This is a genomic window from Streptomyces sp. NPDC006197, assembly GCF_040613865.1.
Classification (GTDB): Bacteria; Actinomycetota; Actinomycetes; order Streptomycetales; family Streptomycetaceae; genus Streptomyces.
In genome coordinates this window covers 1-57,048 of the sequence record NZ_JBEXSZ010000016.1, presented here as the reverse complement: position 1 = coordinate 57,048, position 57,048 = coordinate 1, and the positions used below count along the sequence as shown (strand labels likewise).

49 protein-coding genes (1 of these 49 only partly in view) are annotated in these 57,048 nt (G+C 73.5%); 22 read left to right on the top strand and 27 right to left on the bottom strand.

The window, feature by feature from the left end:
* A protein-coding gene (locus ABZ318_RS07690; protein ID WP_356901593.1) for a fibronectin type III domain-containing protein crosses the window boundary here: on the bottom strand, nt 1-1,043 show its 5' portion. 670 nt of this gene lie to the left of the window's left edge; the window shows 1,043 of its 1,713 coding nt (coding positions 1-1,043); it begins with the start codon at nt 1,041-1,043; the stop codon falls past the left edge of the window.
* 499 nt (nt 1,044-1,542) lie between these two features.
* On the opposite strand from ABZ318_RS07690, the gene ABZ318_RS07685 reads away from it, so the two are divergent.
* Both ABZ318_RS07685 and ABZ318_RS07680 read left to right on the top strand, forming a co-directional pair.
* On the top strand, nt 1,543-2,595 hold the full coding sequence (locus tag ABZ318_RS07685) for a YncE family protein (protein WP_356901592.1): 1,053 nt from the start codon (nt 1,543-1,545) through the stop codon (nt 2,593-2,595).
* A 227-nt stretch (nt 2,596-2,822) separates the two neighbouring features.
* A complete protein-coding gene (locus ABZ318_RS07680; RefSeq protein WP_356901591.1) occupies nt 2,823-4,169 on the top strand; it encodes a cytochrome P450 in 1,347 nt (448 codons plus the stop codon).
* A gap of 37 nt (nt 4,170-4,206) precedes the next feature.
* On the opposite strand, the gene ABZ318_RS07675 is transcribed toward ABZ318_RS07680, so the two are convergent.
* Both ABZ318_RS07675 and ABZ318_RS07670 read right to left on the bottom strand, forming a co-directional pair.
* Complete coding sequence (locus ABZ318_RS07675; protein ID WP_356901590.1) at nt 4,207-5,214, bottom strand: hypothetical protein; 1,008 nt, start codon at nt 5,212-5,214, stop codon at nt 4,207-4,209.
* Nucleotides 5,215-5,398: 184 nt separating this feature from the next.
* Nucleotides 5,399-6,484: a hypothetical protein gene (locus tag ABZ318_RS07670; protein ID WP_356901589.1), complete on the bottom strand. Its 1,086-nt coding sequence runs from the start codon at nt 6,482-6,484 to the stop codon at nt 5,399-5,401.
* Nucleotides 6,485-6,755: 271 nt separating this feature from the next.
* On the opposite strand from ABZ318_RS07670, the gene ABZ318_RS07665 reads away from it, so the two are divergent.
* The 4 genes from ABZ318_RS07665 to ABZ318_RS07650 are packed head-to-tail and all read left to right on the top strand — an operon-like array spanning nt 6,756 to nt 13,213.
* Entirely contained in the window at nt 6,756-7,226 is a 471-nt protein-coding gene (locus ABZ318_RS07665) for a hypothetical protein (RefSeq protein WP_356901588.1), read from the top strand.
* Nucleotides 7,223-7,870 (top strand): hypothetical protein, encoded by a 648-nt coding sequence (locus tag ABZ318_RS07660; RefSeq protein WP_356901587.1) that lies wholly within the window; start codon nt 7,223-7,225, stop codon nt 7,868-7,870. The genes ABZ318_RS07665 and ABZ318_RS07660 overlap by 4 nt, the downstream gene beginning before the upstream one ends.
* Nucleotides 7,871-7,872: 2 nt before the next feature.
* On the top strand, nt 7,873-12,585 hold the full coding sequence (locus ABZ318_RS07655; RefSeq protein ID WP_356901586.1) for a putative T7SS-secreted protein: 4,713 nt from the start codon (nt 7,873-7,875) through the stop codon (nt 12,583-12,585).
* A gap of 28 nt (nt 12,586-12,613) precedes the next feature.
* Nucleotides 12,614-13,213, top strand: a complete 600-nt coding sequence (locus tag ABZ318_RS07650; protein ID WP_356901585.1) for a pentapeptide repeat-containing protein — start codon at nt 12,614-12,616, stop codon at nt 13,211-13,213.
* Between the two features lie 208 nt (nt 13,214-13,421).
* Here the strand turns inward: ABZ318_RS07650 and ABZ318_RS07645 are convergent, their stop codons facing one another.
* The 8 genes from ABZ318_RS07645 to ABZ318_RS07610 all read right to left on the bottom strand — a co-directional run bounded on the left by ABZ318_RS07645 (nt 13,422) and on the right by ABZ318_RS07610 (nt 22,441).
* Nucleotides 13,422-14,144 carry a 4'-phosphopantetheinyl transferase superfamily protein gene (locus ABZ318_RS07645; RefSeq protein WP_356901584.1) on the bottom strand — a complete coding sequence of 241 codons (723 nt, stop codon included), beginning with the start codon at nt 14,142-14,144 and terminating at the stop codon, nt 13,422-13,424.
* A 531-nt stretch (nt 14,145-14,675) separates the two neighbouring features.
* Complete coding sequence (gene metG, locus ABZ318_RS07640; protein ID WP_356901583.1) at nt 14,676-16,400, bottom strand: methionine--tRNA ligase; 1,725 nt, start codon at nt 16,398-16,400, stop codon at nt 14,676-14,678.
* Nucleotides 16,401-16,539: 139 nt separating this feature from the next.
* On the bottom strand, nt 16,540-16,887 hold the full coding sequence (locus ABZ318_RS07635) for an aminotransferase class V-fold PLP-dependent enzyme (protein ID WP_356901582.1): 348 nt from the start codon (nt 16,885-16,887) through the stop codon (nt 16,540-16,542).
* Nucleotides 16,888-16,917: 30 nt separating this feature from the next.
* A complete protein-coding gene (locus ABZ318_RS07630) occupies nt 16,918-17,694 on the bottom strand; it encodes an ABC transporter permease (protein WP_356901581.1) in 777 nt (258 codons plus the stop codon).
* A complete protein-coding gene (locus ABZ318_RS07625; protein ID WP_356901580.1) occupies nt 17,691-19,241 on the bottom strand; it encodes a hypothetical protein in 1,551 nt (516 codons plus the stop codon). Before ABZ318_RS07625 ends, ABZ318_RS07630 begins: the two co-directional genes overlap by 4 nt.
* The gene (locus ABZ318_RS07620; protein ID WP_356901579.1) at nt 19,238-20,191 is read right to left on the bottom strand and encodes an ATP-binding cassette domain-containing protein; all 954 of its coding nucleotides are present in this window, start codon (nt 20,189-20,191) and stop codon (nt 19,238-19,240) included. Before ABZ318_RS07620 ends, ABZ318_RS07625 begins: the two co-directional genes overlap by 4 nt.
* A gap of 289 nt (nt 20,192-20,480) precedes the next feature.
* Nucleotides 20,481-21,188 carry a response regulator transcription factor gene (locus tag ABZ318_RS07615; RefSeq protein WP_356901578.1) on the bottom strand — a complete coding sequence of 236 codons (708 nt, stop codon included), beginning with the start codon at nt 21,186-21,188 and terminating at the stop codon, nt 20,481-20,483.
* The gene (locus ABZ318_RS07610; protein WP_356901577.1) at nt 21,185-22,441 is read right to left on the bottom strand and encodes a histidine kinase; all 1,257 of its coding nucleotides are present in this window, start codon (nt 22,439-22,441) and stop codon (nt 21,185-21,187) included. The genes ABZ318_RS07615 and ABZ318_RS07610 overlap by 4 nt, the downstream gene beginning before the upstream one ends.
* A gap of 384 nt (nt 22,442-22,825) precedes the next feature.
* Between ABZ318_RS07610 and ABZ318_RS07605 the strand changes: the two genes are divergently transcribed.
* Nucleotides 22,826-24,193, top strand: a complete 1,368-nt coding sequence (locus tag ABZ318_RS07605) for an MFS transporter (RefSeq protein ID WP_356901576.1) — start codon at nt 22,826-22,828, stop codon at nt 24,191-24,193.
* Between the two features lie 66 nt (nt 24,194-24,259).
* Here ABZ318_RS07605 and ABZ318_RS07600 read toward each other — a convergent pair whose 3' ends face one another.
* The 6 genes from ABZ318_RS07600 to ABZ318_RS07575 form a co-directional block, all read right to left on the bottom strand.
* Nucleotides 24,260-26,155 carry a GAF domain-containing protein gene (locus tag ABZ318_RS07600; RefSeq protein ID WP_356901575.1) on the bottom strand — a complete coding sequence of 632 codons (1,896 nt, stop codon included), beginning with the start codon at nt 26,153-26,155 and terminating at the stop codon, nt 24,260-24,262.
* A gap of 68 nt (nt 26,156-26,223) precedes the next feature.
* The gene (locus ABZ318_RS07595; RefSeq protein WP_356901574.1) at nt 26,224-27,063 is read right to left on the bottom strand and encodes a 3-hydroxybutyrate dehydrogenase; all 840 of its coding nucleotides are present in this window, start codon (nt 27,061-27,063) and stop codon (nt 26,224-26,226) included.
* 55 nt (nt 27,064-27,118) lie between these two features.
* Entirely contained in the window at nt 27,119-27,601 is a 483-nt protein-coding gene (locus tag ABZ318_RS07590) for an NUDIX domain-containing protein (RefSeq protein ID WP_356901573.1), read from the bottom strand.
* 43 nt (nt 27,602-27,644) lie between these two features.
* Nucleotides 27,645-29,243, bottom strand: a complete 1,599-nt coding sequence (gene lnt, locus ABZ318_RS07585; RefSeq protein ID WP_356901572.1) for an apolipoprotein N-acyltransferase — start codon at nt 29,241-29,243, stop codon at nt 27,645-27,647.
* A gap of 105 nt (nt 29,244-29,348) precedes the next feature.
* A complete protein-coding gene (locus ABZ318_RS07580; RefSeq protein ID WP_356901571.1) occupies nt 29,349-29,921 on the bottom strand; it encodes a hypothetical protein in 573 nt (190 codons plus the stop codon).
* Between the two features lie 327 nt (nt 29,922-30,248).
* On the bottom strand, nt 30,249-31,043 hold the full coding sequence (locus tag ABZ318_RS07575; protein WP_356901570.1) for an aspartate/glutamate racemase family protein: 795 nt from the start codon (nt 31,041-31,043) through the stop codon (nt 30,249-30,251).
* Between the two features lie 58 nt (nt 31,044-31,101).
* Between ABZ318_RS07575 and ABZ318_RS07570 the strand changes: the two genes are divergently transcribed.
* Nucleotides 31,102-32,280: a glycosyltransferase gene (locus ABZ318_RS07570; RefSeq protein ID WP_356901569.1), complete on the top strand. Its 1,179-nt coding sequence runs from the start codon at nt 31,102-31,104 to the stop codon at nt 32,278-32,280.
* Nucleotides 32,281-32,356: 76 nt separating this feature from the next.
* On the opposite strand, the gene ABZ318_RS07565 is transcribed toward ABZ318_RS07570, so the two are convergent.
* From ABZ318_RS07565 to ABZ318_RS07555, 3 genes are all read right to left on the bottom strand, one after another.
* A complete protein-coding gene (locus tag ABZ318_RS07565) occupies nt 32,357-33,574 on the bottom strand; it encodes an HTTM domain-containing protein (protein WP_356901568.1) in 1,218 nt (405 codons plus the stop codon).
* Nucleotide 33,575: 1 nt separating this feature from the next.
* Nucleotides 33,576-34,220, bottom strand: a complete 645-nt coding sequence (locus ABZ318_RS07560) for a DUF5819 family protein (protein WP_356901567.1) — start codon at nt 34,218-34,220, stop codon at nt 33,576-33,578.
* 108 nt (nt 34,221-34,328) lie between these two features.
* Complete coding sequence (locus tag ABZ318_RS07555; protein WP_356901566.1) at nt 34,329-35,045, bottom strand: hypothetical protein; 717 nt, start codon at nt 35,043-35,045, stop codon at nt 34,329-34,331.
* A gap of 390 nt (nt 35,046-35,435) precedes the next feature.
* On the opposite strand from ABZ318_RS07555, the gene ABZ318_RS07550 reads away from it, so the two are divergent.
* The 4 genes from ABZ318_RS07550 to ABZ318_RS07535 all read left to right on the top strand — a co-directional run bounded on the left by ABZ318_RS07550 (nt 35,436) and on the right by ABZ318_RS07535 (nt 40,168).
* Nucleotides 35,436-35,936, top strand: a complete 501-nt coding sequence (locus tag ABZ318_RS07550) for a DUF6643 family protein (RefSeq protein ID WP_356901565.1) — start codon at nt 35,436-35,438, stop codon at nt 35,934-35,936.
* Nucleotides 35,937-35,989: 53 nt separating this feature from the next.
* On the top strand, nt 35,990-36,814 hold the full coding sequence (locus ABZ318_RS07545; protein ID WP_356901564.1) for an MOSC N-terminal beta barrel domain-containing protein: 825 nt from the start codon (nt 35,990-35,992) through the stop codon (nt 36,812-36,814).
* Between the two features lie 116 nt (nt 36,815-36,930).
* Nucleotides 36,931-37,536: a hypothetical protein gene (locus ABZ318_RS07540; protein WP_356901563.1), complete on the top strand. Its 606-nt coding sequence runs from the start codon at nt 36,931-36,933 to the stop codon at nt 37,534-37,536.
* Between the two features lie 226 nt (nt 37,537-37,762).
* A complete protein-coding gene (locus ABZ318_RS07535; RefSeq protein ID WP_356901562.1) occupies nt 37,763-40,168 on the top strand; it encodes a right-handed parallel beta-helix repeat-containing protein in 2,406 nt (801 codons plus the stop codon).
* Here the strand turns inward: ABZ318_RS07535 and ABZ318_RS07530 are convergent.
* Nucleotides 40,138-42,531 (bottom strand): hypothetical protein, encoded by a 2,394-nt coding sequence (locus ABZ318_RS07530; RefSeq protein WP_356901561.1) that lies wholly within the window; start codon nt 42,529-42,531, stop codon nt 40,138-40,140. The two genes, ABZ318_RS07535 and ABZ318_RS07530, sit on opposite strands and share 31 nt — an antisense overlap.
* A 134-nt stretch (nt 42,532-42,665) precedes the next feature.
* Here ABZ318_RS07530 and ABZ318_RS07525 point away from each other — a divergent pair, with 134 nt between their 5' ends.
* From ABZ318_RS07525 to ABZ318_RS07515, 3 genes are all read left to right on the top strand, one after another.
* The gene (locus tag ABZ318_RS07525) at nt 42,666-43,493 is read left to right on the top strand and encodes a DeoR/GlpR family DNA-binding transcription regulator (RefSeq protein WP_356901560.1); all 828 of its coding nucleotides are present in this window, start codon (nt 42,666-42,668) and stop codon (nt 43,491-43,493) included.
* On the top strand, nt 43,490-43,930 hold the full coding sequence (locus ABZ318_RS07520) for an SRPBCC family protein (RefSeq protein ID WP_356901559.1): 441 nt from the start codon (nt 43,490-43,492) through the stop codon (nt 43,928-43,930). Before ABZ318_RS07525 ends, ABZ318_RS07520 begins: the two co-directional genes overlap by 4 nt.
* Before the next feature lie 74 nt (nt 43,931-44,004).
* Nucleotides 44,005-44,505, top strand: a complete 501-nt coding sequence (locus ABZ318_RS07515) for an SRPBCC family protein (protein ID WP_356901558.1) — start codon at nt 44,005-44,007, stop codon at nt 44,503-44,505.
* Here the strand turns inward: ABZ318_RS07515 and ABZ318_RS07510 are convergent.
* Nucleotides 44,465-45,589 carry a PLP-dependent cysteine synthase family protein gene (locus ABZ318_RS07510; protein WP_356901557.1) on the bottom strand — a complete coding sequence of 375 codons (1,125 nt, stop codon included), beginning with the start codon at nt 45,587-45,589 and terminating at the stop codon, nt 44,465-44,467. The two genes, ABZ318_RS07515 and ABZ318_RS07510, sit on opposite strands and share 41 nt — an antisense overlap.
* Nucleotides 45,590-45,776: 187 nt before the next feature.
* On the opposite strand from ABZ318_RS07510, the gene ABZ318_RS07505 reads away from it, so the two are divergent.
* A complete protein-coding gene (locus ABZ318_RS07505; RefSeq protein WP_356901556.1) occupies nt 45,777-46,100 on the top strand; it encodes a hypothetical protein in 324 nt (107 codons plus the stop codon).
* Between the two features lie 202 nt (nt 46,101-46,302).
* Entirely contained in the window at nt 46,303-46,914 is a 612-nt protein-coding gene (locus ABZ318_RS07500) for an ATP-binding protein (RefSeq protein WP_356901555.1), read from the top strand.
* A 137-nt stretch (nt 46,915-47,051) separates the two neighbouring features.
* Here ABZ318_RS07500 and ABZ318_RS07495 read toward each other — a convergent pair whose 3' ends face one another.
* Genes ABZ318_RS07495 through ABZ318_RS07485 form a run of 3 tightly spaced genes read right to left on the bottom strand, consistent with a single transcriptional unit; the run spans nt 47,052 to nt 50,673 of the window.
* A complete protein-coding gene (locus ABZ318_RS07495; protein WP_356901554.1) occupies nt 47,052-49,610 on the bottom strand; it encodes an FtsX-like permease family protein in 2,559 nt (852 codons plus the stop codon).
* The gene (locus ABZ318_RS07490) at nt 49,607-50,377 is read right to left on the bottom strand and encodes an ABC transporter ATP-binding protein (protein WP_356901553.1); all 771 of its coding nucleotides are present in this window, start codon (nt 50,375-50,377) and stop codon (nt 49,607-49,609) included. The genes ABZ318_RS07495 and ABZ318_RS07490 overlap by 4 nt, the downstream gene beginning before the upstream one ends.
* Nucleotides 50,374-50,673 carry an SHOCT domain-containing protein gene (locus ABZ318_RS07485; RefSeq protein WP_356901552.1) on the bottom strand — a complete coding sequence of 100 codons (300 nt, stop codon included), beginning with the start codon at nt 50,671-50,673 and terminating at the stop codon, nt 50,374-50,376. The genes ABZ318_RS07490 and ABZ318_RS07485 overlap by 4 nt, the downstream gene beginning before the upstream one ends.
* 149 nt (nt 50,674-50,822) lie before the next feature.
* Between ABZ318_RS07485 and ABZ318_RS07480 the strand changes: the two genes are divergently transcribed.
* Nucleotides 50,823-51,413 carry a TetR/AcrR family transcriptional regulator gene (locus ABZ318_RS07480; protein ID WP_356901551.1) on the top strand — a complete coding sequence of 197 codons (591 nt, stop codon included), beginning with the start codon at nt 50,823-50,825 and terminating at the stop codon, nt 51,411-51,413.
* 61 nt (nt 51,414-51,474) lie between these two features.
* Nucleotides 51,475-52,059 carry a DUF4865 family protein gene (locus ABZ318_RS07475; protein ID WP_356901550.1) on the top strand — a complete coding sequence of 195 codons (585 nt, stop codon included), beginning with the start codon at nt 51,475-51,477 and terminating at the stop codon, nt 52,057-52,059.
* 18 nt (nt 52,060-52,077) lie between these two features.
* Here the strand turns inward: ABZ318_RS07475 and ABZ318_RS07470 are convergent, their stop codons facing one another.
* Nucleotides 52,078-52,866: a class I SAM-dependent methyltransferase gene (locus ABZ318_RS07470; RefSeq protein WP_356901549.1), complete on the bottom strand. Its 789-nt coding sequence runs from the start codon at nt 52,864-52,866 to the stop codon at nt 52,078-52,080.
* 109 nt (nt 52,867-52,975) lie between these two features.
* Here ABZ318_RS07470 and ABZ318_RS07465 point away from each other — a divergent pair, with 109 nt between their 5' ends.
* Nucleotides 52,976-53,449, top strand: coding sequence for an SRPBCC family protein (locus ABZ318_RS07465; RefSeq protein WP_356901548.1), 474 nt, complete (start codon nt 52,976-52,978; stop codon nt 53,447-53,449).
* 170 nt (nt 53,450-53,619) lie between these two features.
* On the opposite strand, the gene ABZ318_RS07460 is transcribed toward ABZ318_RS07465, so the two are convergent.
* Nucleotides 53,620-54,846 carry an ROK family protein gene (locus ABZ318_RS07460; protein ID WP_356901547.1) on the bottom strand — a complete coding sequence of 409 codons (1,227 nt, stop codon included), beginning with the start codon at nt 54,844-54,846 and terminating at the stop codon, nt 53,620-53,622.
* A gap of 82 nt (nt 54,847-54,928) precedes the next feature.
* On the opposite strand from ABZ318_RS07460, the gene ABZ318_RS07455 reads away from it, so the two are divergent.
* Nucleotides 54,929-56,161: an MFS transporter gene (locus ABZ318_RS07455; protein WP_356901546.1), complete on the top strand. Its 1,233-nt coding sequence runs from the start codon at nt 54,929-54,931 to the stop codon at nt 56,159-56,161.
* Nucleotides 56,162-56,219: 58 nt separating this feature from the next.
* Nucleotides 56,220-56,975, top strand: a complete 756-nt coding sequence (locus ABZ318_RS07450; RefSeq protein ID WP_356901617.1) for a maleylpyruvate isomerase family mycothiol-dependent enzyme — start codon at nt 56,220-56,222, stop codon at nt 56,973-56,975.
* Nucleotides 56,976-57,048: the final 73 nt, after the last annotated feature.

The following is a 57,048-nucleotide window of genomic DNA, read 5'->3' as shown; positions in this document are numbered from 1 at the left end:
CTGTCGGACCGCAGCGGGAAGTGGAACACGGCGACCTTGAGGCCGCCCGGGTGCGCGGCCAAGTCGTTCTGCAGCCACTGGTACTCGGCGGCCGTCGTCGCCCAGTGGGCGGCGCGGTCGATCTCGTACATCTTGCAGCTTCCGCTGGTCCCGCAGGAGCCGCCGGTCGCGGAGCCCAGGTTGCTGTCGGTCCACGAGGCGTCGAGCACGTAGAAGCGCACACCCCCGTTGTCGAACGCGTAGTACGTCGTCGGGTACGACGCCGGGGTCGTCCCGAGGATCGACGGATACGACGTCATCGCGTACACGCCGTTGGACTCGGCCGCGGTCCGTGTCTCCGGCCAGGTCGTCAGGGCCGTGGAGTTACGGCCGTGGTTGCCGTTCGTGAAGTACAGCGGAAGGCTCTGACCGGGAACGGCCCAGTAGGAGGGCCCGAAGACCGCGCTGATGTTGGGGCCGGTCTGTTTCAGGTCACCGTAGTTGGTGGTGCTGCCGGTCTGGTACGCCACGTCGCCGGCGGACAGCGCGAACCGTGCGCCGCTCTGGCCGAGCTGCGCCATGACGCCCGCCTGGTTCACGTTCAGCGATCCGTCGTTGACGCCGCTGTTGGTCGTGTCGCCCCAGTCACCGATGACGCCGAAGGTGAACGGCTGGGTGCCCGTCGGCCCCTGCCGCGTGGTGAACTGCGGGGAGGGGTTGGTGCCGAGCAGGTCGACGCCCGCCCCGGTGTACACCCGGTAGCAGTAGGGGGTGTCGGCGGCGAGGCCGGCGACGGTCACCGTGTTGCGGTACTCGGTGACGCCGTTGACGGTCATGGACGTGCCCTGGGCCGTCGCGTTGACCGTGTTGGCCGTGCAGTTGCCGAGCGGGCCGTACCGCACCCTGACCGTGCTCCGCGTGGTCGTCGCGAAGTTCACCTGGACGGAACCCGAGGTGAGGTCGGACAGGTACGGGGCCCGGGTCAGCTGGGGGTCGGCTCCGGGCAGATCGGCGAAGGAGGTGCCGGACTGAGCAGCCGTCATGACCGCGGCCAGGGCTGCCACCAGCGCACCCCCGAGGCGGCGGTGACGACGTCGGGTTCCGGCGGATCCGGTGCCCCTCGGCTCGGGAAGGCGGTACCGGGAATGCGGACGAGGATGTTCCATGGATGCTCCGGCAGCGGGTGTGCGGACAGGAGGGGTACCGCCCCGCGCGGTGGTCGTCCGTCCGACGAGCTCACGGGCGACAGCGGCAGAACGGCTCGGTCACGGTATGTGCCCTTCATGTCCGGACGAGTGCGGACGCGGGACAAGTGGGGGAGCGTCGCGCCGCCTTCACCCGGTCGGCCTCAGGAACCCCGGCGAGCGGGTGATGTGACGTTCCGCAGCGCGCCTCTCCGTGGCGGCTCGGTGAGGATGTGAGGGGTCTCTCCTCCCCGGTCGATCGGCCAAAGAGGATCATCAGCACTCCACGGAGGTCGCCGTGCGCGGTTGCGACGGAAGACTGGCACTCGGGAACCGGCGGCGGACGCCGCAAGCAGTCCGGCAGCGCCGCGGCCTGCGGATGCGGGGCAGAACGGCCGTCACCGCGGCCCTCATCGCCCTCTCCCTCGCGTCCTCCCTGGCCGTGACGTCGCCGGCCACGGCCGACGGTCCGCCCGGAGGCGGCCCCGGCGCGACAGGGCGCTTCGCCTATGTGGCCAACGCCGGCTCCCGGACCGTGTCGGTGATGCAGGTCGGTTCCCCGGCGGCCCTGGCCACGATCCCCGTCCCGGCCGGAGCCGAGGACCTCGCCGTGTCGCCGCGCGGCGACCGGGTCTATGTGACCGGCGGCCTGCGATCGCACGAGGTGTCGGTGATCGACACGTCCAGCCGCCGCGTCGTCCGTACGATCCGTGCCGGGGACCGCCCGGTGGGCGTCGCCGTCACCGCCCGCGGGTCCAGGGCCGTCGTCGCCAACGCCGAGTCCGACACCGTCTCGGTGATCGACACCCGGCGCGACCGGGTCGTCAGGACCCTGAAGGTCGGGGACTGGCCCCGGGACGTGGCCATCACCCCCAACGGCCGCTGGGCCTACGTCACCAATCTGAAGTCCCACTCCGTGTCGGTGATCGACGTCTGGCGGGGCCGGGTCTTCGACACCATCCGGCTCGAGAACGACACGGCGGCCTTCGCCGTGGCCCTCTCCGCCGACGGCCGCCAGGCCTACGTGACCGGCGGCAACGGCTCGGACAGCCTGACGGTCATCGACACCGTGGCCAACGAGATCGTGGACTCCGTGCAGGTCCCGAAGGGGGCGGAGAACCTCGTCGTCACGCCCGAGGAGTCGGCGGCGTCGGAGACGCCGCAGGTCTACGTCAGCGGCGGCTTCGGCACCAACACCGTCTCGGTGATCGACCCGCGGCTGCTGATCGTGATCCGCACCTTCACCGTCCCGTACGGGGCGGAAGGACTGGCCATCAACGCGAACGGCGATCGGCTCCTCGTCACCTCCGGCGTGGGCGAGAACTGGCTGACCGTCGTCAACGCCGAGACGGACACGGTGATGCGGGCCGTGCGCGTGGGCTGGAACCCGCTCAACGTCGCCATGGACACCCCTCCGACGAATGCTCCGTGACGACGGGTCCTTCGTGTCCGCGGCATGACCGTGACGGGTCTGGTGGAGCAACTCGTTCCTCACGGGTTGCGGGTGTTGTTCGAGCCGGCCCGGGAGTGGACATCAGATCCGTCACAGGTGCGGCGGCTACGCGATGCCGCCGCACCCGTATACGTCGCGTCGGTCACAGGTGACACCCCACACCCCCCGGCCGGTGCGCACCCGTTCGCGTGCTAGCGTCCGCCACCGTGACATCCGCCCCTGACGCGGCCATATCCCCTCCCGGTACGGCCGACACCTGCCCCTACGGTCACGCGGCTCCGCCGCCGGTCCCCGGGACGGGCCGGCAGGACCCGCTCGGGCCGCTCGACCTGTTCGACGAGGGCTTCGTCCGCGACCCGTACCCCCGGCTGGACCGCCTGCGGTCCGAGGCGCCGGTCCACCGGGACCCCGCCACCGGGCTGTGGCTCGTCAGCCGGTACGAGGACATCCGCCGGGTCCTGCTCGACCCGGTCGCCTTCCGGCCGGACAACGCCCAGCAGGCGGTCACGCCCCTGGGCGTTCCCGCGTTGCGGCTGCTGGCCCGGGCGGGCTTCCGGCTGGGCCCCGCGCTCGCCGACAACGCGACCGACAGCCATCCGGGGCTGCGCCGCGTCGTCACGCGGTTCTTCAACGCCCGGCGGGTGGCGGCCTCGGTCCCGGTGACCGAGCGGATCGCCGACGAGCTGCTCACCACGGTACGGGCAGAACTCGACACCACCGGGCACAGCGACCTCTTCCGCGCGTACGCGCACACCCTGCCCTGCCGGGTGATGATGGAGCTCCTCGGCATCGAGGGGCTCGACGCCGCCACGCTGGCCCGCTGGAGCGACGCCTCGCTGGAACTCTTCTGGGGACGCCCCTCGGCGGACCGCCAGGTCGAGCTGGCCGCGCTCGTGGCGGAGTTCCACGCATGGCTCACGCAGCTCGTGAGCGACCGGAACGCGCCGGCGGACGGCTTCGTCGGGGCGCTGACCCGTCACCGCCTGCCCGACGGGAAACCGGTCGATCCGCGGACCGCGGTCAGCGTCTGCTTCTTCGTCTTCATCGCCGGACAGTCCACGACCGGCCAGCTCATCTCCACCGTCCTGCTCCGCGCCCTCGCCGAACCGGGGATCTGGCGGCGGTCGGCCCACGAGGAGGGTCTGGCCGAGGCGTGGGTCGAGGAGGTGCTGCGGCGGGAGCCGCCCGTCACCTCGTGGCGCCGGGTGACCGCTCACCCGGCGGAGCTGGGCGGTGTCGCACTCCCCGCCGGGGCCGAGCTGCTGCTGATGCTCATGGGCAGCGGCTCCGACCCCGGCGTCTTCGACAACCCCGGGCAGATGCTTCCCGGCCGCGCGAACAAACGCCACCACCTCGCCTTCGGCGTGGGCCGCCACCGCTGCCCGGGCGCGTCCCTGGCGCGCACGGAGGCGGCCGTGGCCCTCCGTACGGCCGCCCGCCGCCTGCCCGCCGTCCGGCTCTCGCCCGACGCGGCCCAGGCGCCCGTCCTCGGACTGCTGTCCTTCCGCGCTCCGCTGCGGGTCCCGGTCGAAGAGCCGCCCCGGACGCCCTGAAGCCCGGCACCACCGATGCGACCGGGCCTTCACTCTGCTACTGGAGGCTGAGTCGGTGGGGGTGGAAGGGATCCGTGGGGCAGGTGTGGATCCGCAGGTAGCCGCGCCCCAGGTACACGCCGGTGGGGGTGATGACGTGCAGGAAGAGGTCGGTGCGAAGGTCTTCCCGTGGGGCCCAGCTCTCCGACGCGGGCTCCCATTCAACGTGGTGCGCGGTCAGGAGCGGTGGCATGGAGGTGCCGCAGACCGTGCAGTCGACGGGGCGGGGGTCGGTGAGGTGCCAGGTGGCGAAGCCGCCGACCTTCCAGCCGGGTGCGAGGGACAGATCGCCGGCGTACTCGGTGGGGAAGTCCGCCTCCGCTTCCTCCTCGTCCTCGTCGAGGAGCTCCTCCTCCCACGTCGCGATGGCTTCCCGGAGGTCCTCGGGGAGCAGGCCGAGGTATTCGTGCTCGGTGATCTGCTCGGGGTGGAGTTCGCAGGGCTGGGGCACGCACTCGGGTGAGCCGACCACCAGCGGTTCGGGCTGGTCGCCCAGGACGGTGCCGATGTCGTCGCTGCGGCGCCACTTCAGGACGACGTCGACGCTCCGGTCGGGGCCGTGTGCTTCGAAGGGGCACCAGAAGACCTGGAGGAGGTCGTGTCCCTCGGGCCCGGTGAGGTCGGGGATGTCGCGGGTCCACAGCTGGGCGACGGCCAGCATGGGAATGGGGTCCGCGTCGCCGATCGGGAGGTCGTGGGTGCCCGCCCGGAGGGTGGCGAGGAACGCGATCTCCTCGTCGGTCTTCTCCCGTCCCTCCGAGGCGGCGTGGACGCGGCGCGCGCGGCGGACGTCGGCCAGGAGGTGTCCGGTCGTCTTGGAGTGGACGGCGGTGCACACCGGCCAGGGTTCGTCGGCCGGCCACAACATCGGGCCGGCGACGGAGCTGTCCCGGGCCTTCGGATCGCCCGGGCGGGGGTGCAGTCGCGTCGCCGTACGCCGGTGCTCGGCAAGGGCGGGAAACAGCGCTTCGACGTCGTAGGGGCGCGGAGGTGTGGTGCGGGTCATGCGGTTCTCCGGAACGGTTCGTCGTGGACGCCGGACGCCGGTTCTGACGTAGGCGGCGGGATTCTCCAGAACGCGGGCGAAGGTGCCCCCTTGCTTCCCCACGCCGTGGGGAACTCCACGTGACTCCCCGCTGGGAGTGCCTTCCCTTCCTTGTGACGCCGCGACCGGCACTCGGTCGCGGCGCCTACTGGAAGCTGAGCCGGTGGGGGTGCGCCGGGTCGACGGGGCAGGTGTGGACGCGCATCACACCGCGGCCGAGGTAGACGCCGACCGGGTCGATCACGTCCGGGTCGTCGGCTGAGTCACGGTCCTCAAGAGGAAGCCAGCTTCTCGAACCGCCGTCGCATTCCCACTTGTCGACGGTGAGCAGAGGAGGCATCGGTGTGCCGCAGACCGCGCAGTCGACCGGTGCGGGATCGGTGAGGTGCCAGGACGCGAAGCCGCCCACCTTCCATCCCGGGGCGATGGACAGGTCTCCCATGTAGTCGACCTCGTACTCCTCCCCCGCCCGCGCCCGGGCCATCGCGGCCGCGTACTCCTCGTACGCGTCGTGACCCTGCGGCGCGGAGGGGTCGTACGCGTCCTCGTCGTCGTCCTCCTCGTCCAGCAGGTCCTCCTCCCAGTCGGCGATACCGTCCTGGAGTTCCTCGCTCAGCAGGCCCAGGTACTCGTGCTCGACGACCTGTTCGGGGTGCAGGACGCACGGGGTGGGCACGCATTCCTCGCGGCCCGCCACCGGGGGCGCGGGCTGGTCCGCCAGGACGTCCCCGGCCTCGTGCGAGCGCCGCCACTTCAGCACGACGTCGATGGTGCGGTCGGGGCCGTGCACCTCGAAGGGGCACCAGAACACCTGGAGCAGGTCGTGGCCTTCCGGACCGACGAGGTCGGGGACGTCCCGCGTGTACAGCTGGGCGACCGCCAGCAGCGGGAGAGGATCCTCGTCCCGGAGGTCCGGGGCGTGCTGCCCCGGGTCGAGGACGTCGAGGATCCGCCGCTCCTCGGCGGAGAAGTCCCGCCCCCTCGCCTCGGCGAGGACGCGCCGCTTGAGCCGCACGTCGGCCGGCCGATGGCCCGTGCCCTTGGTGTGCACCGCGGTGCACACCGGCCACGGCTCGTCGGCCGGCCACCACAGCGGTCCCGCCACCGAGCTCTCCTCCGCCTTCGCGACGCCCTGGCGCGGATGCAGGCGCGTAGCGGTACGCCGGTGGGCGGAGAGGGCGGGGAAAACGGCTTCGACGTCGACGGGTCGCGGGGGCGTGGTGCGGGTCATGCGGTCCTCCATGGCGGTTCGGCGTCGATGCTATAGGCCGGTTCGGCGGCTCCCGGCCGAGTCCGTCAGCACGGAAGAGGCGGGCACGGGCGTTGATTTGGGGCTTCGGTCTGCACGGAACCGGCACGGGGGTCAGCACCGCGGCGCCGGAGAAGCTCATGCCGACAGGCGCATGCTCGTACGGTCGTTCCGGGGAACCGGGCGGGGAGAGCATGCGTGTACTCCCGAAGAACGGGGGAGGCCCCCGATACGACGTCGGGGAGGCGGCACGGTGGGCGGAGCGACAGCACTTGCGGAACGGATCGCCGAGCGGCGGGCCGGGCTCGGCGACCCCAGGGAACTGGTGGGGGAACTGCGGCGTGCCCTGGTCCTCGTCCCGGTGGACTCCGGGGGGCTGTGGACGGCGGAGTTCGGCGGGGTGCGCTGGATCTGCGCCTTCACCGACGAAGCGGCGCTCGCCCGGTTCGCCCGGGCCCGTGACGCGGCCGGCGGGGACACCGGGCGCGAGGCGGGCGGTACGTGGGAGTTCGCGGAGCTGCGCGGGGCGCGGCTGCTCGACGAGATCGTCCCCGCCCTGGGCGTCCCCGCCGGAGTGGCCGTCGACGTCGCCGATCCGGAGGGGGCGATGGCCTTCCCGCCGGTCCGGGGCATCGTGCCCGACGACGTGGCGATCGACGCACCGGCCGACGGGCAGGCCGGCCCACCGGCCGACGTACCGGCCGACGGCGGTGGCGTCCGATGAGCGGGGGCGGGCAGGAGAACCTGCGGTTCGACGCGGAGAGCATCAAGAAGATCACCGAGGGGATCCGCGCGGCCACCGCCGAACTCCGGGACATCGGCACGGGCACCGGCGCCGTGCTCGGCAAGGGGTTCTCCGAACTCTCGATGACCGGCATGGAGGCCGGGCACCACGGTCTCTCGGTGGACTTCGAGGACTACTGCGAGCGCTGGGAGTGGGGCGTACGGGCGCTGGTCCAGGACGCCAACACCCTCGCGGCGACGCTGGGACTGGCCGCCGGACTCGTCTGGGAGGAGGACCAGTACCTCCAGGGCACCTTCAAGATCGCCGTGAACTCCGCCGTGGGCAACCCGCACGCCTCCGAGGCCGACATCGTCACACAGGACTGGGGCGACGTGTTCACCCCCGACTACCTGAACCCCGACTGGAGCCCCGAATCCTTCGAACGTGCCGGGGACGAGGCCGCGCAGACCTGGAAGGACACCGGGCGGGCGCTCGTGACGGAGGGCGAGGGCGGGAGCCGGGCGCGGATCCTCAACGAGCTTCTGGGCGTGGACCAGGGCGACTTCGACCGTGCGGTGGACGAGACGTTCGGCCCGTCTCCCGAGCAGCGGGCCGCCCAGCAGCAGAACACCGGGGGGAACTGAACGTGGGCATCGGGGACTTCATCAGCGACATCACTCCGGACGTCGTCGAGGACGCGGTCGAGGACGGCGTCGAGTGGGTCGGCAACCGCGTCGAGGACGCCGGGAACTGGACCGCCGACCGGCTGGACGACGTCGGCTGGGAGTCCGGCGCGGACTGGGTGCGCGAGCAGTCGCGTTCGGTGGCGAACCGGATGGGCGCCGAGGTCGACGAGATGGACCTCGGGCAGACCGAGGACAAGACCAAACTGATCTACGGCAGCCCCTCCAAGCTGCGGGAGACCGCCTCCCACCTGCGGGACCTCCAGGCGTCCTTCGAGAAGGTCGGACAGGGACTGAAGGGCCTCGACGCGTCCGCCGTGAAGGGCGAGGCCGCCGACGCGTTCCGGGAGAAGGTCGCGGTCGAGCCGCCCAAGTGGTTCAAGGGCGCGGACGCCTTCGGCAAGGCCGCCGACGCCCTGGCGAGCTTCGGCCTCACCGTCGAGTGGGCTCAGGGACAGGCCCAGACCGCCATCGAGAAGTGGAAGGCGGGCACCAAGGCGTCCGCCGACGCGGCCGACGCGCACGACAAACGCGTCGACGACTACAACAAGGCCGTCGACAGCTACAACGCCCAGCCCGCCGACAAACGGAACCCGGCCTCCCTGCCGCCCAGACCGGGCGCCTTCACCGACCCCGGCAAGGCCCTGATGGAGGAGGCGCAGGAGATCCTCGCCGAGGCCCGCAAACAGCGCAACGCGGCCGCCGAGACGGCCCGCACGGCGGTCCGGGCGGCCCGGGACGCGGCCCCGCCCAAGCCCTCGTACGCCGAGCAGGCCAAGGACGGCCTCGACGAACTGCAGGTGATGCAGACGCACTTCGGCGGCGGCGTCATCAAGGGCACGGCCGGTCTGCTCAGCTTCGTCCGGAGCGTCAACCCCACCGACCCGTACAACATCACCCACCCCGCCGAGTACTTCACCCAGCTCAACAGCCTCGCCTCCGGCCTCGTCCTCATGGCCAACGACCCGTGGGGCACGGGCAAGCAGATGGTCGACAACTTCATGAAGGACCCGGCGGAGGGGTTCGGCCGGCTCGTCCCCGACCTGCTGCTCACGGCCGCCACCGCCGGCGGTGGCGCGGCCGTCAAGGGCGTCCGGGTCGCGGCCGAGGGAGCGGACCTGGCCTCCGATGCCAACCGCGCCCGCCGTCTGCTCGACGGATCGCCGAACGGCACCCACAACCGCCCCGACCCCCACCGCCTCGTCGACGAGACCGACCCGGTGGACCTCGCCTCGGGCCGGATGTTCCTGCCCCAGACCGACGTCTCCCTCCCCGGCACCCTCCCGCTCACCTTCACCCGGCGCGTCGAGTCCGGATACTCCGCCGGACGCTTCTTCGGCCCCTCGTGGTCCTCCACCGTCGACGAGCACCTGGAGATCGACGCGCGGGGCGTCGTCCACGTCACGGACGACGGCCTCCTGCTCCCCTACCCGCACCCCGTGCCCGGCCTCCCCACGCTCCCCGAGTCCGGCACCGGCCGCCGTCCGCTCGCCCGCGACGAGTCCGGGGACTACACGCTCACCGATCCGGACACCGGCCTGACCCGGCACTTCGCCGCGCCCGCCGGCGCCGAACCCGGCGGCGACGGAGAGGCATGGCTCGTACGGACGGTGGACCGCAACGGCCACGCCGTCACCATCGACCGCACCGAGGACGGCACCCCGCTCGCCCTCGTCCACACGGCCGGCTACCACGTCGACGTCACCACCGAGAACGGCCGGGTGACCCGCCTCGCCCTGCGCCTCCCCGACGGCACCGGGCAGGACCTCGTCCGCTACGGCCACACCGACGGCGACCTGACCGCGGTCACCAAACCCTCCGGGGCCACCCTCGCCCTCGCCTACGACGACCGGCACCGGGTGATCACCTGGACCGACTCCAACGGCAGCCGCTACGACTACGCCTACGACGAGCACGACCGGGTCATCGGCGAGGGCGGCGAGGACGGCCACGTCCAGCTCACCCTCTCCTACGGCCACCCCGATCCGGCCACCGGCCACCGCACCACCACCCTCACCACCGCCGACGGACGGGTCACCCGCCATCTGATCGACGGCGCCTGCCGCGTCCTCGCCACCGTCGACCCGCTCGGCCACACCACCCGGCTCGGCCACGACGCCCACGGGAACCTCCTCACCCGCACCGACGCCCTCGGCCGGACGACCGCCTTCTCGTACGACGAAGAGGGCCGGCTGCTCACGGTCGTCCGGGCCGACGGCAGCCGCCTCTCCACCGTCCGGGACGACCGGGGCCTGCCCGTGGAGTTCACCGACGCCGACGGCGGGCGGACCCGCCAGGAGTTCGACGACCGCGGCAACCTCACCGCCGTCACCGACCCCGCCGGCCACACCACCCGCTACGCCTACGACGACCGGGGCCACCTCGTCGCCACCACCGACCCCTCCGGCGCCGTCACCACCTTCCGCTGCGACCCCGCCGGACTCCCCCTGGAGGTCGGCGACCCCCTCGGCGGCACCACGCGGTGCGAGCGCGACGCCCACGGCCGGCTCGTCCGCGTCACCGACCCGCTCGGCGCCGTCACCACCCTGGAGTGGACCGAGGACGGCGAACTCGCCCGGCGGGTCCGCCCGGACGGCACCACCGAGGCATGGTCCTACGACGGTGAGGGCAACTGCACCGCGTACACCGATCCGAACGGCCTCACGACCCGCTTCGAGTACACCCACTTCGACCTGCTCGCCGCCCGCACCGGCCCCGACGGCGCGCGCCATGCCTTCGAGCACGACGCCGCCCTCCGCCTCACCCGGGTCACCGACCCCCAGGGGCTGACCTGGGACTACGTGTACGACCAGGCCGGCCGCACGGTCGCCGAGACCGACTTCGACGGGCGGACCGTCACCTACGAACTGAACGCGGTCGGGCAGGTCACCGCCCGCACCGCTCCCTCCGGCCAGACCGTCCGCTACGAGCGGGACGCGCTCGACCGGGTCGTCCGCAAGGACGCGGCCGGAGCCGTCACCACCTACGCGTACGACGCCGCCGGCCGGATGGTCCGCGCCGAGGGTCCCGACAGCGAACTCGTCCGGCAGTACGACCGGCGCGGCGAGCTCAAGGCCGAACTCGTCGACGGCCGCCCGCTCACCTACGCCTACGACGACGCCGGACGCCTCGCCCGCCGCACCACCCCCACCGGACACGTCACCGCCTACGCGTACGACACCGCCGGCCGGCTCGCCCAGCTCACCAGCGGCACCCGGCGGATCTCCTTCGCCCACGACACGGCCGGACGGGAACTGCGCCGCGCCTTCGGCGACACCCTCGCCCTCACCACGTCCTGGGACGGGTCCGGGCGGCTGACCGGCCAGCACCTGACCGCGGGCGCCCGCACCGTCAACCGCCGCGCCTACACCTACCGCGCCGACGGCCACCTCACCGCGCTCGACGACGCCCTGCGCGGCTCCTTCCGCTACGGCCTCGACACCACCGGCCGCGTCACCACGGTCACCGCCGCGGGCTGGACGGAGTCGTACGCCTACGACGCCTCCGGCAACCAGACCTCCGCCTCCTGGCCCGGCGGCCACCCCGGCCAGGACGCCACGGGCCCCCGCAGCTACACCGGAACCACCCTCACCCGCGCCGGATCCGTCCGGTACGAGCACGACGCCGGCGGCCGGATCACCCTGCGCCGCCGGGCCCGGCTCTCCGGAAAGGCGGACACCTGGCGGTACACCTGGGACTCCGAGAGCCGCCTCACCGCCGTCACCACCCCCGACGGGACGCGCTGGCGCTACCGGTACGACCCGCTCGGCCGCCGCACCGCGAAGCAGCGGCTCGCCGACGACGGCGAGACGGTGGTCGAGGAGACCCTGTTCACCTGGGACGGCCCGACCCTGTGCGAACAGGTCACGACCGCACCCGAGCTGCCCCGCCCCGTCGCCCTCACCTGGGACCACCGGCACGCCAAGCCGCTCGCCCAGACGGAACGCGTCCTCGGCACGGACGCCTCGCAGCAGGCCGTCGACGAGCGCTTCTTCGCCATCGCCACCGACCTCGTCGGCACCCCCACCGAACTCGTCGACGAGACCGGCCGGGTGGCCTGGCACAGCCGCGCCACGCTCTGGGGCACCACCACGTGGAACAGCGGCGCCACCGCCTACACCCCGCTCCGGTTCCCCGGTCAGTACTTCGATCCCGAGACCGGTCTCCACCACAACTACTTCCGGCAGTACGACCCGGAGACCGCCCGCTACCTCACCCCCGACCCGCTGGGGCTCCTCCCCGCCCCCAATCCGGCCGCCTACGTCCACAACCCGGTCACCTGGTCCGACCCGCTCGGCCTCTCCCCCTACCGCGGGCTCGGACTCAGCGACGAGGCGATGAACGCCATCCAGAAGCTGGAGAACATCAAGGCCGACCCGATCGGCCGCATCAACTCCGAACCCAACCACAACCACTACTCGGCGGCGCGGCGCGAGGCGGGCGGCGAGGTGGTGGCCCGCAAGCCGGACGGCACCCCGTTCGACCACGTCCAGGACCTCACGCAGGCCGCGAACGGACTGGAGAACGTCCGCAAGGCCCTGTGGAAGGAGATGGAGAAACTACCGGACGGCATGACCGAGCGCGGGCTCGAAGTGCTCCTCAAGAAGCACGACGAGACCGTGTACCACCTGGACCGTGTGAAAGGCTTCCTGCACCAGATCAAGCAGCAGCCGTGACCGACGCCAGAAACGGAACAGTGCGCCCATGACCGACGAGAACAACCACGCCACCGAGGTACGGGAGCGGTGGGCCCGACCGGAGAACGCCCCCGCCCTCGACGGCATCCGCGCCGCCCTCGCCGGCGGCGGCGACTGGCGCGCGCTCGTGCGCGAGTGGACCCGGCCCTGGGGCACCGAGAACGACCTGGCCGGCATTCCGCTCGCCGGCGTGGGCCTCGGCGGCGTGGACCTGACGGGCGTCATCCTCAGCTACGCCGACCTGAGCGGCGCCGACCTGAGCGGCTGCGACCTCACCGACGCGTTCCTGACGGGCACCGACCTGCGCGACGCCACGCTGGTGAACGCGACCCTCACCCGCGTCAACGCCGGGCTCTGCGACCTCAGCGGCGCCGACCTGAGCGGCGCGAACGCGGACGACGCCGTGTTCTCCCGCGCACGTCTCGTCGGCACCCGGCTGTCCGGCGCCTCCTTGCGCCGGGTGAAGTTCGTCGCGGCCGAACTCGGCGACGCGGACTTCTCGGACGCTGACCTGTCGGACGCCGTCCTGGTCGCGGCCAGGACGGCGGGCATGATCCTGGACGGCGCACACCTGGAGGGGACCCGCCGCGGCTCACTCCGCCCGTGAGCCCGTGAGTCCTTACGGCGGACCGGGGACGGTGACGGCCCGGTCGAGGCGTGCGCGTAGGACCGAAGCCGGTACGCGGCCGGGGAAGACCCTGGGTGCGGTATCGCGATGTCCCGGGTCTGTCGGGAGCGGCGAAGCGCCTGCCGGCCTTGTGGACCTGGGCCGTTACAGCACATGAGCATGGCCGGGCGCCGCGACCGCGGCCCTGTCAGGGCCGCTGGTGGACAACCGCCGCAGCGTAGCCGTCCGGAGCGACGACGTCGGTGAGGGACCAGCCCGGTGGAGGCGGGGGCGGGGTGGGGGCGGTGCCCAGGTAGTCCGTGGCCGTGCCGCGGGACAGGCCGGTGCCGAGGGCCTTGAGGTAGGCCTCCTTGCGGGCCCAGGCACGGCCGAACGCGCGTGGGCGTTCGGCCGGCCGGAGGGCGTCGAGTTCCGCGATCTCGCGAGGGTGCAACAGGGGGCCCAGCTTGGTCGTGACCTCCGCATCGGGGATTTTCTCGACATCCACGCCAACCGGGCTGTCGGCGAAGGCAAGGAGCACCAGGCCACGGGTGTGGGAGAGGGAGAAGTGGATCTCGTCGCCCCCTACGGCCGGCCGACCGTGGGGTTTCCCGCAGCCCGGGTTGGGGCAGGGCCGACGAATGATCCGGACGCGGTCCGGGGACATGTCCAGGTACAGGCCGAGGAGCATGCGCAGACCGACGTGTGCGGCCGCATAAGCGTCTCGGTCGGCCTGGTGGCGAAATGCTGCCGCCCGCTCGCGCTCCTCACTGTCGAGCGTGCCCGCAGCCAGCCGTGCCGCCCAAGCGGCACGACGGGTGACGTCGACCGACCATACGACTGGGGAGTCCGACGCTCCGGGACGGGCGAGCGGCAACAGGTGCTCGGGGTCGAGTTCGAGGGGGACGCTCGGAGACGGCGCAGCGATCATGGATCCACCGTAACGGCGAGGGGGCCGCAAGAACTGCCCCGTGAGCAAACCCACGAAAGGCCGTACGGGCCTTCACCGTGTCGAGAGCCGGCGAGCGGGACACGCAGGGCTCCGGTGAGTACGGACGCCCCGGGGAAGCGCAGGCCGAGGGCGAGTGGGACGCTGCGGATCCGGCCGAGGTCAAGGGGACGTTGGCCGACCTCGGGTACGCGATCGTTCCCGAGGAGCTACGGGAGTGCGACCGGCCGGCCTGGTCCTCGAAGACGATCCAGCCGTCGCAGGCCGCCGCGGTGCTCCTACCCGCGGCCGGCCCAGGGAACTCGCCGCCGCCGAGGCCCTCGCCACGGTGTGCCGATCCACCGGCTCCGCACGCCGGGCGGCGAGCCGTCGGAGGCCGTCCGGGACGTGCGTGGAGAGCGGCGGCCCGGCTCCGCGCATGCGGCTCACGAACGTCCCGCCCGCAGGCCCGCCCGTCCTCCTCCGCTCCCGCCCGATGAGAGTCGGGCGGGCGGTACGGGGCGGGAACGCCGGTCAGGCCTCCGGGGCGCCGCCGAAGCGCTCACGGTAGGACTCCAGGTCCTCCTCCGTGATCTTCGCGAAGAGCACCGGAGGCACCGTGAACGCGGTGCCGGCCGGGACGGTGTCCAGGGACCTGGCCTGCTCCGCGGTCACCCAGGTCGCGGTGTCCTTCTCCAGGGCGAAGGCCCCGCGCATGGCGGCCGACGAGGTCGGGATGAACGGCTCGGAGACGACCGCGTACAGGTGGATCAGGTTCATCGCGGTACGGAGCGTCAGTGCGGCGCCGTCGGCGTCGGTCTTGATCTCCAGCCAGGGGGCCTTCTCCTCCAGGTAGGAGTTGCCCGCGGACCACAGCGCACGCAGGGCGGCGGCGGCCTTGCGGAACTGGAGGGCCTCCATCTGCTCCTCGTACTCGCCGAGCAGACGCGCGATCTCCTCGCCCAGCTTCGCCTCCGCCTCGCCGGCGGCGTGCCCGGCCGGGACCTCGTCGCCGAACCGCTTGCGGGAGAACGACAGCACGCGGTTGACGAAGTTGCCGAGGGTGTCCGCCAGGTCCTTGTTCACCGTGGCCGTGAAGTGCTCCCACGTGAAGGAGGAGTCGTCCGACTCGGGGGCGTTGGCGATCAGGAAGTAGCGCCAGTAGTCGCCGGGCAGGATCTCCAGGGCAGCGTCGGTGAAGACGCCGCGCTTCTGGGAGGTGGAGAACTTGCCGCCGTAGAACGTCAGCCAGTTGAAGCCCTTGACGACGTCGACCTTCTTCCAGGGCTCGCGCACGCCGAGCTCGGTGGCCGGGAACATCACCGTGTGGAAGGGGACGTTGTCCTTCGCCATGAACTGCGTGTACCGGACGGTGTCGTCGGCCTCGTACCACCACGACTTCCAGTCACGGGTCTCACCGTCGGAGGCGGCGTCCGCCCACTCCTTCGTCGCGCCGATGTACTCGATCGGGGCGTCGAACCAGACGTAGAAGACCTTGCCCTCGGCCGCGAGCTCCGGCCAGGTGTCGGCCGGCACCGGGACGCCCCAGTCGAGGTCGCGGGTGATGGCGCGGTCGTTCAGGCCCTCGGTCAGCCACTTGCGGGCGATGGACGTGGACAGGTGCGGCCACTGGTCGCTGACGCCGGCGATCCACTCCTCGACCTCGTGCTGGAGCTTGGACTGCAGCAGGAAGAGGTGCTTGGTCTCGCGGACCTCCAGGTCCGTGGAACCGCTGATCGCCGAGCGCGGGTCGATCAGGTCGGTCGGGTCGAGCACGCGGGTGCAGTTCTCGCACTGGTCGCCGCGGGCCTTGTCGTAGCCGCAGTGCGGGCAGGTGCCCTCGACGTACCGGTCCGGCAGGAAGCGGCCGTCGACCGGCGAGTACACCTGGCGGATCGCCCGCTCCTCGATGAAGCCGTTCTCGTTCAGCTTCCGCGCGAAGTGCTGGGTGATCTCGACGTTCTGCTGCGAGGAGCTGCGCCCGAAGTAGTCGAAGGCCAGCTCGAACCCGTCGTACACGGCCTTCTGCGCGTCGTGCGCCTGCGCGCAGAACTCGGCGACGGACAGGCCGGCCTCCTTGGCGGCCAGCTCGGCCGGCGTGCCGTGCTCGTCGGTGGCGCAGACGTAGAGGACGTCGTGACCGCGCTGGCGGAGGTACCGGGAGTACACGTCCGCCGGAAGCATCGACCCGACCATGTTGCCCAGGTGCTTGATCCCGTTGATGTAGGGAAGCGCGCTGGTTACCAGGTGTCGAGCCATCCTTGGATGCTCCATTTCGTACGTACGGCGCCGGTGGCGCTGCCACGGCGGGCCCAGGTCGGGAGGCCGCAGCCGACGCGATCACTCCGATCGCACGTCGACGTCACTCATGGTGGCGGAACGGGACTGCAAGCCACCGTCATCGTATCGAACCGGGGGTCGGGCCGGCCCGCGGGTTTTCCCCCGTCTCTCCTTGCCGCGCCCGAAAAGCGCTCGGCCGTCCGGGACAGGCGGCCAAGCGAGTCCCGGACGGCCGAGGCGTTCCCCATCTTACGGACTGAAGGGCGTCGGCATCCCGAGGCGAAGCCGGAGCTGCGCCCCGGTGGACGTTCACGCCGTTGGACTCGTAGTACCCGCAGACGGCCTGGATGACCGAGCGCGGCTTCAGGGTCGTGGCCCCGTTGTCCAGGTACGAGATCGCGCGTCCGTCGATCTCCCGGCCCAGGTCCGGTACGAGGCTTCCGCAATGGCTCGGTACGGCCTCCACGAGGTCCTCGCCCGCGCGTCGCCACCGCGCTTACACGTCTCGCAGGCGCAGCATCGCGCCGCCGACGGTGAGCGCGCCGGTGGCCCACAGAGCCACGACGCCGAGACCCTCCCAGGGACCGATCGGGAGCTGCTCGATGCCGATCGTCGTCTGGACCGAGAGGCCGGCCGTCATGGGGGCGATCTGCTGGAGCAGCTTCTGCCAGTCCGGGTCCGTGATCACCTGGGTGAGGATCGGGAAGAGGAACAGCAGACCCAGCACGATCCCGATCGCCGTCGCCGAACTCCGCACGATCAGCGCGATGCCGAGGCTCAGCAACCCGATCAGGGCGAGGTAGAGGACGGACCCCACGGCGGCGCGCAGCGTCTCCGAGTCGGCCGGCGACATCGCCTCGTAGCCGTGCGCCTCGATGAAGCCACGGCCCGGCTGCACCGTTCCGCCGATCAGCAGGGACCCGAAGACGGCGACGGCGCCCGCCGCCACGATCACGGCGCTGAGCACGGCCGCCTTCGAGAACAGGACGGTCAGCCTGCGCGGTACCGCGGCGACCGTGCTCTGCATCATGCCGGTGCTGTACTCGTTGCCGACCATCAGCACCGCGACGATCGCGACCACGACCTGACCGACCATCACACCCGTGAGGCTGAGCTTCGTGGCGTCCTCGCCACAGCCCGGGGAGTCACACCGGGAGGTCATGGCCACCGCCGCGCCGACCGCCAGGGTCAGCGCCACGGCGCCGAACAGCAGCCAGGCGTTGCTGGTGTCCGTCCGCAGCTTCGTCCACTCCGCGCGTCCTGCGCACCTCATGCGTCCCTCCGTCGGATCAGGACCAGGGCGCCGGCGAAGGCGGCCGCGGCGTAGGCGCACAGGACGGCGAAGCCCGCCCACGGCGCCAGCGGGAAGTAGCCGTGCATCGGCGAGTAGACCGTGACGACCTGGTCGTAGTGGGTGACGGTCTGCTGGATGGCGAACCCCGCGGCCGGTGTGACCTTCAGGAGCCAGTCCGAGGCCGTGGGCGGCAGAACGGACGCGGTGGCGAGCAGATACGGCAGCACCATGCCGACGACCACCACCGTGATGGTCACCGCGCTGCGCCGCAGGATCGCGCCGACCGAGAGGGCGAACACGCCGGCCGCCGCCAGCAGCAGGCCCGTGCCCACGACGACCCTCAGCTCCGTCGACGACGGCACCGTCAGGACCGGAAAGCCGTTCGCCAGGGACCGTGCCGCGCCGAACGGCACCATGAACGCGGCGGCGGTCGTCCCCGCCAGGAAGGCCGCACAGCCCACCACGAGGGCCTTCGCCACCAGCACGCGCCCTCGGCCCGGACTGGCCGCGAACGTGACGCCGACGAGCCCGCGCCGGTACTCGGCGGTCATGTAGCCCGCGGCCACGACGACCATCATGATCAGCCCCGCGAACGCGCCGACGAGGAAGTTCGAGAGGATGCGCACGCCACTGGCGGCCGGCCCGCCGACCACCGGCGCGATGTCACCGGCCCCGGTGATGCGGTAGCCCCCGTCGGCGCGGACCGCCTCGCCCTTCGTCGACCGGCTGTAACTGCCGCTCGTACCGGCGCCGTCACTGACCTGGCGCTCCTGCCAGGCGTCGCCGCTCCACCCACCGCTCAGGGTGGGCGCGCCGAACGCGCCGGTGGCGACCGCCGGGTTGAAGCCCGTTCCGGTACCGGTGTCCTCCGTGGCCGAGGGCGAGGTCGCGAACAGTCCGACCTGCGGCGACTCCGAGAGCCCGGACAGGCGGGCGGTGCCCACCTCGGTCCACTTGCTGCCGTCCGTCGACTGATAGCCGGTCACCGTCTCGCCGGAGCGCTCCAGCCGCAGCCAGCGCGGCGCCTGGGCCGACGCCGCGCCGGGCATCCCCGCCGTGTCGTGCGTGAAGTCGTACTGCATCCGCACGCCGTGCGCCCCGGTGACCATCATCGCCGCGTACGAGGACCCCGGCTCGAGGGAGTCCTTCACGATGACGCCGGCCTTCGCCCAGGGCGCGAGACCGGGCTTGTTCTCCGTGGGCGACGCCGCGACCTGACCGGTCAGCGAGGACACCGGCACCGTGATGCTGCCGTCGCCCTTCAGCGGCTGGTGCAGGAAGTAGAAGGCGTCGTTGACCGCGTCGCCCGACGGACCCACGGGCAGCTTCGTCGCGTTGGCGCCGCCGTCGTTGCTCTGGGCCGTCGCAAGCAGACCGACCAGGCAGGTGACCACCAGCGCACCGACCGTGCCGAGCACCCAGCCGCGCACGGTCCGGAACTTGGTCCACTCCGCGCGCAGTACGCGTCCGAAGCCGCCCCGGGCCTGCCGGTGCGCGGCGGGCGACGGCGAGAGGGTCGTGGTCATCGGCCGGCCTCCCCGGTGACGACCCCGCGGTACTGCACGGAGTCCCGGGTGAACTCCATGTACGCCTCTTCCAGGGACGCGCGGTGCGAGGACACCTCGGAGAACGGCACCGCGTGCGCACCGAGCACGGACACGACGTGCTCGGCCGACAGGTCGGTGACACTGAGCGTGTCGGTGCCCGTCGAACTCACCGTCGCGCCGGCCCGTGCGAGCACGTCCATCGCCTGCGTACGGGCCGACGTGCGCAGTGTGATGCGCCCCTCGGACACCGACGCGAGCAGGTCCCGCACGCTCATGTCGGCGACGACCTTGCCGCGCCCGACGACAACCACGTGATGGGCCGAGTCCTGCAGCTCGCTCATCAGGTGACTGGACACCAGCACGGCACGACCCTGCTCGGCGAGCGACGCCAGGAAGCCCCGCATCCACATGAAGCCCTCGGGGTCCAGGCCGTTGAACGGCTCGTCCAGCATGAGCATCGGCGGGTCGCCGAGCAGCGCCGCCGCGATGCCCAGCCGCTGCCGCATGCCCAGGGAGAAGCCGCCTGCCTTGCGCCCCGCCACGTCCTGCAGGCCGACCCTGCGGATCGCCTCGTCCACCGCGGCGGTGCCGAGCCCCTGCGAGTGCGCCAGCCACAGCAGGTGGTGGCGGGCCGTCCGGCTCGGCTGCACGGCGGACGCGTCGAGCAGCGCACCGACGTGCTTCAGCGGCGTGCGCAGCGTCCGGTACGGGCGCCCGCCGACCAGCGCGCTCCCCTTGTCCGGCTTGTCCAGGCCGAGGATGACACGCATCGTCGTCGACTTGCCGGCGCCGTTCGGACCGACGAAGCCGGTGATCTGCCCCGGCCTGACGGAGAACGACATGCCGTCCAGTGCCTGGGTGCTGCCGAAACGCTTGTAGACGTCCCTGACCTCGATCACGGCCTGTGACCCATCGATCGTCTTGTCCATGCGAGAAGGCTAGGAAGAACAGGGGGTACGAGTCCTCACGGAAAGGAACGAAGTTCCGGGGCGCGCACGTGGGGGACGGAGCAGGCCGCCTCTCCCCCGTACGAGGGAGGAGCGGTCTGCCACCTGAGGATGAGGCCCGGGATCAGAGGTCGAACTCCTCGTACTCCGTGTCCTCGACGCCCTCCGCTGGGGAAGAACACGTGAAGAGCGCCGCCGCTTGTACTTCGGCTGTACTTCGGCGACGGCGCCGACCACCGGAGGGGCGCCGGATGCGTTCAGCCGCCGGGGCTCAGTCGGTGCGGCGCAGTCCCGGGACGACGAGGCCGGTTTCGTACGCCGTGATGACGGCCTGGGTGCGGTCCCGCAGGCCGAGTTTCGTCAGGGTCCGGCTGACGTGCGACTTGACCGTCTCCTCCGTGACGTGGAGGCGGGCGGCGATCTCCCCGTTGGACATGCCGTCGGCGACGAGCAGCAGGACCTCGGTCTCCCGGGCCGTGAGCGTGTCGAGGGTCGACGACGCGGGCTTGGCGGCCGGAGTGCCGCCGGGCAGCTTCGTGAACTCGCTGATCAGCCGGCGGGTGACCCCGGGATCGAGCAGGGCCTCTCCGGCGGCGACGACGCGGACGGCGTCGAAGAGCCGCTCGGCGGTGGCGTCCTTGAGCAGGAAGCCGCTGGCGCCGGCGCGCAGTGCGTCGTAGACGTACTCGTCGAGGTCGAAGGTCGTCAGGATGAGGACGCGGGGGGCGTCCCCTCCGTCGGGCGCGTCGCCGAGGAGCTGCCGGGTGGCCTCTATGCCGTCCATCTCGGGCATGCGGATGTCCATGAGGACGACGTCCGGGGACACCTCGCGGCAGACCCGGACCGCGTCGACGCCGTTGGTGGCGGTCTCGACGATGGTGAATTCCGGCTGGGAGTCGAGGAGCGCGGCGAATCCGGTGCGGACGACGAGGTGGTCGTCCGCGACGACGACGCGGATCGGTGTCGGCGGGGTGGTCATGGGGTCCGTTCTGGCTTGGCGGGGAAACTGGCTTTGACGAGGAATCCACCGGCGTCCGCCGGACCTGTACTGATCTGCCCGCCGACGGCGGCGACCCGTTCCCGCATGCCGAGCAGGCCGTGGCCGCCGCTGCCGGGCGGCGCGGGCGGCGCTCCGGGGCCGTTGTCGCGGATGCTGACGTGCAGGGCGTCGTGGGCGTAGTGCAGTTCCACGTCGACGGGGGCGCCCATCGCGTGTTTGCGGGCGTTGGTGAGGGACTCCTGGACGATGCGGTACGCGGCCAGCTCGATGCCGGGTCCCATGGGGCGCCGGCTGCCGCTGAGGATGAGCCGGATGGTGGCGGTGCCGGCCTTGCGGGCCTCGTCGAGCAGGTCGTCGAGCCGGGTGAGGTCGGGCTGCGGTCGGCGCTCGGCGCCGGTGGGGGGCTCGTCGTCGTCGCGCAGTACGCCGAGCAGGCGGCGCATCTCCGTGAGGGCGGCGCGGGCGGTGTCGCCGATGCTGAGGAGCCGTTCGCTGCCCGCGGCGGGCATGCCGGGGGTGGCCACGCGGGCGGTCTCGGCCTGCACGGCGATCATGGAGACGTGGTGGCCGACGACGTCGTGGAGTTCGCGGACGATGCGGGCGCGCTCCTCGCGGGCGGCGTTCTCCCACTGGCTGCCGGCCATGACGTCGCGGGTGGCGTCGTGTTCCCGGTCGCCCCGTCGTGCGCGGCGGGCGAGTCCGGCGAAGGCGGCCATGGGGGCCAGCGCGGCGAGAAGGACGGTGCGCACGCGGTAGTCGGCGGTGTCCGCGGATCCGGCGCCTGCGACCTCGAGGGCGAGGGCGAGGAACGGCACGCTGAACAGCATCGCCGCGAGGAGGTGTCCGCGGCGGCCGAGCCGGTACTGGGCGAGCAGCTGGGCGGCGAAGCCCGCCAGCGTCAGCGTGTGGAAGATGGTGAGGGAGCCGAAGCTCGCCGCGGTGACCGTGAGTCCGGCGAGGACGGGGCGCAGGAGGGCCAGTGGCAGGGCGGTGCAGAGGCATAACAGGCCTATGATCATGGCGAGTTGGATGCTGGCGCCGTTCTCGGTGGCGTTCTGCGCGGTGGTCGCGAACATCCGGGGGATCGATCCGTGCTCGGCGACCAGTTCGGCGAGCGATTCGGCGATCGCGAGCCCGCCCAGCGTGGCGACGAACACGGCGTTGCGGGGGAGGGCCGAGGCCCGCCGCAGCACTCCGGTCCAGCTGTCACGCCAGGCACTCGCACGGTTCACGCCAGTCATTATGGCGGTCGGCCCTGGGCGCGGCCGTCCCTCCACCCGGTGATCAGGTGCTCCCTCGCGCGAGGGACGGGGGTGTCGCTCGCGCGAGGGAGGAGGGCGGTGCACGGCTCAACGACGCGTCTCCTCCGAGGCCCTGGGTCACCTGGTCCGTACGACCGCCGAAGCCCACCCGGATGTGCTGCGGGCTGTCAGGGGCCGCCGTCATCCGGCCCGGTGCACGCTCCACCGCTGTCGGCGTGAACCCGCAGGGCCATGGCGGCCGGGCGCATGCGGGAGCACCGAACTATGGTGTCCCACCACATACGCCCCTGACCTGCGCCTTCCTACGGTATGGCGACACCGAAACGTCCCCGTACCTGCCTGGAAGTGGTGCACATGGCCGCCGCAACAACCGCTCCCACACCCCCCGGTTCCCTCAAGCGCATCGTCGCCGCCAGCCTCATCGGCACCACCATCGAGTGGTACGACTTCTTCCTCTACGGGTCGGCCGCCGCGCTGGTGTTCAACAAGCTGTTCTTCCCCGAGTCCGATCCGCTGGTCGGGACGCTGCTCTCGTTCCTGACCTACGCGGTCGGGTTCGCCGCGCGGCCGCTCGGCGCGCTCGTCTTCGGGCACTACGGGGACCGGCTCGGGCGGAAGAAGCTGCTGGTCCTGAGCCTGCTCATGATGGGCGGGGCGACGTTCGCGATCGGACTGCTGCCGACGTACGCGACCGTCGGGTCCGCCGCTCCGGTGCTGCTCACGGTGCTGCGGCTCGTGCAGGGCTTCGCGCTCGGCGGTGAGTGGGGCGGGGCCGTCCTGCTCGTGTCCGAACACGGCGACGCGAAGCGGCGCGGGTTCTGGGCCTCCTGGCCGCAGACCGGGGCGCCGGCCGGCCAACTGCTCGCGACCGGTGTGCTGTCCGCGCTGACCGCGCTGCTCTCGGACGCCGCCTTCGCCTCCTGGGGCTGGCGCGTACCCTTCCTGCTCTCCGGCGTCCTGGTGGTCGTCGGCCTGTGGATCCGGCTCTCGGTCGACGAGTCGCCGGTCTTCAAGGCGGCGCTCGCCGCCGCCGAGGAGCGCAAGGCGGTCGCCGGGCAGGTCGAGAGGATGCCGCTGGTCGCGGTCCTCAAGCACCACTGGCGGGACGTGCTGATCGCGATGGGCGCCCGCATGGCGGAGAACATCTCGTACTACGTCATCACCGCGTTCATCCTCGTGTACGCGACCACGCAGGTCGGCCTGAGCAAGCAGACCGCGCTGAACGCCGTCCTCATCGCCTCCGCCGTCCACTTCGCCGTCATCCCCGCCTGGGGCGCGCTCTCCGACCGGATCGGCCGCCGCCCGGTCTATCTGATCGGCGCGGTCGGCGTCGGCGCCTGGATGTTCCCGTTCTTCCTGCTCATCGACCACGGCGGCTTCGGCTCCCTGCTGCTCGCCGTCACGGTCGGTCTGGTCCTGCACGGGGCGATGTACGCGCCGCAGGCGGCCTTCTTCTCCGAGATGTTCGCGACCCGGATGCGCTACTCCGGCGCCTCCATCGGCGCCCAGTTCTCCTCCGTGGCCGCCGGCGCCCCCGCGCCGCTCATCGCGACCGCGCTCCTCGCCGACTACGGCAGTTCGACCCCGATCGCCCTGTACGTGATCGCCGCCGCTCTGCTCACCGTCGTCGCGATCGCCGCCGCCCGCGAGACCCGCGACCGGGATCTCGGCGGGGTCGACGAGCGGAGCCCCGAGGACGCCCGCGTCCGCGCCGACGTCTGATCCCGGGGTCCGGAAGGCCCCGTGCCCCGCTCGTGTCGAGCGGGGCACGGAGCCTTCCTCCGGGCGTCACCTGTCCGCGACGGCGTCCGACAGGGCGTGCAGGCGCAGGGCGAGCTGGATCTCCAGGGCGCGGGCCGGGGTCTGCCAGTCGGGGCCGAGCAGTCGGCCGACGCGCTCCAGGCGCTGGGCCACCGTGTTGACGTGGACGTGGAGTTCGTCCTTGGTGCGGGCCGGGCTCATGCCGCTGGCGAAGTAGGCGTCCAGGGTGCGGACCAGTTCGGTGCCGCGCCGCCGGTCGTACGCGACGACCTGACCGATCGTCCGGCCCACGAAGCCGTCGATGTCCCGGCCGTCGGCGAGGAGCAGGCCGAGGAAGCCGAGGTCCTCGGCGGCCGCGCCCTGCCCCGAGCGGTGCAGCAGGACGAGCGCGTCCAGGCAGCGGCGGGCCTCCTGGTACGCGACGGCGACCTGGTCCGGGCGGTCGAGGAGCGTCCGTACGGGCGCGGAGGCACCGACGGTGACCGGCTCGCGCAGGGTGCCGCCGAGGTTCCGGGCGGTCTGGCGGGCGAGGTCGGCGGCACTCTCCCCCGGGCCGAGCGGCAGCAGCAGGACCGTCCCGCCGTCACGGGCCGAGGCGAGCCCGTGCCGGGTGGCGGCCAGGTGCGAGGCGGCCGACCACAGGCGCTGGCGGTCGGCGCTCTCGCGGCCTCCGGCGTCGGCCTCGGAGGCGTCACCGGCGGCCCGGTCGATGCGGGCGGCGAGCACGACGTGCGGTGCCTCGCTGTCCGTACGGAGCCGGGCGGCGCGCTCGCGGAGCAGCCGGCGGTCCCGGTCGGGGGCGTCGAGGAGGTCGTCGAGGAGCTCGCCGCGCACCCGCTGCTCGGCCTCGCCCGCCGAGCGGCGGGCGAGCAGCAGCAGGGAGGTGACGAGGGCGGCGCGCTCCAGGGTGCGCTGGTCGACGGGGTCGAGGTCGGGCTGGCCGTGGAGCACGAGGGCGCCCAGGGTCTCGCCGCCGGCCGACACGGCGGCCACCCAGTCGTCGCCCTCGCGGACCGCGTGGCCCCCGGCGCGGCGGGCGGAGCCGGCGCCCGCCTCGGTGAACTCGACGGTGCCGCCGAGGACCTCGGAGACGGCGTCGGCGACGTCGTGGACACCGCCGCCGCGCAGGACCAGTTCGGAGAGCCGGTCGTGGACCTCGGAAGCCCGCTCGATGACGGCGCTGTGCTCGCGGATGATGTCGTTGGCCCGCTCCAGCTCGGCGAGGGCCGAGCGGGTCTCGGCGAGCAGGTTGGCGGTGTCGATGGCGACGGCGGCGTGCGCGGCGAAGGAGCCGAGCAGCGCGACCTGTTCGCGCTCGAAGACCCTGGCCCTGCGGTCGGCGGCGAACAGCACGCCGATGACCTGGCTGCCGAGGCTGAGCGGCACGCCGAGGATGGCGACGAGGCCCTCGTCCCGTACCGCCGCGTCGATGGTCCGCGTGTGCTGGAAGCGCGGGTCCTCGAAGTAGTCCTCGGTGACGTACGGGCGGGCGGTCTGGGCGACGAGGCCGCCGAGCCCCTCGCCCATGCCGAGGCGCACCTGCTGGAACCGGGCGGAGACCGAGCCCTCGGTGACCCGCATGTACGTGTCGCCGGCGGCCGGGTCGTTGAGGCTGAGGTAGGCGACCTCGGTGCCGAGGAGCGAGCGGGCGCGCTGCACGATGGCGCGCAGCACCGCGTCGAGGTCGCGGAGTCCCGCGAGGTCGTGGGCGGTGGCGAAGAGCGCGGAGAGCTCCGCCTCGCGGCGCCGCCGCCCCTCCAGCTCGGCCCGGACCCGCAGTGCGAGCTGCTTGGCCTCCTCGAGCTCGGCCAGCGCCTCGGGGCCCGCGCCGCTCGCACGGGCGAGCAGCACGGGCCGGTCGTAGGCCTCCGTCCCTGCTCCCCGGGCGAGGAGTTCCAGGTAGGAGACGTGTTCGTGGGACATGGACACAGGGATACCTGCCGTACGTGTGGTCGCACCACCCCTGTGGATGAGCTTCCCCGGGGACTGCCTCAGTGGGCGGTCCAGCCGCCGTCGAGGGTGAGGGAGGTGCCGGTGATGAAGGAGGCCTGCGGGGTGCAGAGGTAGAGGACGGCCTCGGCGACCTCCTCCGGTTCGATGAGCCGCTTGAGCGCCGAGTCCTTGAGGAGGACCTCGGTGAGGACGCGCTCCGGCGGGATGCCGTGGGCGGCGGCCTGGTCGGCGATCTGCCGTTCGACGAGCGGGGTGCGGACGTAGCCGGGGCTGACGCAGTTGGAGGTGACCCCGTGCGGGGCGCCTTCGAGGGCGGCGGTCTTGGAGAGGCCCTCCAGCCCGTGTTTGGCGGCCACGTAGGCGGACTTGAAGGCGGACGCGCGCAGTCCGTGGACGGAGGAGAGGTTCACGATCCGCCCCCACCCCTGGCCGTACATGTGGGGCAGGGCGCCCCGGATCAGCCGGAAGGGCGCCTCCAGCATCACGGTGAGCACGGTGTGGAAGACGTCCGGCGGGAACTCCTCGATGGGGCGGACCAGCTGGATCCCGGCGTTGTTGACGAGGATGTCGGTGCCGGCGGCCACCGCCTCCGCGGCGTCCAGGTCGGTCAGGTCGAGGAGCCGCGGTTCGAGGTCGCCGGGGAGCGAGCCGGCCTCCTCGGCCAGGCTCCGGAGGCCCTCGGCGGCCCGGTCGACGGCTCTGACCCGGGCGCCGGCGGCGGCGAGCCGCAGCGCGCAGGCGCGCCCGATGCCGCCGGCCGCGCCGGTGACGAGCGCGGTGCGGCCGGTGAGGTCGAGGGCGGGGCCCGCGGCGCGGGGCAGGGGCGAGGCGACGTCGGCACCGGGCTCGGTGCCGGGGACGGTGGTGGGGGCGCTCATGTCCCGCACCCTATGAACGGGCCCCTCCCCCACCGATGTGTGCCGGGCCCATAGTTCAGCTGGTTGCTGTGGTGCGGAACCATGTGGGTTCATCGGCGAGCGCCTTCTCGATCCGCAGGTACGAGAAACGCTTCATCTCCGGCAGCTCGTCCACCCCGAACCAGCCGACCTCGGTCGACTCCTCGTCGTTGACCCGCGCCTCGCCCCCGATCGCCCGGCAGCGGAACGAGACGTCCATGTACTGGCAGATGTCGCCGTTCGGGTAGACGACGGGCTTGCGCAGGGTCTCCACGAGCACGATCCGCTCGGGCACGCAGCGCACCGCGGTCTCCTCGAACACCTCGCGCACCACGCAGTCGGCGGGCTGCTCCCCCGGGTCGACGATGCCGCCGATGACCGCCCACAGGCCGTTGTCGGCCCGCTTGCCGAGCAGGACGCGGCCCCGGTCGTCGAAGACGACGGCGCTGACGCCCGGCAGGAAGAGCAGTTGGTGGCCGGCCGTCGCGCGCAGTTCGCGGATGAAGTCAGGAGTGCCCATGCCCCGACCCTAGATCATCTACGGGTCGGGGCCGGACCCGAATTCAGGCCGCGGGGGTCCGGCGGGCGCGCACCGCGCGGGCGCCGGCCCAGCCGAGCCCGGCCACCGCGAGCACCGCGAGCAGGGCCTCGGGCAGGGTGCCCAGCCGGGTCGCGGGGGTCTGCGAGGAGCGCAGCGGCACCTTCTCGACGAGGACGTCCGGGGTGAAGATCTTCGTCTGGGAGACGATCTCGCCGTCGGGACGGATGATCGCGCTGACGCCGCTGGTCACGGGCACGACGACCGACCGGCTGTGCTCGACCGCGCGCACCCGGCTCATCGCGAGCTGCTGGTAGGTCATCTCGCTGCGGCCGAAGGTGGCGTTGTTGCTGGGGACGGAGATCAGCTGGGCGCCGTGGGTGACGGTGTCGCGCACGGCCCAGTCGAAGGCCGCCTCGTAGCAGGTCGCCAGGCCCACCTTCGTACCGGCGAGGTCGAAGACGCCGACCTTGGTACCGGCGCCGAAGTCCCGGCTCACCCGGTCGACGTTGCTGTTGAAGATCCGTACGAAGGGCCGCATCGGGATGTACTCGCCGAAGGGCTGGACGTGCCGCTTGTCGTACGTGGCGACGGGGCCGCGCTCGGGGTCCCACTGGATGAGGGTGTTGCGGAGCTTGCCGGTCTGGGGGGTGACGACGGCGCCGACCACGGTGGGCACGCCGATCGCCTTGACGGCGCCGTCGATGGCGTCGGCCGCGTCGGCGTTCGCGTACGGGTCGATGTCGGAGGAGTTCTCCGGCCACAGCACGAAGTCGGGCTGCGGCTCACGACCGTCCTTGACGGCCTGGGCGAGCTCGCGGGTGCGGGCCACGTGGTTGTTGAGGACCTCCCGGCGCTGGGCGTTGAAGTCGAGGCCCAGACGGGGCACGTTGCCCTGGACGGCGGCGACGGTGGCGGTGCCGTCCTCGGCGGAGTCGTCGACGAGCGGCAGCGCGGCGAGGGCGCCGGTGACCGGGACGAGCACGGCGAGCCCCGCGGCGGCGAGCGGGCCGCGCGGGACGGTGCCGGTGGTCCGGTACGCGCGGAACCGCCGGCACGCCTCGTACAGGCCGAAGCCGCACAGGGCGACCGCGAAGCCGAGCACCGGGGTGCCGCCGACGGCGGCGAGCGGCAGGAAGACGCCGTCCGCCTGTCCGAAGGCCACCTTGCCCCAGGGGAAGCCGCCGAAGGGCACGCGCGCGCGTGCCCCCTCCGCGAGGATCCACACCCCGGCCGCGAAGAAGGGCCACCAGGGGAGCCGGGAGACGGCCGCGATGCCAAGACCGGCGGCGGCGACGAAGAGCGCCTCGACGGCGGCGAGCGCCAGCCACGGGCCGGCGCCGACCTCCTCGCCGGTCCATACGAGGAGCGGGAGGAGGAAGCCGAGCCCCGCGAGGTAGCCGAGGCCGAAGCCGGCGCGGAGACGGCGGCCCCGGAGAGTCCAGCCGAGCAGCGCGAAGGCGGGCAGCGCGAGCCACCACAGGGGGCGCGGGGGGAAGCTCAGGTAGAGCAGGAACCCGGACAGCAGAGCCGCCCCGGGCCGCGTGAACCGCCGCAGCCGGGCGGCCGACGTGGGGGCGGTTTCGGGTCCGGACGCGTCGACGGGGGTGATGGTGGCGCTCACCCAGCGGAGTCTACGGGGCTTTCCCGTCCCTCAGGAGGGCGGTACGGCTCGTCCCGGAACCCGTGTGACCGGCGCGGACCCGTCCTCCAGGGGGCACGGGCGGGCTCACACACCGGTCGCGGCGGGCGGGGCCGGTGGGGCGGGGCGGCGGAGGCGGGCGCGGATGACTCGGACCGCGGACTCCGCGTCGTCGACGGTCACCGTGAAGCTCAGGCCGTCGCCGAGGCGCAGGACCAGGCCCTCGCCCCGCCGGACGATCACGGCCGTGCCCTTCTCGGGCCGCCAGCGGTAGCCCCAGCCGCCCCACTGGCGCGGGGTGACGCTCGGCGCGAAGTCGGCGCCGACGACATGGGCGAGCGGGATGCGGCGGCGCGGCACGCCGATGTGGCCGCAGCGGACCTCCATGGCGCGGTCGTCGACCTTCACGGCGACGTGGACGAAGGCGAGGGTGCCGAAGAGGACGAGCAGTCCGGCCGCGACGCAGCCGATCACCGCCATGAGGAGGGCGGCGATGCCGGAGGTCCACGCGGACTCGACGGCGATGGTGATGCCCAGGGCCATGCAGGCGGCACCGGCGACGGCGGCGACCCACTGGAAACGGTTGGTGGCGCGACCGGTCCAGACGACGGGCACCAGCTCGTCGGCGCGCGGGCTCCGGTCCCGGGAATGCTCCCTCATAAGGGGAGAGTACCCAGGTTCACCGGGAACAGCGCGCCGGACCGCGATCACGCGGTGACGCTCGGTGAAGGGGGAGGGCGGCCGTCCGTGGAATGCCCCGGCGGAGGGGTGGCGCGCTGGAGGCTCGGCGTGAGGCGCTCCACAAGCCGGGGCCTCGACGTGGGGCGGTCGCGTGAGGGGTGCTCGTGGTGAGTGCGGCACACCCGCCGGACGCAGCGCGAGGCGCTTGGCGCTCCGCGCGGGGCGGGTTCGGCGTCGGGCGGCGCAGCGCGAGGCGGTCCGGGCGCGCGTCGGGCGCGGCCCGTGGCGCGCGGGTCCCCTCGGCGCTCAGTGTGCGGCGGCCGTGGCTGCCAGGGTGCGGCCTTCCGCGTAGGCGAGGGCCGGGGCGGGGAGTCGGCCGGGGCGCCCGCTGAGCAGGACGGAGAGGGTGCCGGTGGGGGCCGCGTCGGGCGCGGGCTCGGCGCCGATCCGGCGCAGGGCCTGTGCGGCGACGGCGTCGGCGGAGCCGTGGAAGACGATCGGCGGCAGTCCGGCCCGGCGGCGGGCCTCCAGGGCGGCGAGGATCCGCTCCTCGACCAGTTCGTAGTGGGTGCAGCCGAGGACGACGGCGCGGACGTCGGTCGGGGTGAGCTCGGCCGCCGCGGCGACGGCGGAGTCCACCGCGTCCTGGTCGGCGTGCTCGACGGCGTCGGCGAGCCCGGGGCAGGGCACCTCGGTGACCTCGGCGCCGTCGGCGAAGTCGCGGATGAGTCCGCGCTGGTAGGCGCTGCCGGTCGTGGCGGGGGTGGCCCAGATGGCGACCTTGCCGCCGGCCGCGGCGGCGGGCTTGATCGCGGGCACGGTGCCGATGACGGGGACGTCCGGTTCCAGGGCGGCGCGCAGGGCGGGCAGGGCGTGCACGGTGGCGGTGTTGCAGGCCACGATGAGCGCCTGCGGGCGGTGCTCGGCGGCGGCGAGGGCGACGTCGAGGGCACGCCCCGTCAGGTCCTCGGGGGTGCGGGGGCCCCACGGCATGCCGTCGGGGTCGTTGGAGAGGAGGATGTCCGCGTCCGGTCGGAGCCGGCGCACCGCGGCCGCCGCCGGGAGGAGGCCGATTCCGGAGTCCATGAGCGCGATCTTCACCCGGTCACCCTAGCCGATGAGCCGTTCGTCCCCCGCGATCTGGGGCAGACTGCCGCGAATGAGCACCCTTGCCTGGTTCTCGATCGTCTCCCTGGCCGTCTGGTTCTGGCTGCTCCTCGGTCAGGGCTTCTTCTGGCGCACCGACCAGCGGCTGCCGCGGGGGCGACGGCTGCCCCCTGAGCGGTGGCCGAGGGTGGCCGTCGTGGTGCCGGCGCGGGACGAGGCGCAGGTGCTGCCGATGAGCCTGCCGTCCCTCCTCGCGCAGGACTATCCGGGGGACGCGGAGGTCTTCCTCGTCGACGACGGGAGTACGGACGGGACGGGGAGGCTCGCCGTCGAGCTGGCCGGCCGGGACGGCGGGCTGCCGCTGACCGTCGTGTCGCCGGGAGAGCCGGAGCCGGGCTGGACGGGGAAGCTGTGGGCGCTGCGGCACGGCATGGCGCTGGCACGCGCGCGTGGGCCGGAGTTCCTGCTGCTGACGGACGCGGACATCGCGCACGAGCCGGACAGTCTGCGGCGGCTGGTGGCGGCGGCCGTGGACAACGACCTGGACCTGGTGTCGCAGATGGCCCGGCTGCGGGTGGCGAGCGCGTGGGAGCGTCTGGTCGTCCCGGCGTTCGTCTACTTCTTCGCCCAGCTGTATCCCTTCCGCTGGATCAACCGGGCGCGGCCCCTGGCGACGGCCGCCGCGGGCGGTTGTGTGCTGCTGCGGACGGAGACGGCGGTGGCGGCGGACGTGCCGGAGGCGATCCGGCAGGCGGTGATCGACGACGTGTCGCTGGCGCGGGCGGTGCGGCGGGCCGGGGGGCGGATCTGGCTGGGTCTTGCGGAGCGGGTCGACAGCGTCCGCCCGTATCCGGGGCTCGGTGAGCTGTGGCGGATGGTCGCGCGGAGCGCGTACGCGCAGCTGCGGCACAACCCGCTGCTGCTCGTGGGGACGGTCGCGGGTCTCGTGCTCGTCTATCTGGTGCCGCCGGTCGCCCTGGTGGCCGGCGTCCGGAGCGGGGACGCGGTGGCGGCGTGGGCCGGCGGTGGCGCGTGGGCGGTGATGGCGGGGACGTACGTGCCGATGCTCCGTTACTACCGTCAGCCGCTGTGGCTCGCTCCGCTGCTGCCGTTCACCGCGTTCCTGTACCTCCTGATGACGGTGGACTCGGCGGTGCGGCACTACCGGGGCCGGGGCGCGGCGTGGAAGGGCCGGACGTACGCGCGCCCGGAGGCGGCGCCGGACCGGTGAACCTCCCGTCTTCCGTGCCCCGGCAGCCCGGGGCACGGGCGATCGCGTACGGGTCGGCCCCGACGGCGAAGACCGGTCAGACGGCCTCCGTCGCGGGGGCGTCCGCCACGGGGGATTCCGTCGCGGAGGACGACGGGCGGTCCTGCGTCCGCGGCTGGGGTACCGCTCCCGGGCCGCCGGACCGCGATCGGACGAGTCGGCCGCAGCGGGCGCCGAGCGCCGTCAGGAGGGGCGTGGGGAGGAACACCGCGTCGCACACGACCATGGCGAGCGACAGGAAGGGGATCCCGAGGACGACGGCGATCCCGAGGTGTTCGGCCATCATCACGGCCAGCAGTACGTTCTTCACCTTGCGGTTGGCGAGCGTGAAGGGGAAGGCCACCTGCACCATGACGGTGGCGTAGCTGAGGACCAGGACCGTGATCGTACTGCCGGCCAGGTACTCCGAGAGGGCGGGCCACGGCGAGAAGTAGTCCAGGTGCAGGGCGTAGTAGAGGGCGCTGCCCTCCTGCCAGCGGCTCCCCTGGATCTTGTACCAGCCGGCCGTGGCGTAGATCAGGCACACCTGGGCCGCGATCACGAGCATCGCGGTGTTGTGGAGCATGGACGCCGCCGCGTCGAGCACGGCTCGCGCCTCGTGCCGGGGGAACCAGAGGCCGGCCGCGTACCAGAGGCCCTGGACGGCCCACAGCGTCCAGAAGACCAGGGCCCAGCCGCCGGTGGGGTACGTGGACAGCGGTACGAGCACCGCCACGGCCGCCGCCCACACCAGCATGCCGACCGGGTCGAGGTGCGGCTGGTCCCGGCAGACTCGCGCGCGCCGGGCGTCGAGGGACCAGACGTGGGCGCAGCGGGTGAAGACCAGGTAGATGACCATGATCCGCACGACGTTGTCGCCGCCGTCCCCGACGAGGGTGTTGCGGTTGATGATCGACAGGACGCCGGCCATGAGCAGCACGGTGGTGCCCCGGGTGCGCCATCCCAGGAGGACGGCGAGCGCGGCGGCGATGGTGACGGCGTAGACGGTCTCGAACCAGATTCCGCCGTCGCCCCAGGCCAGGACGGTGAAGGTGCGCTCCTCGCGGACCAGTGCCTGGGCCAGCTCGAAGGAGAGCGGGCTGCGGTCGCCGTACAGCACGTGCCGGTGCGGCCACTCCCGCAGGAGGAAGGCGAGGACGACGGCGGACAGGCCGATCCTGAAGACGGCGGCCTGGTAGGGGGCGCGGACGGTGGTGATCTCGGGCAGGAGCCGCCCGAGGCGCTCGATCGGCCGCGAGGCCTTGGCGGAGGTCATGTCACAAGTTCCTGTGGTCCTGTTCGGTCACCGTCCACCAGGGCAGCAGTCGGTAGTCGGTGGTGTCGGACGCGGGCTCGGAGCTCCAGGCCGGGGGGTCCACCATCGTGAACCGGCCCGCCACCTGGACGGAGACGATCCGCGCGCCCTCCCAGGTGCGGCCGGTGCGCTGGAGGACCACGCGCTCCAGGTAGTCGCGGGTCAGCCGTCCGCGCGCGCCCTTGGGCCGGTCGTCCCGCAGGCTGTGCGTGGCGACGTACGCGTCCCAGGCGCGGCGCAGCATGTTCTGGTCGGTGTGGCTGGGGGCCGGGTTGCCGCGGACGGCCTCGATGTCCCGGGCCGTGAGGTTGATCCACTCGCTGACGTGGTAAAGGCCGTCCGGGCCGAGGGTGTTCACGCGGACTCCGACCGCGTCGTTGCGTTGCATCGGGTTTGGGGCGAACAGTTTCCAGTCCTGGCCGAACTCCGGCTGGACATAGGCGTCGACGGCGTCGCGGTGCTTCACGCTCAGGGCGTTGGCCGGGGCGACGCTCAGGAAGACGAACGCCAGATGGACCAGCAGGGCGCCGACCAGGGTCAGAGCGGTGGCCGCGAGTGCGACCAGGGCCCCTCGTGACCACGGGACGGGCTGGGTCGTGGCTCCCATCGTGCTCCTTGTCTGGGCGGCGTCGTGCGGCCGGCCGGTGGGACCGGCCGCACGGCGCCGCTGCGGATCAGCGGGGGGCGCGCCTCGCCGGGCGGGCGCGGGTGAGGGTTACAGCGGGCAGTTGTCCACGCGGACGCCCTGGTAGTTGATGTTCGGGTGGTGGTCGCTCAGGTAGTCGGCCACGTTGTTCGCGGCCCCGCCGCCGTACCACTGCGGGTTGGAGACCACCTGGAACAGGGTCGGGTTGGTGGGCGCGTTCTGCCTGATCCCCTGGGGGGACCGCGGCGGAGGGGCTCCGAAGACGGAGCTGTAGGTGGTGCTCGGGCTGATGCCGGTCGGTCCCCACGCGGCGGGGTGGTTCTTCCAGAAGCCGGGCGAGCACCACTCGGCGTCCCCGGGGGGCGTGGTCGTGCCGTCCGTACCCGTCGTGCCGTCGGTCCCCGTGGTGCCGTCGGTTCCCGTGGTGCCGGTCGTGCCGTCGGTTCCCGTGGTGCCCGTCGTACCGGTGGTGCCCGTCTGCCCGGTCGTGCCGGTGAGACCGATGAGACCGGTCGTGCCGATGAGCGAGACGTCGCCCAGGATCTTCGGGGCGAAGTTCGCGTTCTGCGTGCAGTACCCGAAGGTCCCGCCCTGGCAGCTGTGGTGGAGGTCGGTCTTCGACTTGTCGATGACGACGTGGTCACCGCCCTTGCCGTGGCCGTCCTCACCACCGCGCACGGAGGCCACCGTCCGGGCCTCGCCGCCGAGGGCCTGCGAAGCACCGACCATGCCGAGCGTCAGCGCGCCCGCCGAGACCGCAACGAGCAATCCGCGCATGTAGCGCATGCAACGTCCTTCCTGACTGTCGGCGGGACCGGACTCCCGCCGTGATTGCCCCGCAGAACTGCGGTGGGCGCGGAGGGTGACGCACAGGAGGGCAGGGACCGCTCCAACGGACCAAAAAGTCCTATGCGCGGTACGCCGAATGGCCCGTCGGCGGAACGATCAAGAAACCCGGTAGGCACCCGCACCTCATACCGGGTCAGGAAAATGTCGCCCTTTGAAGTCGGTCCGCCACTTCTCGTTACCCACGGGTACTCCAGAGAAAAGCCCCTCGCCGTTAACAGGAGCTTTTAACGATGTTTTGGCAGGTCAGGCGGCCAAAAACAACGTAAAACGGATGACCCGAAGATAGGGGCTCCCCAACCAGCACATCGTGGGCTTAACTTATGTGCCATGACCTCCCCCCGCTCCACCTATGGAGGCGGTTACCACACCGCGCCGTCCTTCCCGGACACCCCGATCTACGACTCCCTGGTCGCGGAGCGGGGCACGCCTCAGATCGCCCCGATCCGAGTGCCCGCCGCCTACGACACCGGCAGCAGTTACGCCGGAGCCGGAAGCGGTTCCTACCTGCCGGCGCTCCCCGCGGCACTGCCCGCCCTCCCTGCGGCGCCCAGCCCGCAGCCCGCTCCGGCCTACGGCGGCGGTTACGGCTACCCGCAGCCCTCGCCGCAGATGGCCCCCGTCCCCCTGCAGCACGCCCCGGCCCCGTACATCCCGCAGCAGGCGGCGGCCCCGCGCGGCTACCCGGGCGGTCAGTACCCGCAGCAGCCCCGCCCGGCCGCCGCCGGGTACGAGGCGATGCGTCCGGCGGCCCCCCGGCCCGCGCCGGTCCCGGCCCCCGCGCCGTACGACGACCCGTACAACCGCCCCTACCAGGGCGGGGGTTACTGACCGGCTCCGGGCACGCCCCACGTGGAGGTCGGGGCGGCTGGCAGGATGGGGGCATGCCGACTCCTCTGCTCCGCTCCGTCCACATCCACCCGGTGAAAGCCATGCGCGCGCTGGCCCGCACGGAGGCCGAGGTACAGCCCTGGGGGCTGGCCGGGGACCGCCGCTGGACCGTCGTCGACTCCGCGAACAAGGTCGTGACCCAACGCCGTCATCCCCGGATGGCGTTGGCCACGGCGGAGCCGCTGCCGGGCGGCGGGGTCTCCCTGTCCGCTCCCGGCCGGCCGACGCTGACGGTCGAGGTGCCGCGCCCCTCGACCACCGTCACGGTGGAGATCTTCGACAAGCCCGTGGAGGCGGTCCCGGCCGACCCCGCCGCGGCCGCCTGGCTCTCGGCGTACCTGGAGAGCGACGTACGGCTCGTGCACATGGACGCGCCCGAGCACCGGCGTCCGGTCGACCCCGACTACGCGCTGCCCGGCGAGACCGTGAGCTTCGCGGACGGCTATCCGCTGCTCGTCACCACCACCGCCTCGCTCGATGCCCTCAACTCCCTGATAGCCCAGGGCGACCACGCCGACGAGGGCCCCCTGCCGATGAACCGGTTCCGGCCGAACCTGGTGATCGAGGGCACCGCCCCCTGGGCGGAGGACGGCTGGAAGCGGCTCGCCGTCGGAGAGGTCACCTTCCGGGTCGCCAGGCCCTGCGGGCGCTGCGTCGTCACCACGACGGACCAGTTCACGGCCGAGCGGGGCAAGGAGCCGCTGCGGACGCTCGCCCGGCACCGCAAGAGCGACGGCCGGGTCATCTTCGGCCAGAACCTCGTCCCCGAGCACACCGGCACCGTCCGGGTCGGCGACGCCGTGAAGATCCTGGACTGAGGCCCGGGGTCGCTCGCCCCCGTCCACCCGTCCGACGGGCGGGGAACCCGCCCCGGGGGCACACTCGTTGGAGGAAGGGTGAACAACGAGGCGGTGTACGACCAGGGGGTCCAGACGTGCGTGCAGCCACCGGACTCTGGCGCTGGCGGCACAATCCCCTGCGCCGGACCACTGATCTCGTCGAGGCGTGGATCGCCCTCGTGGCGATCGTCCTGCTCTGTACCGTGGTGCCGCTGACCGGCTGGGCGGCCGGCACCTCCGCGTACGACTCGCTGTCGCGCGCGTCCCGTGCGCAGCAGGCGCAGCGGGTGCCGACGACGGCCCGGGTGGTGCGGCTCGCCCACGGCCCCGCGAGCGGCCCCAGGTCCGTCGAGGCCGCCGGGGAGGAGCGGCTGCGGCGCTCGGTGGTGGCCCGCTGGACCGCGCCGGACGGCTCGGCCCGCACGGGGACGGTGGCGACGGCCCGGCAGCACTCCGCGCCCGGCACCGCCTTCCGGCTCTGGACGGACCGGGACGGGCGCCCGGTGGCGCCGCCGATGCAGCTGGGGACGGCACGGGCGCACGCGGTCGTCGCCGGTCTGACGGCCGCTCTTCTCGTCGGTTCGCTGGTGGAGCTCGTCCGCCGTCTCGCCGTCCGCAGACTGGTGCTGCGGCGGTACGCGCGCCTCGACCGCGCGTGGGCGGCGGGCCCCGACTGGGGCCGTACGGGGACGGGAAGCTGAGCCGGCCGCACGGCGGCGGGCGCGTTCGAGTTCGACCGTCCCACGACCGCTCCGCGACCGAGCCCGACCGCTCCGGACCGGCCCGGACCGGCGGTGACGTGTGCCCGGCGGCGGTCGGCCTCCCGTGCGCACGCGGGTCGGCGACCCGTCAACCCGGCGGCGCCGCGCGCGCTACGGTGGGGCATCGGATCAGCGGCGAGGCATGAGGCGGGGGCAGGACACACCCATGGCACAGGGCACGGTCCAGGTGACGCACACCGGCACATCGCGGTGGCGGCGCCGCACGGGTGAGTACCCCTCCCTCGCCGCCGCCCTGGAGGCCGCGGGCGACGGGGACGTCCTCACCGTCGCGCCCGGCACCTACCGGGAGAACCTCGTGGTCCGGCGGGCCGTCACCCTGCGCGGCCCCGAGGGCGGGATCGGCTCGGTGCGGATCGCGCCGCCGGACGGGGTGCCGCTGACCCTGCGCGCCTCCGTCACCGTGCAGGACCTGCACATCGAGGGGCAGGACGTGGCCGCGCCCGCGCTGCTCGTCGAGGACGGCACGCCCGAGCTGCTCGACCTCCGGATCATGACCCGCTCGGCCACCGGGATCGAGGTGCGGGGTGCCGCCCGGCCGACGGTCCGCCGCTGCACCGTCGACAACCCGGCCGGGGTCGGCATCGCCGTGCTCGACGGCGCCGGCGGGGTGTTCGAGGAGTGCGAGGTGGTCTCCGCCGGGCAGGCCGGGGTCTCGGTGCGCGGCGGGGCGCATCCGCGGTTCGAGCGCTGCCGGGTGCACCACGCCTCCGGCGCGGGGATCGCCGTGACCGGCGAGGGCAGCGGCCTGGAGGGCGTCGGCTGCGAGGTGTACGAGATCAAGGGCGCCGGTCTGCAGATCGCGGCCCGCGCCACCGCCCACCTCACCGACTCCTCGGTGCACCGCACCTCGGCGGACGGCATCACGCTCGACACGGACGCGGTGCTCACGCTCTCGGACTGCGACATCCACGACGTGCCGGAGAACGCGGTCGACCTGCGCTCGCGCTCGGTCCTGACGCTGACCCGGTCGACCGTCCGCCGCTTCGGGCGCAACGGCCTGTCGGTGTGGGACCCGGGGACGCGGGTGGACGCCAACCAGTGCGAGATCCACGACAGCACGGGCGACTACCCGGCGGTGTGGGTGAGCGACGGGGCGACCGCCGTCCTCGACGCCTGCCGGGTGCACGACGTGCCGGACGCGCTGTTCGTCCTCGACCGGGGCTCGCGCGTGGACGTCGTCGACAGCGATCTGACGCAGGTGCGGAACACGGCGGTGTCGGTGAGCGACGGGGCCACGGCCCAGCTCGACGACTGCCGGATCCGGGAGGCGTCCACGGGCGCCTGGTTCCGGGACCACGGCAGCGGCGGCACCCTCGGCGGCTGCACGATCGACTCCGTGCAGACCGGGGTCATCGTCACCAAGGGCGCCGACCCCACGATCGACCGGTGTGTGGTCACCTCGCCCGCCGAGGCCGGTTTCTACGTCTCGGCGGAGGGCCGCGGCTCCTTCCACGGCTGCCGGGTGACGGGCAGCGGCGGATACGGCTTCCACGTCACGGACGGCTGCCGGACGACCCTGCGCAAGTGCCGCACGGAGCGCTGCGCGCGCGGCGGTTACGAGTTCCCCGAGGAGGGTGCGAGCGCGGAGGACTGCACCAGCGACGAGAGCGCGGTCCGCTCCTCCGTGCCCGACGGCGGCACGGTCCTGACGGCCACGCAGCCGGCGGGGCTGCTCGGCACGGTGCCCGCGCCGCGCGCCCCGGTGGCCCCGCCGGCCGCTCCGGAGCCCGCGCCGGAGGCCCGTTCCTCGCAGGACGTGCTCGGCGAACTGGACGCCCTGGTGGGTCTGGAGAGCGTCAAGCTGGAGGTGCGGACCCTCACCAACATGATCGAGGTGGGGCGCAGGCGTCAGGAGGCGGGACTCAAGGCGGCCTCGGTCCGCCGCCACCTGGTCTTCACCGGCAACCCGGGCACGGGCAAGACGACGGTGGCCCGGCTGTACGGCGAGATCCTCGCCTCGCTCGGGGTCCTGGAGCGCGGGCACCTGGTGGAGGTCTCCCGGGTGGACCTGGTCGGCGAGCACATCGGCTCGACGGCGATCCGCACGCAGGAGGCCTTCGACCGGGCGCGCGGCGGCGTGCTCTTCGTCGACGAGGCGTACGCGCTGTCGCCGGAGGACTCGGGGCGGGACTTCGGCCGTGAGGCGATCGACACGCTGGTGAAGCTGATGGAGGACCACCGGGACGCGGTGGTGGTCATCGTCGCCGGGTACACGGCGGAGATGCAGCGCTTCCTCACCGTCAACCCCGGTGTCGCCTCCCGTTTCTCCCGGACCATCACCTTCGGCGACTACACGCCGGAGGAGCTGCTGCGGATCGTCGGGCAGCAGGCGGACGAGCACGAGTACCGGCTGGCGCCGGGCACGGACGAGGCGCTGCTCGCGTACTTCGAGAAGCTCCCCAAGGGCCCGGCGTTCGGCAACGGCCGTACGGCACGGGGGACCTTCGAGTCGATGGTGGAGCGGCACGCGGGCCGGGTCGCCGCGCTCGCCGAGGCGAGCACGGACGACCTGACCCTGCTCTACCCGGAGGACATCCCCGAAATCCCTTGATCCAGGGGCGAGTTGGTCCGCTGGTAGGGGAAGGCCGGCGGGAGCCGGTCGAGGAGTCCGGAGCGGCACCGGGCGAACGCCGGGTCGGCCTGGTAGTCGGAGTGGCCGAGGATCGGTTCGGGCAGCGGATGCCGGCGGGTACGGCCGTACGCCACGGGGTCGAGCAGCACCGCTCCGTCCACGGCCGGGCGGCCGTCCTCGGCGGGGACCCTGACGGGGCCGCCGATGGGGTCGGTGGCGCGGTACAGATTGCTCCAGCAGTGCACCGTGCGGTTCAGGGCGCGCAGCGCCTCGGGGCCGAAGTACGCGGGGAACCAGCGGCCGTAGAGCCGCTCCAGCGGTGAGCCGTAGGTGAGCAGGGCGACCCGGCTCCGGGTGGCGGGCTGCAGCTGCCAGACGGCGGCCGCGGCGAGGACGCTGCCCTGGGAGTGCCCGGAGATGACGAGCCGGCCGCCGGTGCTCCGGGTCCAGGAGCTCATCCGCCAGGTGAGGTCGGGGACCGCGCGTTCGGCGTAGCAGGGCGGGGCGAAGGGGTGGGCGGCGCGGGGCCAGAAGGTGCCGACGTCCCAGAGGATGCCGATGGTGCGGCGGGCGGAGGCGTCCTTGTAGGCGCGGCGGCCCCAGGTGACGAAGAGCAGGAAGCCGAAGCCGATCATCCAGGAGCCGAGGGCCTGGGTGACGGAGGCGAGGGAGGCGATCGCGGGGTGGGCCCCGTCGAAGGCCCGGCCCGGCACGTTGCCGCTGGCCCAGGCGCCGACGACGGAGGCGGCCCCGAGGAGCAGGGTCGCGCCGGAGACGACGCCGACGAGGACGGGCGCGGAGTCGGTGAGCGAGGCGCGGGCCCGGCCGGTCGCGATCTGTCCGGTGCGCACCGGGTCGCGTTCGCCGGCGGCGCCGTAGTCGGCCTCGACGGCGGAGCGCAGGCGCCGGGCGTCGAGGACGGTCCGTGCGGCGAGGAGGGCGGCGGGCGCGAGGAGCAGCAGGAGCAGGACGGGGATCACCGAGGCCTGCCAGCTGAGGAGGACCGGCGGGCCGATCCTGGGGCCGTGGTCGCCCATGCCGGGGGTGGCCGGGCCGTCGAGCCAGTCGGCGACCCGCTGCGCCACTCCCCCGGACATGACCCCGGCGAGCGCGCAGGCCAGCATGGCGACCGCAGGCCCGCCGAGTCCGCGCAGCGCGGTACGGGGATCCCGGCGGGGCCGCTGGAGGAGCAGGGCGACGACGCCGAGGGCGACGACGAGACCGCCCTGGACGAGGGTGAGGGCGCCGAAGACGGCGTCGCCGGGAAGGGTGCCGGAGGAGATCCAGCCGGGGCGGGACCAGCCGGCGTGCAGGGCGGTGAGCGCGAGGACGGCGAGGGAGGCGGCGGGGAGCCAGGAGACGAGGGCCCGTTCGACGCGCAGGTCGAGCCGGCTCTCGCTGCGGCCGCGCCGGCAGACGACCCAGACCACGACGAGGGCGAGGACGGCGACGGCGGCCTGGAGGACCCAGCCGAGGACCGCGCGCGGGCCGGGTGAGCCGGCGTCGTGGCGGACGGTGGCCGTGACGAGGGCGGCGGCGACGGTGAGGAACCCGGCGGCGGTGTGGGCGGCCCGGAGGCGGGCGACGAGCCGGCGGCCGTACCAGAAGCCGGGGCGGCCGAGCGCGGGGCGGAGCTCGACGGGGCCGACGGGCTCGGCGGCGTCCGCCGCCTCCGTGTCGGCCCCGGGCTCCGTGACGGGGGCGTCGTATCCGGCGGGCGGGCGCTGCGCCTCGTACGCGCTCCAGGTCCGGTTGGAGAGGTACCAGAGCAGGCCGACGAGCGCGGTCGGCACGAGTGCGGCGAGGGCGAGACGGCGGCCCGGCAGGGACCACCAGCCGCCGCGCCCGGCGGAGAGGAAACCGAGCCAGGAGTACGCGTCGGTGCAGGCGGTGGTGGCCGCGCACTGCCAGGCCGTCAGGTCGAGCGCCACCTCGCAGGCGGCGGCCGTGAGCAGGACGGTGAGGGTGAGGGCGACGAGCCGGACGAGGACCCCGTAGAGCCGCACGAGCGCCGGCCTGCCCTCGGCGGGCGGCCGCATCCAGTGCGCCAGGTTGGCCACCATGAAGGGCAGGAGCAGCAGCCACAGGGCGCGGGCGCCGTCGCCGGAGGTCAGATTGGACCAGCAGTACGCCTCCGGGACGGGGCGCGCCGCGTACCGCTCGGGGTGTTCCTCGGCGTCGAGGTCCTCGCCGCGCCGGTACATGGCGGCGGTCCGGTCGCCGGTGACCCGTACGGTCCTGGGGTCGTCGAGCATCGACTCGGGGGTGGCTCCGCCGACTCCGTGGACGAGGAGTTCGAGCGCCGCGCCCCCGCTCTCCGGGGCGGGTGTGGCAGGGGACACTGAGGGGACTTCCTCTCAGAGTGGGAAGATGCGACGTCGGCAACAGGATCGCGGAAGGCCGTGCGACCGCGCACGGTCTCTCACCGAATCCGACACTGATCCCCTTGTCTCCTGCGGAAGGACCGGCCCCGGCGGTGACTGACAACCAGAACCTCCTCGCGGAGCAGCGGCGTGCCCTGATCCTCGACGAGGTACGGCGGCGTGGCGGTGTGCGGGTCAACGAACTGACCCGTCGTCTGAACGTCTCGGACATGACGATCCGCCGCGACCTGGACGCGCTGGCCCGGCAGGGCATGGTCGCGAAGGTGCACGGCGGGGCCGTTCCGGTGGTCGAGGCGAGCACCCACGAGCCGGGCTTCGAGGCCAAGTCGGTGCTCGAACCGAGCGCCAAGGACGAGATCGCCCGCACGGCGGCGGCCCTCGTCTCACCGGGCACGGCGATCGCCCTGTCCGGCGGGACGACGACCTACGCGCTGGCCCGGCACCTGCTCGACGTGCCGGACCTGACGGTGGTCACCAACTCGGTGCGGGTCGCCGACGTGTTCCACGAGGCGCAGCAGGCGGGCGGCGGGGGCGAGACGCGGCGCGGCGCGGCGACCGTCGTCCTGACCGGCGGGGTCCGCACGCCGTCCGACGCGCTGGTGGGGCCGGTGGCGGACCGGGCGGTCCGCTCGCTCCACTTCGACCTGCTCTTCCTCGGCGTGCACGGCGTGTCGGTGGAGGCCGGGCTCTCCACGCCGAACCTGGCGGAGGCCGAGACCAACCGGTGCCTGATGCGCTCGGCGCGCCGGGTCGTGGTGGTCGCCGACCACACCAAGTGGGGGACGGTGGGTCTCAGTTCCTTCGCCGCCCTCGACGAGGTCGACACCTGGGTGACGGACAGCGGTCTGCCCGCCGGGGTGCGGGCCGAGGTGACGGAGTACGTGCCGGGTCTCGTGGTGCCGGGCGAGGAACAGGGGTGAGCCTCTTCCGGGTCGGGCGGACGGTGCCGTCGGCGCCGGAGGAGGTGTGGCGCCGGCTGACGGACTGGCCGGCGCACGGCCGCCAGGTGCCGCTGACCCGGACGAGGGTGCTGACGCCGGGGCCGGACGGGGTGGGCACCCGGTTCGTCGCCCGCACGGGCATCGGCCGGCTGTCCTTCGACGACCCGATGGAGGTCGTGCGCTGGGACCCACCGTCGGCCGGCCGCCCTGGCGTCTGCCGCCTGGAGAAGTCCGGGCGGGTGGTGCGGGGCTGGGCGCTGATCGAGGTGACGGGCACGCCGGACGGCGGCTGCCGGGTGCTGTGGACGGAGGAGCTTTCGGTACGGGGCGTCCCGAGGGCCTTCGACCGGCTGCTGGCACGGGCGGGGCGGGCCGTGTTCGGCCGGGCGGTGGACGGGTTGCTGCGAGGGGTGTGATCCCCGCCCCTGTGCTGTTGACGGCGCGTCAGCTATGGTGCTGCATCCACCCACGCCCCGCCCCGGGAGGGTCCATGGCACGCCGACTGCGCCCGGTGGAGCTCGACTTCACCACGTCCGCGCCCGTCCGCCTGGTCTTCACCGCGACCCTCGCCGCGCCGCCGCCGACCGTCTACCGGTCGGTGGCCGTGGAGGTGGGGAGCCTGCCGTCGTGGTTCACGGCCGTCACCTCCGCCGTCCCGACCGGCGACGGCGCGGGCCGGACCGTACGGTTGCGGGGCGGGATCGCCTTCGACGAGACGGTCCTGGCCTCCGAGCCCGACCTCCGCTACGCCTACCGGGTGGACGCGACGAACGCGCCCGGTGTGACGGCCCTGGCGGAGGAGTGGGCCCTCTCCCCCACCGGGACGGGCACCCGGCTGCGCTGGACCATGGCCGCCGACGGCGCCGCCCCGTTCCGGCTCGCGCTGCGTCTCGCGGCGCCGGGCGTGGGGTTGTCCTTCCGGGACGCGGCGCGCCGGCTGGACCGGCGGCTCACTCCGGCCAGGCCCCCGTCGTCAGGAACCGCTCGATAGCGGCGGAGTACGGGGCGATGTCCAGGCCCTGGGCGGCCAGCCAGTCGTCGGAGTAGTACTTGTCGAGGTAGCGCTCGCCCGGGTCGCAGATGAGGGTGACGACGCTGCCGGTGCGGTCGTGGGCGACCATCTCGGCGATGATCTTGAAGGCGCTCCACAGGCCGGTGCCGGTGGAGCCGCCCGCCTTGCGGCCGATCGCGGTCTCCAGTGCGCGGACGGCGGCGACGCTCGCCGCGTCGGGGACCTTCATCATGCGGTCGACGGCGCCGGGCACGAAGCTGGGCTCCATGCGGGGGCGGCCGATGCCCTCGATGCGCGAGCCGCAGTCGGCGGTGGCGTTCGGGTCGTGGTGCGTCCAGCCGTCGAAGAAACAGGAGTTCTCGGGGTCGGCGACGCAGATCCGGGTGTCGTGCTGCATGTAGTGGACGTAGCGGGCGATGGTGGCCGAGGTGCCGCCGGTGCCGGCGGTGGCGACGATCCAGGCGGGCTCCGGGTACCGCTCCAGGCGCAGCTGCTGGTACATCGACTCGGCGATGTTGTTGTTGCCGCGCCAGTCGGTGGCCCGCTCCGCGTAGGTGAACTGGTCCATGTAGTGGCCGCCGGTGCGCTCGGCGAGGGCGGCGGCCTCCTCGTACATCGTGCGCGAGTCGTCGACGAAGTGGCACTGCCCGCCGTGGAACTCGATGAGCCGGCACTTCTCGGGGCTGGTCGTGCGGGGCATCACCGCGATGAAGGGGACGCCGATGAGCTTCGCGAAGTACGCCTCGGAGACGGCGGTCGAGCCGCTGGAGGCCTCGATGACGGGCTTGCCGGGGCGGATCCAGCCGTTGCAGAGGCCGTAGAGGAAGAGGGAGCGGGCGAGGCGGTGCTTGAGGCTGCCGGTGGGGTGGGTCGACTCGTCCTTGAGGTAGAGGTCGATGCCCCACTCCTCGGGGAGGGGGAAGCGCAGCAGATGGGTGTCGGCGGAGCGGTTGGCGTCGGCCTGGACCTTGCGCACGGCCTCCTTCAGCCAGGACCGGTACGCCGGGTCGCTGCGGTCGACGTCGACCGTGGCCGCGGCCGCACTCTCGTGGGTGGTGCTCATCCGTCCCTCTATTCGTGTGTCGCCTCAGGGGTCTCCCCCTGCCGACAATACCGCTCTCACCTGGGCAAACGTTCCCTTTGACGTTCCATAGGCCTCCCTTGTGGACGGCCTTCGGGAGCGCTACTGGTGCGCGCGGCGACGGCCCGGCACACTGGGTACGGCAACCGGGTGAAAGGGGCGGATCGGCATGGCGGAGCCCGAGTTCAGCGCCAGGGGCGTACGGATCGCGCGCTGGCCGCGCTCGCTGACGCGCGCGGGCGAGGTGCGGATCGAGGACGGTCGGCTCGCGCTCCTGACGAGTTACGGAAGCGAGATCGACAGCGCGCCGGTGTCGGCGGTACGGGCGGGGCGGCCGTGGTTCGCGAAGGCGGACGAGACGGTGGCGACCGTGAACGGCACGCGGTACCGGCTGACGCTCCAGGACGAACACCGCGGGGGCGGCGAGGCGGAGGCGGAGGCGGCGTCCGGGCGTTTCCTCGCGGCGCTGAAGCGGGCGGCCGGGCGGTCCTGAGGGCCGCGACGCGGCGGAGCGGGCCCTGAGCTGCGGAGGCTCGCGGCGAGTTGCGGGGCGGTCACGGCTGGTCCAGGCTGGAATCCACCTCACTGAGGGTTCAGCGGTGGTGACGCTGCGATCAGGTCGCCGCCCCCTTCTGTACCGCAGAGACAGATCCGAATCTTCGTCTTCTTCCGGACCACTTCGGGGAGTCGCAGCCGTGATCAGCGAGCCGAGCAGGTACTACGCGGTGGAGCTTCAGGCTCTGCCGTCGCGGATCGGACAGGTCCGCCGCATCATCTCCGCGCATCTTCGACATTGGCAGCTGGACGCCCTGGTGGACCAGGCCGTCCTCGGTCTGACCGAGCTGCTGACGAACGTGCACCGCCACGCCCAGCCGGACAAGGGGTGCAAGGTCGAGATCGAGCTGCTGCTCGACCGGCTCACCGTCTCGGTCCGGGACCACGATCCCCGCCTGCCCGAGGTCCGGCGTCCGGACGCGCTCGAAGCGTCCGGGGCGCTCGCCCCGGTGGACGACCTCGACGCGCTCGCCACCTCCGGCCGGGGGCTCGGCATCGTCGGGGCGGTCAGCGAGAGCTGGGGCGTCCGTCCGTGCGGAGCCGACGGCAAGGTCGTGTGGTTCACCCTCACGGCGCCGGCCCTCGGTGCCCCCGTCGACGAGCGCGCGCGGGCCGTGTACGAGGCCGCGACCGAGGGCCTGTTCGCGGGTGTCGGGTACAGCCGGCTCCCCGGCGTACCCCTCAGCTCCCCGACCGAACCGGTGCCGGCCCCGTCGCTGGCCCGCCCGGTCCTGGCGGGCCGGGCGGGCTGACGAAGCCGGTCGGTTCCTGGCCGACGGCCCACGAAGCCGGTCGAGATCCCCCGCCGGGCGGGTCGCCGAAGTCCCTCGGCGTCCCGGGCGGGCGGGGCCCCCGACCAGGCGGGCCGGCGAAGCCCCCCGGCGCCTCGTCACTCCGTGGCGATGGCCCGGAGGATCTCCAGGCGGGCCGCCCGGCGGGCCGGGCGCCAGGCCGCCGCGGCTCCCGCCACCAGTCCGGCCAGGGCCACGGCCGCGAGCCGCACGGTCGGTACGGCGAACGCCAGGGCGCTGTCGCCCGAGCCGGCCGAGGCGCGGACGAGGACCCAGCCGAGGAAGCCCCCGAGCACGAGCCCGCCGACCGTTCCGAAGGCGGCGACCAGGACGGACTCCCAGCGGACCATGGTCCGCAGCTGGGCCCGGGTCTGCCCGACGGCCCGCAACAGGCCGAGTTCGCGCGTCCGTTCGTGGACGGAGAGGGTCAGCGTGTTCGCGATGCCGAGCAGGGCGATCAGCACCGCGAGCGCGAGGAGCGCGTAGATCAGGGTGAGCATCATGTCGATGCCGCCCGCCGAGGCCTCCGCGTACTCCTCCCGGGTCTGCACCTCCGGACGGCCGTACCGGTCGGCGACCTCGGTCACGGCGGCCTTGCCGTCCTCGGCGCGGACGCCGTCCGCGAAGGAGACGGCGACCAGCCGGTCGGCGTCCTGGGTGCGGTGCGGGGCCCAGGCCTCCCGGGTGACGAGGTAGTCGCCGGCGAGGTCGGCGCGCTCGTAGACCGCGCGGACCGTGAAGGTGTGCCGAATGCCGTCGGTGAACGTCAGCTCGGCGGTCCCGCCGGGTGCCAGACCGGAGGCGGCGGCCTCGTCGGCGGCGACGGCGAGCCCGTCCGTACCGAGTCCGGCGAGGGAGCCCCGTACCTCCCCCAGGTCGAGCGTCCGGGCGAGCGCGGCCGGGTCGGTGACCGTGAGCGCGCGGCCCCGGCCGTCCACCTCCGCGACGCCGCGTCCCAGGCCCACGGCGGTGTCGACCTCGGGCAGCGCGGCGACGGCCGGGGCGAGGCGGGGGCTGAGCCCGCTGCCGCCCGCGCCGAACGAGGGCGCGCCGATCGCCACGTCCCCGGCGAAGGAGCGGTCGACCGTGCGGTCCATGGTCGCCTTGAGGGAGGCGCCGAAGACCGTGAAGAGGGTGACGACGGCGACCCCGATCATCAGGGCGGTGGCGGTCGCGGCCGTACGGCCCGGGCTGCGCAGGGCGTTGCGGCGGGCGAGGCGGTGGTTGACCCCGCGCAGCGGGCGGCCGAGCACCCGTACGGCGAGGGAGGCGGCGACCGGTCCGAGGACCACGAACGCGGCGGTGGCGAGCGCGGCGCCGGTGGCGGCGAGCCACAGCGACGGGGTGCCGAGGACGCCGGCGAGGACCGTGCCGACGGCGGTGGCGAGCAGGGCGCCTCCGCTCAGTGCGCGGCGGCGGGAGGTGCCCGAGCCGTCCACGTCCGTCTCGCGGAGCGCGGCGAGCGGGGCCGTGCGCCCGGCCCGTACGGCCGGCAGGAGCGCCGAACCGGCGCAGACCGCGAGCCCGACGCCGAGCGGCAGGGCCAGGGAGGTGCCGGCCACGACGAGGTCGCCCTCGGGGAAGGGGAAGCCGATCGCGGGGAACAGCGCCTGGAGTCCGGCGGCCACGCCGATCCCGGCGAGGAGCCCGGCGAGGGAGGCGAGCAGTCCCACGGTGAGCGCCTCGGCGAGGGTGCCGGTGACGATCTGGCGGCGGGCGGCGCCGATCGCGCGCAGGAGGGCGTTCTCGCGGGTCCGCTGGGCGACGAGGACGGCGAAGGTGTTGTGGATGGTGAAGACGGAGACGAGCACGGCGACCCCGCTGAACACCAGCAGGAAGGTGGTGAAGAGGTCCAGGAACCGGCCGGAGACCATCTCGGTGTTCTCCTCGGCGGCCCGCTGTCCGGTGATCGCCTCGACGCCGTCGGGCAGGGCGGGCTTCAGCGCGTCGACCAGCGCGTCCTGCGAGACGCCGGGCCCGGCGCGTACGGCGATGCTCGTCGCCTCCCCGGGGCGTGCCGTCAGGTACTTCTCGGCGTCGGCGCGGGTGAGGCCGGTCCAGGTGACCTGTCCCATGCCGTCCGCGCCGCCGAAGGTGGCGAGGCCGACGACGGTGACCTTCACCGGGTCGGGGGTGCGCAGGACCGTCGTGTCGCCGATGGCGAGACCGGCCGTCTTCGCGGCGCCCCGGTTGACGACGGCCTCGCCGGGGGCGCTCGGTGCGCGGCCTTCCGCGAGGCGGTACGGGTTGAGGGCGGCGTCCTCGATCCAGTTGCCCGCGAGGGTGGGCGGGCCCTTGCCGCCGACGGGGGTGCCGTCGGCGGTGAGGAGCTGGCCCGCGCCCTCGATCCGGGGCGCGGCGGCGGCCACCCCGGGCACCCGGGCGAGGCGCTCGGCGAGGTCCGCGTCGACGGGGCCGCGGGTGCCTTGGGCCTCGCCGGCGGCGGTCACGGTGACGGCGCTGCGGACGACGGCGTCGGTGCCCCGCGTGGCGCCGGTGAACAGCGAGTCGAAGCTCGCGCGGAGGGTGTCGCCCATGACGAGGGTGCCGGTGAGGAAGGCGACGCCGAGGAGGACGGCGGCGAAGGTGCCGAGGAAGCGGCGGCGGTGAGTGCGTAGCGAGGACCGGGCGAGGCGCAGGGTGGCGGGGGTGTTCATGCCGCACCTCCGGGGACCGTCGCGATGCCCGTGTCGAAGGCCTTCATGCGGTCGAGGACGCGGTCGGCCGTGGGGCCGGTCATGCGGTCGACGAGCCGGCCGTCCGCGAGGAAGATCACCTCGTCGGCGTGGGCCGCGGCGACGGGGTCGTGGGTGACCATGACGACCGTACGGCCGGTGTCGTGGACCGTGCGGCCGAGCAGGCGGAGGACCTCCTCGCCGGAGCGCGAGTCGAGGTTGCCGGTGGGTTCGTCGGCGAAGACGACGTCGGGGTCGCCGGCGAAGGCCCGGGCGACGGCGACGCGTTGCTGCTGTCCGCCGGAGAGTTCGGCCGGCCGGTGGTGGAGGCGGTCGCGGAGGCCGACGGTGTCGACGAGCCGGTCGAACCGATGCCGGTCGACAGGGTGTCCGGCGAGGTCGAGAGGGAGGGTGATGTTCTCGGCGACGGTGAGGGTCGGCAGCAGGTTGAAGGCCTGGAAGACGAAGCCGATCCGGTCGCGGCGCAGCAGGGTCAGGCGCCGGTCGTCGAGGGTGGACAGGTCGGTGTCGCCGACGAGGGCGGCGCCGGAGGTGAGGGTGTCGAGTCCGGCGGCACAGTGCATGAGGGTGGACTTGCCGGAGCCGGAGGGGCCCATGACGGCGGTGAAGCGGCCGGCGGGGAAGTCGACGCTCACGCCGTCGAGGGCCCTGACCTCGGTGTCGCCGCGCCCGTACACCTTGACGGCGTCGACGACCCGGGCGGCGGGGAGCGGGGCGGGGCTGGTCATGTCCGGCGCCCCTTGGGGTCCGCGGCGCGGCCGAACTGCTCCTCCAGGACGGTCAGGCGCCTCCAGTACTCGTCCTCGTCGATCTCCCCGGCCGCGAACCGGTGGCCGAGCAGGGCGATGGGCGAGTGCTCGTCCGGCCCGCCGTCACGGCGGAAGTCGCCGCCGAACCGGAAGTCGCGTCCGCGCCGCCATCCGGCGCGGCGGGCGACGGTGACGATCCCGATGACGACGGCGGCCCAGACGAGGGGGAAGAAGAGGACCCACGGGCCGGGGCCCGCGTGGGCGAGTGTGTTCATGAGGGTTCAGCTCCTCGGTCGGTCTCTGTGTCCGGTTCGAGACTCGCTCCGGGAGGGGGTCCGGGTCGTCGTACGGGCAGCGGCTCCTGGCGTACGACACCGGGAGTACGCGGCCTCGCGGGCGCTGCTTCCCTTCTGTACCTACTGGTATGTACAGTGCGGTCATGAGCATGAGCACCTCGGAGCGGCTGATCGAGGCGACCCGCGAACTGCTGTGGGAGCGCGGCTACGTCGGCACCAGCCCCAAGGCCGTCCAGCAGGCGGCGGGCGCGGGCCAGGGCAGCATGTACCACCACTTCGCCGGCAAGCAGGACCTGGCGCTCGCGGCCATCCGGCGCTCGGCCGAGGAGCTGGGCGCGGCGGCCGAGGCGGTCCTCGGCGGCGGGGGTTCGGCGTACGCCCGCGTCGAGGCGTACCTGCGGCGCGAGCGCGACGTCCTGCGCGGCTGCCCGGTGGGCCGGCTGACCATGGACCCGGAGGTCATCGCGGACCCGGAGCTGCGCGCGCCGGTCGAGGAGGTGCTCGGCCGGGTGCGCGGCAGGATCGCCGAGGTCGTGCGGGAGGGCGTGGACAGCGGCGAGTTGAGCGGCTCCCTCGATCCGGTCGAGATCGCGGCGACGGTCCTCGCGACCGTACAGGGCGGGTACGTGCTGGCCCGTGCGACGGGCTCGCCCGCTCCGTTCGACACCGCCGTACGCGGACTGCTCGCCCTGCTCGCCCCGCGCACCGCCCCGGCGTGAACCCCTGCGTCGTGAACCCCTGCGTCGTGACCCCCTGCGTCCAGAGAAACGGAGCCTTCCCGTGCACGCGCTGCAGTACGAGATCACCCTGCCCGCCGACTACGACATGGAGATCATCCGCAAGCGGGTGGCGACCAGGGGCCATCTGCTCGACGCCTTCCCCGGGCTCGGCCTGAAGGCGTATCTGATCCGGGAGCGGGAGGCCGGGTCGCCGGTCAACCAGTACGCGCCGTTCTATCTCTGGGACACCCCCGAGGGCATGAACTCCTTCCTCTGGGGCCCCGGTTTCCAGGGCATCGTCGACGACTTCGGCCGGCCGGTGGTGCAGCACTGGGCGGGTCTGTCATACGAGGAGGGGCCCGCGACCGCGTCGGCGCCGGGCGCCGCGACGCGGCGGAGGGCCCCGCTCGGGGAGGGCGTCCCGCCGGGCGAGGCCGTGGCGGAGGCGGTGGACCGGCACGCGCGCGAGGCGCGGCGGGACGGGGTGGTGGCCTCCGCCCTGGCGGTGGACCCGCGCCACTGGGAACTGCTCTCGTTCACCCTGTGGGAGGGTCCGGAAGCGCCCGCCGACGAGGGCGAGCGCTTCCGGGTGCTGCACCTGTCGGCCCCGGGCCGCGCGGCGCTGGGCAGCGGACGACAGTGGTGAACCGGTCCCCGGTGGACCTCAGGCCACGGCGACGAGGGTGAGGTAGGCGATGCCGAGGACGTTCCGGTAACCGTTCAACCAGCTGGAACGCTGCCGGTCGACGCGCTCGCGGGTCTCGGCGGCGAGCGGGTGGTCGGGGTGGGCGGCGAGCCAGACCTCGGTGTCGTACCGGTAGCCGGACTCGAACTCCTCCCACTCCTCCGCGCCCGCCGTCTCGATCCACGCGGGCCGGAACCCCGCCTCGACGGCGAGATCGACGAGGGCGCCGAGGGAGAAGTGGTCGTCGACGGTCGCGCCGGGCCACATCCCGGCGAGCTCCGCCTCGGTCGGCGTGCGCTCCCAGAAGCCCTCGCCGAGCACGACCCGCCCGCCGGGCCGGACGAGCCGGCGCAGCTCGCGCAGGGCGGCGGCCGGGTCGTGCGGCAGCTCGGGGTCGCAGAGCGCCTGGCTGGAGCCGAGACAGAGGATCGCGTCGACGGGGCCCCGGTCGGTGCCGAGCGCCGACTCCTCGACGAAGGCGACGCGGTCGGCGAGCCCGCGCCGCTCGGCGAGCGCCCGGCCGCGGGCCAGGTCCTCGGTGTTGATGTCGATCCCGACCCCCTCGGCGGCGGGCGCCGCCTCCAGGACGCGCAGGAGCAACTCGCCCCAGCCGCAGCCGATGTCGAGCACGTCGGCGGGGCCGGCGGCGGCGAGCCGCTCGATCATGCGGGTGGCGCGGGCCTCGGAGAGGGGCCCGTGGAAGGTGAGGCTGCCCAGGCGCGGAGGAAGATCGGATGCGAGAGGGGTACCGGTCTCAGAAGTGATCACGGAGCGGAACGGTACGTCGTCCCGCCTCCCCCGCACACGGGTTTTCCGACGGCGTCCCCACCCCGGTTCCACCGCGCCCGCCCGCCGGTCCGCCACTAGCCTGGGAGACGTGTACACCACACACGTGTCCCGCCACATCGCCGCCCCTGCATCGGTCGTCTACCGGTCACTCCTCGATCCGGACGCCGTCGCGCGCTGGCGGGTCCCGTACGGGATGACCTGCGAGGTGCACGACTTCGAGGCGCGTGAAGGGGGCGCCTTCCGGGTGTCGCTGAGCTACGGGTCGCCCGACGGCGCCGGGAAGTCGGGGGCCCGTACGGACACGTACCACGGCACCTTTCTGGAGCTCGTGCCGTACGAGAAGGTGGTCGAGAGCATCGAGTTCGAGACGCCGGACCCCTCGCTGCGCGGGGCGATGATCCTCACGACGACGCTGACGGAGATCGAGGGCGGGACCGAGCTCAGGATCGTCCACGAGGGGGTGCCGGACGCGGTGCCGCCCGCCGACAACGAGACCGGCACGCGCATGGCGCTCGACCGGCTCGCCGCACTGGTGGAGGGTCGCCCCGATCCCCGGGCGTGACACACCCCCGGGTCAGCCGCGCTCCTTCGCGAGCGCCTCGCGATCCCGCCGATCCGGCGGCCTTCCCCGTGGGCGGGTCGGTGACGTCGGCGAAGCCCGCGACGTGCCGCGTGCGACCGGGGAGGAAGCCGAGGGAGGCGTACGCGTCCGGGCGTGCGACGGAACGGGGTTCAGACCGGCTCGCGCCCCAGGGCGGCGAGCGGATCGTCCAGGACCGGCTGCCAGGCGAGTTCGGCCGCGCCGACGAGGCTGTTGTGGTCCAGGGTGCAGGGGAGGATCGGCACGCCGCCGCTGCGGCCCCACAGGCTGCGGTCGGCGACGACCGCGCGCAGCCGCTCGGCGTCGGCGTCGAGGAGCTCGCGGTGGAGCCCGCCGAGGATGATCCGGTCCGGGTTGAGGATGTTCACCAGGCCGGCGAGCCCGAGTCCGAGCCGGTCGATCAGCTCCCCCACCGCGACCCGGACGCCCGGGTCGTCGGGGCTGGTGCGCAGCAGGTCGCGGGACTGCTGGAGCAGGGACACCTCGGGGCCGGGGGTCCGGCCCGCGGTCGTGAGGAACGCGAGCGGGTCCGTCTCGACGTCGAGGCAGCCGCGGCTGCCGCAGTGGCAGGGACGTCCCTCGGGGTTGACCGTCAGATGGCCGACCTCCAGGGCGAGGCCCGAACTCCCCGTGTGCAGGCGCCCGTCGAGGACGAGCGCGCCGCCGACGCCCCGGTGCCCGGTGGCGACGCAGAGCAGGTCCCGGGCACCGCGCCCCGCGCCGTGGCGGTGCTCGGCGAGCGCGGCGAGGTTGACGTCGTTGCCGGTGAAGGCGGGGCCTTCGATGCCGGCGGCCCGCACCCGCTCGGCGAAGATCTCCCGGACGGGCGCTCCGGCGGGCCAGGCGAGGTGGAGCGGGTTGAGCGCCGTGCCCTCGGGCTCGGCCACGGCGGAGGGGGCGGCGAGTCCGGCGCCGACGCACCGGCGGCCGCTCTCCCGGAGCAGCGCGGCCCCCGCGTCGACGACGGCGCCGAGGACCTGCGCCGGGTCGGCGGAGACGGTGACGCAGCCGGGGGCGGTGGCCACGATGGTGCCGCCGAGACCGACGAGGGCGGCGCGGAAACCGTCCGCGTGGACCTGGGCGGCGAGGGCGACGGGGCCCTTCTCGTCGACGGCGAGGCGGTGCGAGGGCCGCCCCTGGGAGCCCGCGGCGGCACCGGGGTTGGAGTCGACGCGGATGAGGCCGAGGGCCTCCAGCTCGGCGGCGACGGCGCCCGCGGTGGCCCGGGTGACGCCGAGTTCGGCGGTGAGGACGGCCCGGGTCGGCGCCCTGCCGGTGTGCACCAGTTCCAGTGCGGGGCCGAGCGCGTTACGCCCCCTGTCCAGCCGTGTCCGGGTCGTCGTCGCCTTGCCGTTCATGGTGGTGAGTCTCCCATGATCGGGCCGGGGCGCCGTCCCCGCCCGGTTGATTCTCCCACCCCTCGGCCCCTATCCTGAGTTTGTGCCGCTACTAAACAAAGTACGGACGGCCCTCACGGGGAGCTCCGGCGGAGACACCGCCACCCGCTCCCTGACCCGCCTCCGCTCCGCCCTGACCCTCTTCTTCGCCCTCGACGGCTTCCTGTTCGCCGGCTGGGTGGTCCGGATCCCCGCCGTCAAGCAGCAGACCGGCGCCTCGGCCGGCGACCTCGGCCTCGCCCTCCTGGGCGTCTCGGCGGGCGCCGTGATCACGATGACGCTGACCGGCCGGCTCTGCCGCCGCCACGGCTCCCACGCGGTCACCGTCGCCACCGCCGTCCTGCTCTCCCTCTCGGTCGCCCTGCCCGCCCTCACCCGGTCCCCGCTCGCGCTCGGCCTGGTGCTCCTCGTCTTCGGCGCCGCGTACGGCGGGATCAACGTGGCCATGAACAGCGCCGCCGTCGACCTCGTGACCGCACTCCGACGGCCGGTGATGCCGAGCTTCCACGCCGCCTTCAGCCTCGGCGGCATGCTCGGCGCGGGGCTCGGCGGGCTGCTCGCCGGAAGCCTGTCCCCCACCGCCCACCTCCTCGGCCTCACGGTCGTCGGCCTGGCCCTGACGGCCGCCGCCGGTCCCGTACTGCTGCGCCATCCCTCCCCCGTGCGCCCCGAGGCCCTCCCGGCGCCGTCCGCCCCTGAAGGTTTCGGCACACGGGCGGCCGGGCCGCGCCGCACGGTCCTCGTCTTCGGGGTGATCGCGCTCTGCACCGCGTACGGCGAAGGGGCCCTGGCCGACTGGGGCGCCCTCCACCTCGCCCAGGACCTGCACGCCCACCCGGGGGTCGCCGCCGCCGGGTACTCCGTCTTCGCGCTGACCATGACCGCCGGCCGGCTCTCCGGGACCGCGCTGCTCGAACGCCTCGGCCAGACCCGCGCCCTCGTCGCGGGCGGCGCGACCGCAGCCGTCGGCATGCTGCTCGGCGCACTCGCGCCGAACGTCTGGGCCGCGCTCCTCGGCTTCGCGATCACCGGACTCGGCCTCGCCAACATCTTCCCCGTCGCCGTGGCCCGCGCGGGCGCGGTCGCCGGTCCCGACGGGGTCGCGACGGCGTCCACACTCGGCTACGGGGGCATGCTGCTCGGCCCGCCCGCGATCGGCTTCCTCGCCGACCGGTTCTCCCTGCCGCTGGCCCTCACGACGGTCGCGGTGCTCGCCGCCGGCGCGGCGGCCATGGGGTACGGGGCGCGCAACGCGGGAGCTCCCCGGGACAGTTGAGCGGGCACGCCGTGTGCGCCGCCGCCGCGCGGCTGCCACAATCCGCAGCATGGACACGCTGAAGATCACGGACCACATCGAGGCGCTGGAGGCGGCCGGCCACGGCCTCGCGGACGCGGCCGCCAGGGCCGGTACCGACGCGGAGGTGCCGACCTGCCCCGGGTGGCGGGTCCGCGACCTCCTCCGGCACACGGCCATGGTGCACCGCTGGGCCACGACCTTCGTGGCCGAGGGGCGCACCGCCTTCCACCAGGGCGACGGCGAGACGACGCTCGACGGCGAGGAGTTGCTGACGTACTTCCGCGAGGGGCACGCGCGGCTGGTCGCCGCCCTGCGCGCGGCGCCGGAGGACCTGGAGTGCTGGACCTTCCTCCCGGCGCCCTCGCCCCTGGCCTTCTGGGCCCGCCGTCAGGCGCACGAGACGACCGTCCACCGCGCGGACGCCGAGTCCGCGCTCGCGGCCGGTCCGGGTCCGGTGGACCCGGCGGTCGCCGCCGACGGCATCGACGAGCTGTTCGGCGCCTTCCACGCCCGCGACCGCAGCCGGGTGCGCACGCCCGACCCCCGGACCCTGCGGGTACGGGCGACGGACACCGGCGACGTCTGGACCGTGCACCTGTCGCCGACCGATCCGCCGCGGACGGAGCGGGGCGACCGGGGCGCCGACGGGCCGGCCGGCACCGAACTGAGCGGTCCCGCCGACCGGTTGTACCTGACCCTGTGGAACCGGCTGCCGGCCGACGCCGTCACCCTGACCGGTGACGAGGAGACCCTCCGGGTGTGGCGGGAGACCTCGGCGATCACCTGGAGCTGACGTCGGAGCCGTCGGACCGGGAGTCACCGGACCGGGAGTCACCGGGCCGGCCCCGGGCCCGGCCGGCCGGGCC

Bases quoted from the DNA above. Each gene is read 5' to 3' on its own strand.
- ABZ318_RS07545 (WP_356901564.1), top strand. From the start codon at position 35,990: ATGCCGACTCCTCTGCTCCGCTCCGTCCACATCCACCCGGTGAAAGCC.
- ABZ318_RS07645 (WP_356901584.1), bottom strand. From the start codon at position 14,144: ATGATCGCTGCGCCGTCTCCGAGCGTCCCCCTCGAACTCGACCCCGAG.
- ABZ318_RS07605 (WP_356901576.1), top strand. From the start codon at position 22,826: ATGGCCGCCGCAACAACCGCTCCCACACCCCCCGGTTCCCTCAAGCGC.
- ABZ318_RS07485 (WP_356901552.1), bottom strand. From the start codon at position 50,673: ATGAACACACTCGCCCACGCGGGCCCCGGCCCGTGGGTCCTCTTCTTC.
- ABZ318_RS07495 (WP_356901554.1), bottom strand. From the start codon at position 49,610: ATGAACACCCCCGCCACCCTGCGCCTCGCCCGGTCCTCGCTACGCACT.
- ABZ318_RS07590 (WP_356901573.1), bottom strand. From the start codon at position 27,601: ATGGGCACTCCTGACTTCATCCGCGAACTGCGCGCGACGGCCGGCCAC.
- ABZ318_RS07685 (WP_356901592.1), top strand. From the start codon at position 1,543: ATGCGGGGCAGAACGGCCGTCACCGCGGCCCTCATCGCCCTCTCCCTC.
- ABZ318_RS07505 (WP_356901556.1), top strand. From the start codon at position 45,777: ATGGCGGAGCCCGAGTTCAGCGCCAGGGGCGTACGGATCGCGCGCTGG.
- ABZ318_RS07615 (WP_356901578.1), bottom strand. From the start codon at position 21,188: ATGACCACCCCGCCGACACCGATCCGCGTCGTCGTCGCGGACGACCAC.
- ABZ318_RS07650 (WP_356901585.1), top strand. From the start codon at position 12,614: ATGACCGACGAGAACAACCACGCCACCGAGGTACGGGAGCGGTGGGCC.
- ABZ318_RS07460 (WP_356901547.1), bottom strand. From the start codon at position 54,846: ATGAACGGCAAGGCGACGACGACCCGGACACGGCTGGACAGGGGGCGT.
- ABZ318_RS07535 (WP_356901562.1), top strand. From the start codon at position 37,763: ATGGCACAGGGCACGGTCCAGGTGACGCACACCGGCACATCGCGGTGG.
- ABZ318_RS07595 (WP_356901574.1), bottom strand. From the start codon at position 27,063: ATGAGCGCCCCCACCACCGTCCCCGGCACCGAGCCCGGTGCCGACGTC.
- ABZ318_RS07620 (WP_356901579.1), bottom strand. From the start codon at position 20,191: ATGGACAAGACGATCGATGGGTCACAGGCCGTGATCGAGGTCAGGGAC.
- ABZ318_RS07570 (WP_356901569.1), top strand. From the start codon at position 31,102: ATGAGCACCCTTGCCTGGTTCTCGATCGTCTCCCTGGCCGTCTGGTTC.
- ABZ318_RS07510 (WP_356901557.1), bottom strand. From the start codon at position 45,589: ATGAGCACCACCCACGAGAGTGCGGCCGCGGCCACGGTCGACGTCGAC.
- ABZ318_RS07580 (WP_356901571.1), bottom strand. From the start codon at position 29,921: ATGAGGGAGCATTCCCGGGACCGGAGCCCGCGCGCCGACGAGCTGGTG.
- ABZ318_RS07625 (WP_356901580.1), bottom strand. From the start codon at position 19,241: ATGACCACGACCCTCTCGCCGTCGCCCGCCGCGCACCGGCAGGCCCGG.
- ABZ318_RS07630 (WP_356901581.1), bottom strand. From the start codon at position 17,694: ATGAGGTGCGCAGGACGCGCGGAGTGGACGAAGCTGCGGACGGACACC.
- ABZ318_RS07565 (WP_356901568.1), bottom strand. From the start codon at position 33,574: ATGACCTCCGCCAAGGCCTCGCGGCCGATCGAGCGCCTCGGGCGGCTC.
- ABZ318_RS07660 (WP_356901587.1), top strand. From the start codon at position 7,223: ATGAGCGGGGGCGGGCAGGAGAACCTGCGGTTCGACGCGGAGAGCATC.
- ABZ318_RS07600 (WP_356901575.1), bottom strand. From the start codon at position 26,155: ATGTCCCACGAACACGTCTCCTACCTGGAACTCCTCGCCCGGGGAGCA.
- ABZ318_RS07675 (WP_356901590.1), bottom strand. From the start codon at position 5,214: ATGACCCGCACCACACCTCCGCGCCCCTACGACGTCGAAGCGCTGTTT.
- ABZ318_RS07480 (WP_356901551.1), top strand. From the start codon at position 50,823: ATGTACAGTGCGGTCATGAGCATGAGCACCTCGGAGCGGCTGATCGAG.
- ABZ318_RS07490 (WP_356901553.1), bottom strand. From the start codon at position 50,377: ATGACCAGCCCCGCCCCGCTCCCCGCCGCCCGGGTCGTCGACGCCGTC.
- ABZ318_RS07560 (WP_356901567.1), bottom strand. From the start codon at position 34,220: ATGGGAGCCACGACCCAGCCCGTCCCGTGGTCACGAGGGGCCCTGGTC.
- ABZ318_RS07550 (WP_356901565.1), top strand. From the start codon at position 35,436: ATGACCTCCCCCCGCTCCACCTATGGAGGCGGTTACCACACCGCGCCG.
- ABZ318_RS07515 (WP_356901558.1), top strand. From the start codon at position 44,005: ATGGCACGCCGACTGCGCCCGGTGGAGCTCGACTTCACCACGTCCGCG.
- ABZ318_RS07555 (WP_356901566.1), bottom strand. From the start codon at position 35,045: ATGCGCTACATGCGCGGATTGCTCGTTGCGGTCTCGGCGGGCGCGCTG.
- metG (WP_356901583.1), bottom strand. From the start codon at position 16,400: ATGGCTCGACACCTGGTAACCAGCGCGCTTCCCTACATCAACGGGATC.
- ABZ318_RS07670 (WP_356901589.1), bottom strand. From the start codon at position 6,484: ATGACCCGCACCACGCCCCCGCGACCCGTCGACGTCGAAGCCGTTTTC.